Origin of the sequence: Streptomyces odontomachicola (assembly GCF_039605595.1) — a bacterium.
Classification (GTDB): domain Bacteria; phylum Actinomycetota; class Actinomycetes; order Streptomycetales; family Streptomycetaceae; genus Streptomyces.
On record NZ_JBCFOK010000015.1, the window covers coordinates 1 to 56965 of the forward strand.

The window sequence follows — 56965 nt, forward strand, 5'->3', positions numbered from 1 at the left end:
GGCCCGGTGCCGCCCCCGCGGGCCACCCCCCCCCGCCCCCCCCCCCGCCCGGGGGGGGGGGCCGGGGCGGGGCCCGGGGGCCCCCCCGGGCCCCGGCCGCTCCGCGGACACTTTCGGCCAGCCGCCACCCGCGCCGCGCGGAGTCTGTCGAAACGGTTGCGCAGCATGAGGCGGATCGACCACGATGCAGAGGACAAACCCCGTACCGGCCAACGCAGTTGAGGGTACGGGGCGGGCAACTGCCAATGGTCGAACCAATTCCCTGCGGCGCTACCCCCCGGCGCCGCACCTCAGCACGGGTGCTGCCCTGACGCCCGTGCTGACCGCCAAGGGCCCCGCGGCGCCGCCTCCCACCCGGCCGCGCCCGGGGCCCTTCGCCTTGCCCGCGGCAGCAGAACCGGACCGGCCCCTACCCGTAAGGGCAGGGGCCGGAGTGGATCTCGGGGACGGGAGCCCCTGAGAGGGCTCCCTTAGGGGCCCTGCCCCTAAGGGAGAACCCCTAGGACCAGGCCCCCTAAGGGATCAGACCTTCTTCGGCGGCACCTCCGGCACCGGCAGCAGGAGCTGACCGAAGGCGCCCTCGGGTACGGCGGGTTCGCGCGGCGGTACGGCGTCGATGCGCTCGTACGCGGCGCCCTGCTCGGGCCGCGGGTCGGCCTCCCCCTTGTTGGGCCACAGCGACATGGCGCGCTCGGCCTGTGCGGTGATCGTGAGGGAGGGGTTCACACCCAGGTTCGCGGAGACCGAGGAACCGTCCACCACGGAGATCCCCGGATACCCGTAGAGCCGGTGATAGGGGTCGATCACACCCTGTTCCGGACCGTCCCCGATGGGGCACCCGCCCAGGAAGTGCGCGGTGAGCGGCATCTTGAGCAGCTCGCCCACGTTGGTGCCGGCGAAGCCGTTGATCTCCGTGGCGAGCTTGCGCGCGGCGTCAGCGCCCTCGGGGATGTGCACCGGGTTCGGCGCGCCGTGGCCCTGCTTCGCCGTCAACAGGCCCTTGCCCAGGCCCTTTTCCTTGCGAAAGGTGGTCAGCGAGTTGTCGTGGGTCTGCATGACCAGACCAATGATGATGCGCTCCGACCACTTCCGCGCCGACAGTGACCTGGCGAAGGTCACCGGCTGGCTGAGACATGTCCCGATGTGTGCGAGCGGGCCTGGCAGCTTGGTGTTCTGTCGCACCGGGAGGGTGGTGAGCGCGCTCATCGCGTTGGAGCCCTTGCCGTAACGGACGGGCTCGATATGAGTGTTCTCGTTCGGATGCACCGAAGAAGTGATCGCCACGCCGCGCGAGAAGTCCGGTTTCTCGCCCCATTTCTTCTGGTACTTGCGGTCGATCGTCTGCGCGCCGACCAGTGCCTCGGAGTTGGTGCGGGTCAGCTCGCCCAGCTTCGCGGAGAGCCGGGGCAGCTTCCCCTCGTCCCGCATCCGGTGCAGCAGCGTCTGCGTGCCGTACGCCCCCGCCGCGATCACCACCTCGCGGCAGCGCAGCACCCGCGGCGGCGCCTTCCGTTTGTCGGTGCGTACGCAGGTCACGGCGTAACCGCCGCTTTCCGCACCGGAGTTGGACGACAGCTCTTCCACCGCACTGACGGTCGTCATGGGATGGATCACCGCCCCGGCCTTCTCCGCCAGGTAGAGGTAGTTCTCGTTCAGGGTGTTCTTGGCCCCGTGGCGGCAGCCGGTCATGCACTCGCCGCACTCGGTGCAGGCGCGCCGCGAGGGGCCCGCGCCACCGAAGTACGGGTCGGGGACCTCCTGCCCGGGGCGGGCCTCGCTCTTGCCCTCCGCGTCCTGCTTGTCCCCGAAGAAGACCCCTACGGGTGCCATGTGGAAGGTGTCCCCGACACCCATCTCCTCGGCCGCGGCCCGGAGATGGGTGTCCGAGGGGGTCATGGTGGGGTTCAGCCGTACGCCGAGCATGCGCTGCGCCTGGTCGTAGTACGGCTTCAGCTCCGCCTGCCAGTCGGTGATGTGGCCCCACTGGCGGTCCTGGAAGAACGCGGGCGGCGGTACGTACAGCGTGTTCGCGTAGTTCAGCGAACCCCCGCCCACCCCGGCACCCGCCAGGATCATGACATTGCTCATCACGTGGATCCGCTGGATGCCGTAGAGGCCGAGGGCGGGCGCCCACAGGTAGTTCTTGATGTCCCAGGAGTTCTTGGGCAGCGCTTCGCGGGTGAAGCGGCGGCCGGCCTCCAGGACACCGACCTTGTAACCCTTCTCCGTCAGCCGCAGCGCGGAGACGGCGCCGCCGAAGCCGGAGCCGACGACAAGAACGTCATAGTGGTACGAATCCCTCTGTTCAGGGACAGACTTCTCCTCCGGCACGGCGGACCTCCGAAAACAGTGCGGCTCTGAACTGCGTAGGGGGTGCGTACGGGGCGTACGCGGGGGTTGTGTGCTGCTCCGGCGGGGCCCCGTACTGGCGGCCCCTTAAGGGGCCCGGATCAGCGGAAGCGGAAGGCCTTGAGGGCCTTGAGCGACGCGCTCATGAAGGCCGCGTACTTCTCGTCGTCCATGCCCAGCGACGGCGCCATCGGCAGCACCCGCTGGTGCGCCACGGTCTGCACCTCGGTGTACTTGAGGATGCCTTCGGAACCGTGCCGCCGCCCGAGCCCCGAGTCGCCCATGCCGCCCATCGGGGCCTGCGCGCTGCCGTAAGCGGAGGCGTAGCCCTCGTTGATGTTGACGGTGCCGGTGCGCAGCCGGGCCGCGATGTCCCTGGCGCGGCGCCCGTTCTTGCTCCAGACGCTCGAGTTCAACCCGTAGGGGGTGGAGTTGGCGAGCGAGACGGCCTCCTCGACGTCCGAGTAGCGGTAGACGGCGACGACCGGGCCGAAGGTCTCCTCGCCGCACACCGCCATCGGCGACTCGACGCCCTCGAGGATGGTCGGCTCGTAGAACAGCGGGCCGATGTCGGGCCTGGCCCGGCCGCCCGCGAGCACCTTCGCGCCCTTGTCCACGGCCTCCTCGACGTGCCGGGTCACGGTGTCGAGCTGGCGCTGCCCGGCGAGCGAGCCCATCTCGGCGCCGTACGCGAGGGAGTTGCCGAGCCGCATCGCCTTCGTACGGGCGGCGAAGCGCTCCAGGAAGTCGTCGGCGACGGACTCGTGCACGTACAGCCGCTCGATCGAGATGCAGAGCTGGCCCGCCGAGGAGAAGGCGCCGCGCACCGCGCCGGCCGCGGCCTTGTCGAGGTCGGCGTCGTCCAGCACGATCATGGCGTTCTTGCCGCCCAGCTCCAGCGAGCAGCCCACCAGCCGGGCCGCCGCCTTCTGCGCCACCTCGCGCCCCGTACGGGTCGACCCTGTGAACGACACGTAGTCGCCGCGGTCCACCACCTCGGGGCCCACTACGGGTCCGTCCCCGAGAACGACCTGCCACAGGTCCGCGGGGAGCCCGGCCTCGATGAGCTGCTCGCGCGCCCACAGGGCGGTCAGCGCGGTCTCGGTGTCCGGCTTCATCACCACGCCGTTGCCGGCGGCGAAGGCCGGAAGGGCATCCCCTACGGAGAGTTCGAAGGGGTAGTTCCAGGGCGCTATCTGCCCCACCACACCTCGGGGGTGCCGGAGCTCGGTGACCTTGGTAAGGGTGGGGATGGCGCCGGTACGGCCGCGCGGACGCAGGTACGAGGGCGCCTTCCGCCCGTAGTGGCGAGCGGCGACGGCGACCGCCTGGACCTCCTCGTGCGCGTGCAGCCGGGCCTTCCCGGTCTCCAGCTGGATCAGGTCCAGCACCTCGGACTGCCGCTTGAGCACCAGGTCGTGGAAGCGCAGCAGCACGGCGGCGCGCTCCCTTACGGGGCGGGCCTCCCAGGCGCGCTGCGCGGCGCGGGCGCGGTCGAAGGCGGCGGCGACGTCCTCCGCCGTGGACTCGGGCAGCTCCGCGAGCCGCTCCCCGGTGAACGGGTTGTGGCTGTACGTGCTGCCGCTGCCGGCGACCCCGTGGGTGAGCCGTGCGACGAGGTCGGGCGTGACGACGTCGTCCGCGGTCCGGACCCCGGCGGGCGCGGGGGCCACCGGGTTGCCGTCGGTGACGCTGGCTGTGGCGTTCGAGTCCGTCATGGTGCCGAGACTAGGACGCTGAGTGTCCCGGCGTATACCCGGCGGTAATCACTTTTCACCGAATCCGCCAGTGTTCGCTGGCACAAACCGGCCCAGGGATGGCCTCCGGGACGTCGACCAGCACCGCTCCCCCTAGGTGATCACCAACTTCCGCTCCCTTAGGGGGCCTTGCCCCTCAGGGAGGTACCCCTACCCAACCCCGCCCCTAAGGGAGCGCTAGCGGGTGACGCGGTAGGTGTCGGCGACTGCCTCGAAGATCCGGTCGATCTCCTTCTTCTTGTCCTTGTCGCCCATCACCATCAGCACGTGGTACCGCCCGCCCAGCACGGTGGCGCGGTTCCGCGCGTACACCTGGCGTCCGCTGTCCTGCCAGCCGAACGTCCCCTCGGCCATGGACGTCTCGCCCACGTCGATGCGGCGGAGCCCTGAGGTGGTCGCCCAGTCCGAGGCCCGGTACGCGGCGAGCTCGGGCTCGCTGTCCGACTGGTAGGCGGTCGGGTCCTCGCCGTACTCGCGCGTGGTGTCCCGGCCCTTCACCACGACCATCTCCACCCGGCCGCCGTTGTAGCGCACCTGTCCGTCGCCCGGCGTGGAGCGCCGGTTCCACTCCTGCGGCACGGCGATCTGGAAGCCCGCGGGGTCCTTGCTCATCTTGAACCCCTTAGGGGCCTTCACCGCCGGCCCCGGGTTCTTCGGCCGGTCGGCGCCCTTGCCACTCCCCTTACCCCTGTCAGGGGTTCCGGGCTTCGTGGTCTTCTCAGGGTTCTTCCCTCCGGGGCCCGTTCCCCGGTCTCCCTCAGGGGAGGGGGCGGCGCTCGGTTCCTCGACCGAGCCACGTTGCGGGGCACCCTGATCGCCCTCGGCCCCTTGCTTGGGCATGAACCACGTCGCGTACAGCATCCCCGCCGTCAGCCCGAAGAGCACCAGCCCCACCACCCACCGGCCCAGACGGCGCGACGCACGCGAGGTACGCGGCGTATTCGGGTCGCGCGGCGGACGCGAACTCCGGGGCGCGCGCGGCTTCTTGAGCGGCTTCGGCGGTCGCGGCGCCTTGGGGGCCTTGGGAGGTTTCGGCGCGCGGCCGGGCTTCGGCGGCTTGGGGAGCGCGGCGGTCTCGGTGCCTAGGCCGGGGTCCGGTGACCACTCCGGCTGCCGAGCCATCGACACCGTGGGCTCCACGAGGGGGGCGTCCGCGCCGGGGTCCGGCTCCGGAGCTGAGGCCGGGGCAGGGCCCGGAATCGGGGTCGGGCCCTGAGCGGGTTTCCACTTCGACCCCTGTGGCCACTCCCGCTTCTGCTTCAGCGGCTGTTGCTTCTTTCGCTCCCGGCTCTCTTCCTGTTCCTGCTCACGCTCCTCGGCCGCGGCGGGGTACGCCGGCGCGGGGCTCCACCCCTCAGGCATCCCGGAAGGGGCCTCCTGGGGAGTCCCGTAGGGGTCGCCGATGGCGTGTGCGTCGCTCGGGCCCACTGCGCCGCCGTACGCCTCCTCGGCGCCGGGAAGCACCGTCTTCTCCGGGGGTCTGCCGTGGGTCCGCCCCCGCTTGTGGCGGCGCTTCTTTCCACGGCCGCGGCCACGACCCTGGCCCTTGCCCTGACCCTGACTCCGGCCCCCTAGGTGGCCGGACTCCGCGTGCGGGGCCTCCTGTTCGGCCGCGACGGTCCCGAGCGCCGGCACCGCCTCCGGCGCGGACCCCTTAGGGGGCTCCTTCGCCTGGCCCGCGCGCGTGGCGCCCACGCGTCCGCTCCACCACGGGAACCAGCCACGCCGCCTGCGTACGAGTTCGCCGCGGCGCCGCAGGATGGGCAGCCGCCTCGGGTCGGAGGGGCGGCCCCCTTCCAGCGAGGGCGGGGCGACCACCGTGCCGTGCCCCGCATCCGGCTCGGGCGCCGAGCGGACCAGCGAGCGCAGCCAGCCGCGCAGCTCCTCGAAGTCCGGGCGCTCGGTGGGGTCCTGGCGCATCAGGGATTCCACTACGGGGCGCAGCGGACCGCACTCCTCGGCGAAGGCGGGCGGCTCGGCGCACACCATCTGCACGAGTTCCGCGACGTTCTCCTCCGGGTACGCGGCGTGCCCCTGCACCGCTCGGAACAACAGCGCGCCCAGCGCCCAGAGATCGGCCGCGGGGCCGACGGGGGGCGCGAGCCGCCAGTTCTCGTGGACCGGTCCTGCCTGTTCAGGGGCCCAGCGCTCGGTGACGGCGCCGACCATCGTCATGCGCGCGTGCCGGGCCCGCTCCGCCGCGAGGGCCGTGGCGGGACCGCGGTACGCGTCGTCCTCCACCTCGCGGGGCGCGGCCCAAGCCCCGCTGCCGCCCCCGGCCTCATCCCCGTGCGCGGCGAACTCACCCGCGCCAAAGTCCTCTTCCCCCTGATCCACCTCAGGGGCGCGCTCGTCTTCCGACACTCCCCCGTCCGCGCCGTCGCCCCCAGGTGCAGTCTGCGCGGTCTGCCATGTCGTACGCACCGAGCGGCTGTTTCCCTTACGGGGGCCCGGCAGGGTCGTCGGGCTCACCACATCGCCGCTGGGCGGCAACCACCTGACGTCCTCGTCCGGCACGGCGGAGGCAGGGGCCTGCTCCACAGCCTCCCCGTACGGGTCCCCGTCAGGGGCGTCCGGGGCGCTCTCAGGGGCGCGGTCCGCACCGCTGTCTGACGCCCCCTCCCCCAACAGATCTGCGGGATCCGGCTGTTGAGACCACCACGCGATGGCTCCCGCGCTGAACCCCGCTTCGCCGCCGCGCCCCTCCGCGTCCCGCTCGGGGTCCGTTCCGCGGTCCTCGGCCTCGCGGTCGGCGGCCCGCATCTCGGCGGCGCGCCGCGCACCGGCCCGGTACGCCGCGATGGCGCCGCGCCGCGCGGCCCGCATCCGGGCGTCGGCCCCCACGTCGCCGTACGGCCCCTCGGTCTCGTAGCCCGGCCTCACCGGAGCGCTGCCGGGGGTGAACTCCCACCCCGCTGCGCCCCGTTCACCCGCGCCGTACCGCGCCCCTGCGCCGGAGCCCTCGTGGCCCTCGCCCTCGTGGTCCCGCGCTCCCCCGTGCCACTCCCCCGCGTCGCCCTGCCCTTGGGGGCTGCCCCAGCCTTGCCGGGTCCCCTCCCCGTAAGGGCCATGGCTCCCGTAGGGGTCGTCGCCGTCCCCGTAAGGGACATCACCGTCCCCGTAGGGGGCCTCGCGCGGGTCGGAGCCGTCGCGCCCGTACGGCGCCTCGGTCCCGTACGGGGCACCCTGCCCGTAGGGGTCATCAGGGCCGGAAGGGGCGCCGGCTCCGTACGGATCACCCGACCCGTACGGGCCACCTGCGCTATGCGGTCCGGCGCGCCCCGCCGTACCGCGCGCCGATCGGTCCCCCGCACCCAACGCCGAGCCGTCGAAGCCGAAGATGCCCTGGCCCCTGTGGTCCTCCCAGTGGCCGTCCAGGCGTTCGCTGCTGCCCTCCTTGGCGGCGGGGGCGTCCTCGGCCGACTCCTCGTGCCGTGCCGCGAAGCCCTCGGGGAGCGCGCTGCCGTTCCAGGTCTCCGGGAGGTGCCCGTACGGGGAAGGCGCCGGGGGCCGTGCCTCCGGGGGCTCCTGTTCGCCTGCCGCGCCGTCCTCCGCGCCCGGTATCAGCCCTCGCGGGGCCGGCGGCGTCCCCGGGTCGCTCTCCCCCTCCGGGGAACCCTGAGGTGCCCCGTCCCCTAGGGGAACTCCCTCAGAGGGTTCCTCCCTAGGGGGCCGGTCGCTCGTCCGACCCTGAGCGGGCCGGTCCTGAGCCGACCAGGCCCCGGACAACCGCTCCTGGGACATCCGGCCGGGAGCCGGCTGGGCGTGGCCGGGCCCCACCCCGTCCTCCCCCTCCGCCTCTCCCGCAACATCCGCCCCCGCGCCCTCCGTTGCCCCCTCGCCCCTCCGAGGCGGCAGCGGGTCGTAGCCGCACAGGGCCTCCTCGGCGGCGCCGGCCGCGAGGCCGCTCAGTACCGCCCGGCCGTCCTCGCAGATCAGCACCGTGCGGGCGGTGATGTTGCGGTGGGTCCAACCGTGGGCGTGCACGGCCCGCAGCGCCGCGAGCAGGTCGGCGGCGATCTCCGCGGCGCGGTGCGCCTCCAGCGGGCGGCGCTCCAGCAGCGTGGACAGCGGCCGCGAGGGCACCAATTCGCTGACCACCCACAGCCCTTCGCCCTCGACGAAGACGTCGTAGACCTGGTCGAGGCGCGGGTGATCGGGCAGCCGCGCCGCCTCCCAAGCGGCCTCCACCGCGCGCCGCACCGTGGGATCGGCGGGCCTGCGAGTGGCCCGGCCCGCCGCGCCCAGAACTCCGCGGCCACCGGGGCCGCCGTCTCCGCCGGCGCCCGGCGAACCGTCCGAAGGCGCACGGCCCGATCCCGTCACCGCCGGGTCGAGCACCTCCGCTTCCACCACCTCGGGCAGCGGGATGCGGCGTACCAGGACCTCCTGGTCGCTCGCGGTGTCGAAGGCGACGACCACGTCCGGGTCGGGGCGCTGTCCGGAATCGAAGGTTCCGGCGGGAGGGTGCGGCAGCCGGTAGCGATCGGCAAGCAATCGCCCCGCTACATCCGCGTACTCGCCGTACTCGTCCACGACGCCTCCCGAGAGCGCGCGAGACCGTCAAACCTCACTAATTCCCAGTCGCATCCGCTCTATTGCGGACGTTTACGGCCTGCGGGACCTCACGATACGTGCCCATGCGATCCTCCGCGCGAGTACCGGAGAGTCTGCAGGCCACCACGGTCGGTCCACGGTGGTAGTGCACCTGTTCGTGCGGTGCGTATCCCCCGGCGGGCCGCGCGGGAACCGTGTACGCCGGGGATTCGCGTACACCGGTGAACTCCGCGCACCCGTAAGGGGCGTGAGGGGAACGTGTGGAGCACCGCTCCCCTAGGGGGTCTGGGGCCCCTAGGGGAGCGCCCGCCTCAGCCCTTGGGCTTGAAGCTCTTGAACGCGGTCTCGCGCAGCTGCCGGCACTGCTTGCCGTCCCACTCGGAGGCCTTGCAGGTGATCATGATGGCGTAGCCGTTCGAGCCGTCCACCTTGAAGCCGCGGTTGAGTATCCGGACCTTCTGACCGTTCTCCTGCCGGGTGAACTTCCAGTCGGCGACGGACGGGTAGCCGCGCCAGCCGACCTTGTCGATGCCGATCAGGTGGTACCCGGGGCTGCTGCCGCGTACGGCGTTCTCCGCCTGGTGCCAGGCGCGCGCGGCGTCGGCCCCCGGCGAACTCGTGTGGTCCACCTGCACCTTGGGGAGGCTGCCGGACGAGGCGCCGTACTTGGCGCCGGAGTTCTGCCCGGCCACGCCGGTCTTCCGGAAGCCCTCCGGCATCCCCATGCTGAAGCCGAAGGCGCCGTCGTCGACCTTCTTGAAGCCCTTGGGCAGGCCGGAATCGCCGGGCTTCCCGCCGTCCTTGCCGCCCTTGTCGCCGTCCTTCGACGCGTCCTGGCCGGAGGAGGGGGACGCCTCGGGTGAGGGCGTGTTCTTCTCGCCACCCTGCTGGCCCTGCCCCTTGTCCTTGTCCTGGCCCTTGTCCGCCGACGTCTTCCCGCCCTGGTCGGATCCGGCCGCGCTGCCCGAGCCGCCCTTGGCTCCCTGGTCACCGCCACCGCCGCTCGCGACCGTGGCGACCACGGCGACGATCAGCACCACAGCGGCGATCACCGCGGCGGCGATCACGAGCGTGCGCCGCGAGAAGCGCTCGGTCAGCGTGGCGAGCGCGGCCTTGCCGCCGCCACCGCCCGCGCCCCGCACGGCGGTCCCGGAACCAGCCACACCGGAACCGGAGCCACCCCCGGCCCCCGCACCGGCGCCGCCGCCCGACCCGGACCCAGCCCCGGAGCCCTTCGCCAACGCTCCAGAACCGGAATCCGCGCCCGCACCGGCCGCACCAGCCGCGCCCGCGCCGGCCTCCTCGGGCAGCCGCCCCGCATCCCCCTTACGGGAGGAGCCCCGGGCGCCACTCTTACTGGAAGTCCCGGACGCCGCACCGCTCTTGGCGCCGCCCTTGGCACCGGCCTTCGCGCCGCCCCGCGCGGAACCGCCCTTGGCGCCACCCTTCGCGCCGGCTCCGCCCTTCGCGCCGCCGCCACTCTTCGTACCGGCGCCCGCAGCCCCCGCGGCCGCCCCTGAGAGCGCCCCCGAGGCCGACCCCGAGGACTTCCCGGAGCGGGAGTCGCCGGACTTTCCGGAGCGCGAGCCCCCCGAGCCCTTCTCAGGGGCGGGGGTCCCGGCGTCCTCCTCCGGCGGCGACGGCATGGCCACCGTCCGCGTGGCGTCGGGGACTTCGGGCGTCGCGGTGCCGGCGGCCACCGGCTCCAGCAGCGCACGCGCGCCGTCCACGTCGAGCCGCTTCTCCGGGTCCTTGACCAGCAGGCCGTAGATCGCCTCGGACAGCTCGCCGGCGTTCTCCGAGTGCGGGACGGGCTCCGTCATGACGGCGGTCAGGGTCGAGATCGCCGAGCCCTTGTCGTACGGCGGACGGCCCTCGACCGCCGCGTACAGCAGGCCGCCCAGCGACCACAGGTCGGCCGGGGTGCCCGGCGGCTTGCCGCGCGCACGCTCGGGCGAGATGTACGAGGGGGCGCCCACCAGCATGCCGGTCGAGGTCACCGACGGGTCGCCCTCGACCTTCGCGATGCCGAAGTCGGTGAGGACCACGCGGCCCGTGCCGTCCTCCAACAGGACGTTGGACGGCTTCACGTCGCGGTGCAGGATGCCCTCGCGGTGCGCGGCGCGCAGCACGTCGAGGACGGCGAGGCCGACCTGCGCGGCGCGCCTCGGGGTGAGCGGGCCGTCCTCCTTGATCCGGTCGGCCAGCGAACGGCCCTCGACCAGCTCCATCACGATCCACGGCCGGTCGTCCTCGTTGACCACGTCGAAGACGGTGATGGCGCTGCCGCTGCGGATCCGCGCGATGGCCTTGGCCTCGCGCAGCGTGCGGGTGATGAGGCGCTGCTTCTCCTCGTCGTCCACGCTGTTCGGGAAGCGCAGCTCCTTCACCGCGACCGTGCGGCTCAGGATCTCGTCCTCGCCGCGCCACACGGTTCCCATCCCGCCGCGCCCGAGGACGTCCCCGAGCCGATAGCGACCGCCTATCAGCCGGCCCGTGTCCTCGCTGCTCATGAAACCCCTTGTGTCCCCTCTGCGATGAGCCCACCCCCAGCGGAGACTTCATTGTGAACCATTGCTCCGACAAGGCGTGTACGGGGGCTGCACAGCGGCCTCACACACTTCTCACGAGTTCACTGCGCTCCCCAACACCCCCACGCGGAACGGCCGCAGGAGGTTGCGTCCCGCCGACAACGACATGATCACGATCAGCGGGCCGCCACGGTGACGGAGTCCATCACCGCGCGGCCCGCTTCGGCAACGCCTCGACGCGTCAACACCCCACTGCACCGGCGCAAACGGCGAACGCGCCCCCTAAGGGGCACGCCACGCCTCAGCGGCACGCCGCGCGTCAGGGACACGTCGCGCCTCAGGGAGACGCCACCCCTAGGGGCACCCTGCCCCTAGGGGTTCCTCACAGCGGCACGATGTCCGGCGCCCCCAACCGCGCCGCGTCCGCGGTCTGGTCGTCGGGCTGGAGCTGGGATTCGCGCTCCGCCTCCACGCGCTTCTCGTAGTGCGCGACCTCGCGTTCGACCTGGTCCATGTCCCAGCCCAGCACCGGCGCCATGAGCTCGGCGCACTCCCGCGCGCTCAGCGTGCCCCGGTCGAAGGTCTCGATGGAGATCCTGGTGCGCCGTGTCAGCACGTCGTCCAGGTGCCGCGCGCCCTCGTGGGTGCACGCGTACACGACCTCGGCCTTGAGGTAGTCGTCGGCAGCGGGCAGCGGCTCGCCCAACTTCGGGTCGGCGGCGATGAGGTCGAGCACCTCCTGCGCCAACGAGCCGTACCGGTTGAGCAGATGCTCCACCCGCACCTCGTGGATGCCGGTGCGCGCGGCGATCCTGGCCCGCGCGTTCCAGAGCGCGTGGTAGCCCTCGGCGCCCGCGAGCGGCACCTCCTCCGTGACGCACTCGGCGACCCGCAGGTCGAGGCCGTGCACCGCCTCGTCCACCGCGTCCTTCGCCATCACCCGGTACGTCGTGTACTTGCCGCCCGCGATCACCACGAGCCCCGGCACCGGGTGCGCCACCGTGTGCTCGCGCGACAGTTTGCTGGTCGCGTCGGACTCGCCGGCCAGCAGCGGCCGCAGCCCCGCGTACACGCCCTGCACGTCGTCCCGCGTCAAGGGCACGGACAGCACCGCGTTCACGTGTTCCAGCAGGTAGTCGATGTCCGCGCTGGACGCGGCGGGGTGCGCCTTGTCGAGGTCCCAGTCGGTGTCCGTCGTCCCGATGATCCAGTGCCGTCCCCAGGGGATGACGAACAGCACGCTCTTCTCGGTACGCAGGATGAGCCCGGTCGAGGAGTTGATCCGGTCCTTCGGGACCACTAGGTGGATCCCCTTGGAGGCCCGGACGTGGAACTGCCCGCGCTCCGCGATCAACCCCTGGGTGTCGTCGGTCCACACGCCGGTCGCGTTCACGACCTGCTTGGCCCTTACCTCGAATTCGCCGCCCTGCTCCAGGTCCTGGATCCGGGCGCCCACCACGCGCTCGCCCTCGCGCAGGAAGCCCACGACCCGCGCGCGGTTCGCCGCCAGCGCTCCGTACGCCGCCGCCGTCCGTACGAGCGTGGCCGTGTAGCGCGCGTCGTCCATCTGCGCGTCGTAATACTGCAGTGCTCCCACCAGCGCGTCCTTCTTCAGGGCCGGCGCGACGCGCAGCGCGTGGCGGCGCGAGAGGTGGCGGTGGGTGGGCAGCCCGCGCCCGTGCCCCGAGGACACCGACATCGCGTCGTACATCGCGACGCCCGTCCCCGCATAGAGCCGCTCCCAGCCCTTGTGCTGGAGCGGATAGAGAAAGGGCACCGGCTTGACCAGGTGCGGAGCGATCCGCTGGATCAGCAGTCCGCGCTCCTTGAGGGCCTCCCTCACGAGGGCGAAGTCGAGCATCTCCAGGTAGCGCAGCCCGCCGTGGATCAGCTTGCTGGAGCGGCTGGAGGTGCCGGAAGCCCAGTCCCTCGCCTCGACGATCCCGGTGGAGAGCCCGCGGGTCGCGGCGTCCAGCGCGGTGCCGGCGCCGACCACCCCGGCGCCGACGACCAGCACGTCGAGTTCCCGTTCGGCCATTGTCGCCAGCGCTTCGGCACGCTGTTCCGGTCCCAGTGTCGCTGTCCTCACCGCTGCCTCCCGTGACGGTCCTGCTGGCCGGTCTCTGACTGCGTCCCCCCGGGGCCTCCCCTCAGGCCGATGCTCCCCCATTTCTACGACTTTGACCTCACGCTGGCATGCCCGCGTCCGCAATCCCGGAGATCGGTCATATTGGCCCTTAACCTGACAATGCGCCCAGCACAACTCGGCGCCCAGCACAGCGCAGCGAGAGGAGGAGGTCCGCCGCCATGCCCGCAGATCTCGCAGTTCTGGGGCTCGGCCATTCCGGGCTCTCCGTGTGTCAGGCCGCCGTGGCGGCAGGCATCGGCACCATCGGCTACGACCCGGACGAGTCCACCGTCGCCGACCTCAACTCGGGCCGCCCGCCCGCGAACGGCTCGCTGTCGGCCGCCGCGATCCGCCGGATGCTCTCCGGCGGATTCCGCGCCACCAGCGACCCGGCCGTGCTCGGGCGGGTCCGTACGGCCGTGATCTGCGCCCCGACCCCGCTGGGCGAGGACAGGGCGCTGGATCTGACCGCGGTGCGGACCGCGGCGCAGACGCTCGCCGCCGAGCTGCGGCCGCGGGCGACCGTCATCCTCGAGTCGACCGTGTACCCGGGAAGCACCGAGGAAATCCTGCGGCCCCTGCTGGAGGAGGGCTCGGGGTTGCGTGCGGGGCGGGATTTCCACCTGGCCCATTCCCCCGCCCGGGTCGATCCCGGGAGCCGCGGATTCGGTTTCGCGAACATCCCGAAGGTCATCGGCGGCCTCACCCCCGCCTGCACGGAGGCCGCCGCCGCCTTCTACGGCCGCCTCACCGACAAGGTCGTACGCGCCCGCGGCCCGCGCGAGGCGGAGACGGTGAAGCTGCTGGAGACCAACTACCGGCAGGTGAACATCGCGTTGGTGAACGAGATGGCGGTCTTCTGCCACGACGTCGGCGTGGACCTGTGGGACGTGATCAGGTGCGCCGAGACCAAGCCGTTCGGGTACCAGTCCTTCCGCCCCGGACCCGGTGTAGGGGGCCACGGAACCCCCGTCGACCCCAACTACCTCTCGTACCGCAGCCGTTCGCTGGGCTATCCGCTCCGGATGATCGAGGTCGCGCAGGAGGCCAACTCGCGCATGCCCCGGTACGTGGCACAGCGCGCCGCCGCCCTGCTCAACGAGCACGGCAAGTCGGCGCGCGGCGCCCGCATCCTGCTGCTCGGCGTGACCTACAAGCCGGATCTCGCCGACCAGGAGGGTGCGCCCGCGCGGGAGGTGGGCACCCGGCTCAAGGACCTCGGGGCGCAGCTCAGCTACCACGACCCCTACGTGTTCCAGTGGCACGTCGCGGGCCGCCCCGTACCCCGCGCGGACTCCCTGTACGAGTCGGCCGCCGCGGCCGACCTGACGGTGCTCCTCCAGCACCACAGGACGTACGACCTCCAAGGCTTGGCCGCCAAGTCCCAGCTCCTTCTGGACACCCGGGGGGCGACCCCTACGGGTGCGGCACACCGGCTCTGAGCCCTTAGGGGCAGGGGCCGTAGGGGCAGAGCCCGTAGGGGGCAGGACCCGTACGGGTCCGCGGCGTCGGCACGCAAAAGGGCGGGTCCGGGAAAACCCTGACCCGCCCTCGCGGCGTCCACGGCCCCTAGGGGGCTGGAGCTCAGCGGCTGCGCGCCACCGTCACCTCGACCCGCTGGAACTCCTTCAGGTCGGAGTACCCGGTCGTGGCCATGGCACGGCGCAGCGCGCCGAAGATGTTCATCGAACCGTCCGGGGTGTGCGACGGGCCGAGCAGGACCTCCTCGGTCGTGCCGACCGCGCCGAGGTCCATCCGCTTCCCGCGCGGCACGTCCTCGTGGACGGCCTCCATGCCCCAGTGGTGCCCGCGGCCCGGCGCGTCCGTGGCGCGCGCCAGCGGCGAGCCCATCATCACGGCGTCCGCGCCGCACGCGATGGCCTTCGGCAGGTCGCCGGACCAGCCCACGCCGCCGTCGGCGATGACGTGCACGTACCGGCCGCCGCTCTCGTCCATGTAGTCCCGGCGGGCCGCGGCGACGTCCGCGACGGCGGTGGCCATCGGCACCTGGATGCCGAGCACGTTGCGCGTGGTGTGCGCGGCGCCGCCGCCGAAGCCGACCAGCACGCCGGCCGCGCCGGTGCGCATGAGGTGCAGCGCCGCGGTGTACGTGGCGCAGCCGCCGACGATGACCGGGACGTCGAGCTCGTAGATGAACTGCTTCAGGTTCAGCGGCTCGGCGGCGCTGGACACGTGCTCGGCGGAGACGGTCGTCCCGCGGATCACGAAGAGGTCCACGCCCGCGTCCACGACCGTCTTGGAGAACTCGGCGGTGCGCTGCGGGGAGAGCGCGGCGGCGGTCACGACGCCGGAGTCGCGCACCTCCTTGATCCGCTGGCCGATCAGCTCCTCCTTGATCGGCTCGGCGTAGATCTCCTGCATGCGCCGGTTCGCCGTCTCCTCGTCCAGCTCGGCGATCTCCGCGAGCAGCGGCTCCGGGTCCTCGTACCGGGTCCACAGGCCCTCGAGGTTGAGCACCCCGAGGCCGCCCAGCTCGCCGATCCGGATCGCGGTCTGCGGGGAGACGACCGAGTCCATCGGCGCCGCGAGGAACGGCAGCTCGAAGCGGTAGGCATCGATCTGCCAGGCGATCGAGACCTCCTTCGGATCACGCGTGCGCCGGCTCGGCACCACGGCGATGTCGTCGAATGCGTACGCCTGCCGACCGCGCTTTCCGCGTCCGATCTCGATCTCTGTCACGTCTCTAGCCCTTCAGCCTTCACTCTGCCGTGCCGTCCCAGTATCGCCGACAGGCCGGAGCCCGCGGCCAAGGAGGGCCGCGGGCTCCCGAATTCCCTTGTCACAGCGCCCCTGGGGGCGCCGCTCAGCACCGTACGGACATCGCCGACGGCGACCGCTCAGCGCCGCGAGTAGTTCGGCGCCTCCGTCGTCATCTGGATGTCGTGCGGGTGGCTCTCCTTGAGGCCGGCCGCGGTGATCCGTACGAAGCGGCCGTTCTCCTTCATCTCCGGGATCGTGCGCCCGCCGACGTAGAACATCGACTGCTTCAGACCGCCGACGAGCTGGTGCGTCACGGCGGAGAGCGGGCCGCGGTAGGGCACCTGGCCCTCGACGCCCTCGGGGACCAGCTTGTCGTCGCTGCTGACCTGCTCCTGGAAGTAGCGGTCCTTGGAGAAGGAGCGGTCGTCGCCGCGGGTCTGCATCGCGCCCAGCGAGCCCATGCCGCGGTACGACTTGAACTGCTTGCCGTTGATGAACAGCGTCTCGCCCGGCGACTCCTCACAGCCCGCGAGCAGGCTGCCCAGCATCACCGTGTCGGCGCCCGCGACGATCGCCTTGGCGATGTCGCCGCTGTACTGCAGGCCGCCGTCGCCGATCACCGGGACGCCCGCGCTCTTCGCGGCCTCTGCGGCCTCGTAGATCGCCGTGACCTGCGGAACGCCGATGCCGGCCACGACCCGCGTGGTGCAGATCGAACCGGGGCCCACGCCCACCTTGATGCCGTCGGCGCCGGAGTCCACCAGGGCCTTGGCGCCCTCGCGGGTGGCGATGTTGCCGCCCACGACGTCCACGGCGGAGTTCGACTTGATCTTGGCGACCATGTCGCCGACCAGCCGCGAGTGTCCGTGCGCGGTGTCCACGACGATGAAGTCGACGCCCGCCTCGATCAGGGCCTGGGCGCGCTCGTACGCGTCACCGGCGACGCCCACCGCGGCGCCGACGACCAGCCGGCCCTCGCTGTCCTTGGCGGCGTTCGGATACTGCTCGGCCTTCACGAAGTCCTTGACCGTGATCAGGCCCTTGAGCACGCCGCCCTCGTCCACCAGCGGCAGCTTCTCGATCTTGTGGCGGCGCAGCAGCTCCATGGCCTCCAGGCCGGAGATGCCGACCTTGCCGGTGACCAGCGGCATCGGCGTCATGACCTCGCGCACCTCGCGCGAGCGGTCCGACTCGAAGGCCATGTCCCGGTTGGTCACGATGCCGAGCAGCTTCCCGGCCGCGTCGGTCACCGGCACGCCGCTGATCCGGAAGCGGCCGCACAGCTCGTCGGCCTCCCGCAGCGTCGCGTCGGGGCGGATCGTGATCGGGTCGGTGACCATGCCGGACTCAGAGCGCTTGACCCGGTCGACCTGGTTGGCCTGCGCCTCGATGGAGAGGTTGCGGTGCAGCACGCCCACGCCGCCCTGACGGGCCATGGCGATGGCCATCCGCGCCTCGGTGACCTTGTCCATCGCGGCCGACAGCAGCGGGACGTTCACCCGCACGTTGCGCGAGATGTACGAGGCGGTGTCGATGTCCTGCGGCGCCATGTCCGACTCGCCCGGCAGCAGCAGAACGTCGTCGTATGTCAGCCCGAGCATGGCGAATTTGGCGGGGACTCCGTCGACGTTGTCTGTCATGACACCTTTCCAATGCTTGCCACGGCGGGAGGTCCATGCTAACGGTCCGCGGACACTGCCAGGACCCGGTCCGCCGCAGGGGCTCGCTGTACGGGGATGGGCGTACGGGGGCTGCGTCGGACCCCGTACGGGAAGAGGAGCGGCGCGCTACTGCTCGGCGAGTGCCCGCAGCCTGCTCAGCGCTCTGTGCTGGGCAACGCGCACGGCCCCGGGAGACATTCCGAGCATCTGCCCGGTCTCCTCGGCGGTCAGCCCGACGGCGACCCGCAGCAGCACCAGCTCCCGCTGGTGGTCCGGGAGGTTGTCCAGCAGCTTCTTCGCCCACTCGGCGTCGCTGCTGAGCACCGCGCGCTCCTCGGGCCCCAGCGAGTCGTCGGGCCGCTCCGGCATCTCGTCGGAGGGCACCGCCGTGCTGCCGGGCCCGCGCATCGCGGCGCGCTGCAGATCGGCGACCTTGTGCTGGGCGATGGCCACCACGAAGGCCTCGAAGGGCTTCCCGGTGTCGCGATACCGCGGCAGGGCGCAGAGCACCGCGATGCAGACCTCCTGGGCGAGGTCGTCCACGAAGTGCCGGGCGTCGCCGGGGAGTCGGGTGAGGCGCGTGCGGCAATAGCGCAGCGCCAGCGGGTGCACATGGGCGAGGAGATCGTGCGTCGCCTGCTCGTCCCCCTCGGCAGCGCGCTGCACGAGGGCGCTCACGACCGCCGTCTCGTCGTGCCCGTCATCGCGCATCGGTCCATGGTGCACCGGCGCCGTACGATCCGTGGCACCGCGCCCATAGTTGTGCACCGAAGCGTTATGAGCAGGCGCACTGGCCGCCATATCCCGCGCCCTCCCCTCACGCCTGACCGGCCGGTCCCCGAGGAACTCCATACTCCCAAGCATGCGGCACGCGCGAGATTACGTGCCGCCCAGCCGCCACGCCCCCTCCCCGGCGGCACCCCGCCAGGGCGGGAAATCCCCGGCCGGGACGGGCGGGCGGTCGGCGAACGTGAGTTACCGCATCCCCCGTGACCCGCGGCCCGAACGGCGCCGGAGAGCCTCTGCGGGCGTCTCCGGGACCCCGGCGCCGCGGGGGAAACAGCAGCGGCGGACGTGAGCTAACGCACGAGCCCCCAGCGGAAGCCGAGCGCCACCGCGTGCGCGCGGTCCGAGGCGCCGAGCTTCTTGAAGAGACGCCGGGCGTGGGTCTTCACGGTGTCCTCGGACAGGAAGAGCTCGCGCCCGATCTCGGCGTTGGAGCGGCCGTGGCTCATGCCCTCCAGCACCTGGATCTCGCGCGCCGTGAGCGTCGGCGCGGCGCCCATCTCGGCCGAGCGCAGACGCCGCGGCGCGAGCCGCCATGTCGGGTCGGCCAGTGCCTGGGTCACCGTGGCCCGCAGCTCGGCGCGGGATGCGTCCTTGTGGAGGTATCCACGGGCGCCGGCCGCCACCGCCAGGGCCACGCCGTCCAGATCCTCCGCCACGGTCAGCATGATGACCCTGGCGCCGGGGTCGGCCGAGAGCAGCCGCCGCACGGTCTCCACTCCGCCGAGCCCTGGCATCCGTACGTCCATCAGGATCAGGTCGGAGCGGTCGGCGCCCCAGCGGCGGAGGACTTCCTCGCCGTTGGCCGCCGTCGTCACGCGCTCGACGCCGGGCACGGTCGCGACCGCGCGGCGGAGCGCCTCTCGGGCAAGCGGGGAGTCGTCGCAGACGAGGACGGATGTCATGACCGCCCTCCGCAGCTGATGCGCGTCACCTTGAGCCTCCAGGCTGCTGTTGAATCGTCACCTGTGCGATCGACGGCCTCGGACGCTGAATGCCCGAGCCGGTCTTCCGCCAACCGCTTCCGCCTTCTCAACGACGGTCACCCAAAAGAGTTACGGCCTTCAGCGGTCACATTCGGCACTCTACGTGATTGCGCGCACACGGATCAGCTACATCGCGGGGTCGGGGCGCCATCGCCCGACTCATGTCCGTTTTTGCACTAGTTGATGCGCTTCCTTCCGTTTCGTGACTTCTATGACTAGATTCGCAATGAGTCATATTTACGCACGAGTGACTGGCGAGCCTCAGGGCGCCTTCGAGAGGACACGTGATGGCAGACTTCTCCCGCCTTCCGGGCCCGAACGCCGACCTGTGGGACTGGCAACTCCTCGCCGCCTGCCGCGGTGTCGACAGCTCCCTCTTCTTTCACCCCGAGGGTGAGCGCGGCGCGGCCCGCAGTGCGCGCGAGACATCCGCGAAGGAGGTGTGCATGCGCTGCCCGGTGCGCTCCGAGTGCGCGGCACACGCGCTGGCGGTGCGGGAACCGTACGGCGTCTGGGGCGGGCTCACCGAGGACGAGCGCGAGGAGCTGATGGGCCGCGCCCGCAGCAGGATGGCCACGGCACACGCGGGAACGGGACACGCCGGAACGGCGCACGCCGGACACGCACACACGGGTCAGGCCGCGCCCAGCAGGGCGGCAAGCTGAGCAGAAACGTTCAGGCAGGAGCAGGCAAGAGCAGGCAGGAGGGCGCCCAGGGCGCCCGCACGGTTCAGCAACCCCACGTACGCCCCCACGTGCGCCTCAGCGCGCTGCCGCGGACTCCAGGCGGTCCAGCATCCCCGCGATCGCGGGGACGCGGTCCAGGTCGGGCAGGGTGAGGGCGACGACCTCGCGGCGTACGGCCGGGGCGATGCGGACCGTGCGGGCGCCCTTGGGCTGCACGGACTCGACCGCGAGCTCGGGCAGCACCGCCACGCCGAGGCCCGCGCCGACCAGGCCGACGACGGCCGGGTAGTCGTCGGTCGCGAAGTCGATGCGCGGGGTGAAGCCCGCCGCCTCGCAGACCTCGACGAGGTGGCGGCGGCAGCGCGGGCAGCCGGCGATCCACGGCTCCTCGGCGAGCGTGCCGATCTCCACCTCCTCCTCGGTCAGCGCGAAGGGGTGGTCCCGCGGTACGAGGCCGACGAGCCGGTCGGTCAGGAGCGGACGCACCGTCAGGTCGTCCCACTCCGGCGAGGATTCATAGCGGAAGGCCAGGGCGATGTCGCACTCGCCGGCCCGCAGCATGTCCACCGAACGGGGCGGCTCGGCCTCCACCAGGGACACGCGGGTGCCCGGGTGGTCGGCGCGCAGCGCGGCGACGGCGGTGGGGACCAGCGAGGAGCTGCCGCTCGGGAACGAGGCCAGCCGCACCCGCCCGGCGCGCAGCCCCGCGATCGCGGCGACCTCCTCCTCGGCGGCGGTGAGCCCGGCGAGGATGCCCGCGGCGTGCTTGACCAGCGCCTCGCCCGCCTCCGTGAGCCGGGTCTCGCGCCCCGTACGGACCAGCAGGGGTGTGCCCGCCGACTGCTCCAGCGCGCGCATCTGCTGGCTCACGGCGGGCTGGGTGCAGCCCAGCTCGCGCGCGGCGGCGGAGAAGGAACCGGCGTGTGCGACCGCGCGCAGGACGCGGAGATGACGTGCCTCGATCACGTCTTCGAGCATAAGGCGGGCTTGGGCGTATCCGGAAAATTCCGGTGGCGGCTTTGAGGGCGGTCCCTTCAGGAACGCCCGGCGTCGCGGCGGAGTTCCTGCGGAGTTCCGGATGCGGACCTGAGGCGGTCCAGGGCCCGCGCGCCAAGGCGTACGAGACGGCGCTGAGGCACGTACGGGAGGCGCGCAGGGCCCAACCGGCGTACGGGGCGCGGCGGTTCGGGGCCGCGGGGGCGGGAGGGGCGTGGGCTGCGCGGCAGTCGATAGCGTTCCTCCATGACGACAGCGTTGATTACGGGAGCGACGGCGGGGATCGGTGCCGCGTTCGCGCGGCGGCTGGCCCGCGACGGACACGATGTGGTGCTGGTGGCGCGCGATGCCGAGCGGCTGCGCACCCAGGCGGCCGAGCTGCACGACAGGCACGGGGTCGAGGTCTCGGTGCTCTCGGCCGACCTGGCCACGGAGGAGGGCATCAGCACGGTCGAGGAGCGGCTGCGGGACACGGCGAACCCGGTCGACCTGCTGGTCAACAACGCGGGGTTCGGCAACAAGGGCCAGTACATGCAGGTCCCCATGGCCGACGAGCTGACCATGCTCAAGGTGCACTGCGAGGCGGTGCTGCGGCTCACCACGGCCGCGGCGGAGAGCATGCGCGAGCGGCGCAGGGGCGGTGTCGTGAACGTGGCCTCGGTGGCCGCCTTCGTGCCGCGCGGCACCTACGGGGCGAGCAAGGCGTGGGTCGTGCAGTTCACCCAGGGCGCGGCGAAGGACCTGGCCGGGTCCGGGGTGCGGCTGATGGCGCTGTGCCCGGGTTTCGTGCGGACCGAGTTCCACGAGCGCGCGGGCATGGACACCGGCAACATCCCCGGCTGGATGTGGCTGGACGCGGACAAGCTGGTGGACGCGGCGATGAAGGACCTCGCGCGCGGCAAGTCGCTGTCCATCCCTGACCCGCGCTACAAGGTGCTGACCGGCGCCACCAAGCTGCTGCCCCGCGCGGTGATCTCCCGCGCGTCCTCGACGACGGGGCGCAAGTACGGGCCGCAGTAAGGGATTTCCGCGCGCCGGCCTCGTACGACCGCGCACAAGGGCCGCGTACGAGAGCCGCACGCACAAGAGCCGCACGCACGAGGGCCGGTGCTCCCGCGACGGGAGTACCGGCCCTCGGCGGCTGAGCCTCGGCTATCGGCTCATCCGCGCGTCAGCGCGCTCGCTCAGTGGGCGTGGCCGTGGCCGTGGCCGCCCGCGGCCTCTTCCTCCTCGGCCGGCTTCTCGACGACCAGGGTCTCGGTCGTGAGCAGCAGGGAGGCGATGGAGGCGGCGTTCTCCAGGGCGGAGCGGGTGACCTTGACCGGGTCGATGACGCCCTCCTTGATGAGGTCGCCGTAGACGCCGGTGGCGGCGTTGAAGCCCTGGCCCTTCTCCAGCTCGCTCACCTTGGAGGTGATGACGTAGCCCTCGTGGCCGGCGTTCTCCGCGATCCAGCGCAGCGGCTCGACCACGGCGCGGCGGACGGCCGCGACACCGGTGGCCACGTCGCCCTCCTTGCCGAGGGAGTCCTCCAGCACCTTGGCGGCGTGCACCAGCGCGGTGCCGCCACCGGAGACGATGCCCTCCTCGACCGCGGCGCGGGTCGCGGAGATGGCGTCCTCCAGGCGGTGCTTCTTCTCCTTGAGCTCGACCTCGGTGGCCGCGCCGACGCGGATGACGCAGACGCCGCCGGCCAGCTTGGCCAGGCGCTCCTGGAGCTTCTCGCGGTCCCAGTCCGAGTCGGTGTTCTCGATCTCGGCCTTGATCTGGGCGACACGGGCCTGCACGTCCTCGGCGTTGCCGCCGCCGTCGACGATGGTGGTGTCGTCCTTGGTGATGGTCACGCGGCGCGCGGTGCCCAGCACGTCCAGACCGGCCTGGTCGAGCTTGAGGCCGACCTCCTCGGCGATCACGGTGGCGCCGGTGAGGGTGGCCATGTCCTGCAGCATCGCCTTGCGGCGGTCGCCGAAGCCGGGGGCCTTCACGGCGGTGGCGTTGAAGGTGCCGCGGATCTTGTTCACCACGAGGGTGGAGAGGGCCTCGCCCTCGACGTCCTCGGCGATGATCAGCAGCGGCTTGGAGCCGCCGGACTGCATGATCTTCTCGAGCAGCGGCAGCAGGTCCTGGATGGAACCGATCTTGCCCTGGTGGATCAGGATGTACGGGTCGTCGAGGACGGCCTCCATACGCTCCTGGTCGGTCACCATGTAGGGCGACAGATAGCCCTTGTCGAAGGCCATGCCCTCGGTGAAGTCCAGCTCCAGGCCGAAGGTCTGGGACTCCTCGACGGTGATGACGCCGTCCTTGCCGACCTTGTCCATCGCCTCGGCGATCAGCTCGCCGACCTGCTTGTCCTGCGCGGACAGGGCGGCGACGGAGGCGATGTCCTCCTTGGAGTCGATCGGGCGCGCGGTGGCCAGCAGGTCGTCGGATACGGCCTTGACCGCGGCGTCGATGCCCTGCTTGAGGGCGGCCGGGGAGGCGCCGGCCGCGACGTTGCGCAGGCCCTCGCGGACCAGCGCCTGCGCCAGCACGGTGGCGGTGGTGGTGCCGTCACCAGCGATGTCGTTGGTCTTGGTCGCCACCTCCTTCACGAGCTGGGCGCCGAGGTTCTCGTACGGGTCCTCGACCTCTACCTCGCGGGCGATGGTGACGCCGTCGTTGGTGATGGTCGGGGCGCCGAACTTCTTGTCGATGACGACGTTCCGGCCCTTGGGGCCGATGGTCACCTTGACGGTGTCGGCGAGGCTGTTGACACCGCGCTCGAGGGCGCGACGGGCGTCCTCGTCGAACTTCAGGATCTTCGCCATGGGAGTTCTTGGTCCTCTCGTTGCGATGCTGGGCCGCTGCTCGCCGCGGCCGCCGTCGCGGAAACGAACCGCGCCCCGGCCCCGGCCATCCCTTGTCGGATGCCAGAAACCAGGGCGCGGATCAGAAGCTGTCTTCCGGCTTCGGTGAGCTGAGCTCGGTGCTTACTTCTCGACGACGGCGAGAACGTCGCGCGCCGAGAGGACGAGGTACTCCTCGCCGCTGTACTTCACCTCGGTGCCGCCGTACTTGCTGTACAGCACGATGTCGCCGACCTTCACGTCGAGCGGCAGGCGGTCGCCGTTCTCGAAGCGGCCCGGGCCGACGGCGAGGACGGTGCCCTCCTGGGGCTTCTCCTTCGCGGTGTCCGGGATGACCAGGCCGGAGGCCGTGGTCTCTTCGGCATCGAGCGGCTGGACCACGATCCGGTCCTCGAGCGGCTTGATGGCAACCTTGGAGCTGGCGGTCGTCACGATCCGACCTCCCCCTTCAGAGATCTCATCACTGGGGTCTTATGTCTGGGGTGGCGACCCGGTAGATCCGTCGTCGCGGGTGCCGGATCTTCCTGTCGCGAATATCTGGCACTCCCCAGTGGAGAGTGCCAGGGTTGAGATTATGCCGCGGTTAGCACTCAGTCAACCAGAGTGCCAGCGGCCTTCACCGGAGCGCGTCACTGCCGCGTACGCCCCCTCCCACCGGCCCCGACGCGTCCTCGCGGCTTCTCCGGGTCCTCCCCCCTACGGGGCCCGCTCCGCGCGCGCCCTTACGGGGAGAATGAGCACGTGGATCTCGATGCTTTCTCCGCGCTGCTGGAACCCGAGGGGCAGCGGCTGCTCGACGGCCTGCGCGGCTACGACCCGGCCGACGAACTCGCCGTCGCCACCAGGCTGCGCCGCGAGCACCCCGCGGAACTGGTCTCGGCCGCCCTCGCCCAGGCGCGGCTGCGGCAGCGCGCCGCGGCCAAGTTCGGCGCCGCTGACGCGGAGCGCATGTACTTCACGCCCGACGGGGTGGAGCAGTCGACCCGGGCGGTGGTGGCCGCGCACCGCGCGCGCAGGTTCGCCAAGGAGTACGGGGTGAGGGCGGTCGCCGATCTGTGCTGCGGCATCGGCGGCGACGCGATCGCGCTGGCCCGCGCGGGCGTACGGGTGCTCGCGGTGGACCGTTCCCCGCTGACCTGCGCGGTGGCCCGCGCGAACGCGGAGGCCCTGGGCCTCGACGGTCTCATCGAGGTGCGCTGCGAGGACGTGACGGAGGTACCGGGGGAAGAACTCGCCGGGTACGACGCGGTGTTCGTGGACCCTGCCCGTAGGGGTTCACCCGGAGGGGGGCGCGGGAAGAGCGGCAGGATCTTCGACCCCGAGGCCTATTCGCCGCCCCTGAGCTGGGCCGTGGAGACCGCCCGGCACTTCCCCTACGGGGCGCTGAAGGTGGCCCCGGGGATCCCGCACGAGGCGCTGCCCGAGGACGCCGAGGCGGAATGGATCTCCGACGGCGGGGATGTGAAGGAGGCCGTGCTGTGGTTCGGCGCGGGGGTGCGCGGGGGCGGCGTACGGGCGACCCTGCTTCCCGGCGGTGACGCGCTGGAGGGCAGCGGGCTCCCGGACCCCGACCCCGGCCCCGTCGGGCGCTATCTGTACGAGCCCGACGGGGCGGTGATCAGGGCGCACCTGGTCAGCGAGGTGGCCCAGCGGGTGGACGGCCGGCTGATCGACCCGACCATCGCGTACGTGACCGCCGACGCGCTGCACCCGACCCCGTACGCGAGCGCGTACGAGATCACGGATCAACTGCCCTTCAACGTAAAGAAGTTGAAGGCGCTGCTGCGGGAGCGCGGGGTCGGCGTCGTCACCGTCAAGAAGCGCGGCTCACCCGTCGAGCCCGAGGAACTGCGCAGGAAGCTCAAGCTCCAGGGGCAGGGCCCGCACGCGTGCACGGTGTTCCTCACCCGCGTCGACGGGGCGCCGACCATGCTGCTGGGGCACCCGGCGGGCGGGAGTCAGCAGTAGATGTAGCCGGGCCCGCGGCTCGACCAGGAACAAGAGTCCTTCCATGCGCCGGAGGCAGAGCGGAGGGTGGCCTTGTCGCCCGTGTTGTTCCACACGTACCAACTGCGCCACCAGTAGCGGTCGGTGCTGGTGTTGGAGCCCTTGCCGGTGTGCACGCGCACGCTCTTGCCGGGCTTGAGGGTGTAGGACGAGGTGAAGGTGTACGTGTAACCGGTGTTGTCCCGGACCGTCCACCCCTTGAGGTTCACGCCGTAGCCGGTGACGTTCTTCAGCGTGAAGTACTCCTTGTTGATCTGGGAGTTGGAGTGGGTGTCACTACCCGGCGCGTCGTACTGGAAGTAGCGGAACTTCACCGGATAGGTGGCCGCCTGCGCGGGCGCGGCGACCGTGACGCCAAGGACGACGGCTCCCGCTGCCGCCCCGCATATGAGGGCATGACGGATCTTCACTTGTGCCTCCGGGAGAGCACGCCCGGCGCTCTCACCGGGCAGATACCTACACCGTAGACCCGCGCACACCCCAAAGGAACAGGTTTCCGAAAAAACGGACACCGGTGCTGACTTCAGGTGTACAGATTCTTCCTGCTGAGCTCGTGCACGTGGTCATGGCCGTGGCCGTGGCCATGCCCGTTACCGTGGCCGTGCTCGTGGGCGCCGTCCGGGCCCGGGACGTGCGGCTCGGTCACCGGGAGCGAGGAGTCGGCCGGCAGGTCCCAGCCGGAGGCCGCGCGGTTGCGGGCGACCATCTCGGCGCCGAGTGCCGCGACCATGGCCCCGTTGTCGGTGCACAGCTTGGGCCGGGGCACCCGGAGGGTGATGCCGGCCTCGGCGCAGCGCTCCTGGGCCATCGCGCGCAGCCGGGAGTTGGCCGCGACGCCGCCGCCGATCATGAGGTGGTCGACGCCCTCGTCCTTGCAGGCCCTGATGGCCTTACGGGTCAGCACATCGGTGACCGCCTCCTGGAAGGAGGCCGAGACGTCCCTTACGGGTACGTCCTCGCCCGCGTTCCGCTTGGCCTCGATCCAGCGCGCCACGGAGGTCTTCAACCCCGAGAAGGAGAAGTCGTAGGGGGCGTCCCGGGGTCCGGTCAGCCCGCGCGGGAAGGCGATCGCGGCGGGGTCGCCCTCGCGCGCGTACTTGTCGATCACCGGGCCGCCCGGGAAGCCGAGGTTGAGGATCCGGGCCACCTTGTCGAAGGCCTCGCCCGCCGCGTCGTCGATGGTCGAGCCCAGCGGGCGCACGTCGGAGGTGATGTCCGGCGCGAGGAGCAGCGAGGAGTGCCCGCCGGACACCAGCAGCGCCATGGTCGGCTCGGGCAGCGCGCCGTGTTCGAGCTGGTCGACGCAGATGTGCGAGGCCAGGTGGTTGACCCCGTACACCGGCTTGCCGAGTGCGTACGCGTACGCCTTGGCCGCCGCCACGCCGACCAGCAGCGCGCCCGCCAGGCCAGGCCCCGCGGTCACGGCGATGCCGTCCAGGTCGGAGGCGGCGATCCCGGCCTCGCGCAGCGCGCGCTCGATGGTGGGGACCATGGCCTCCAGGTGCGCGCGGCTCGCGACCTCGGGCACCACGCCGCCGAACCTGGCGTGCTCGTCGACGCTGGAGGCGACCGCGTCGGCGAGCAGGGTGTGCCCGCGGACGATGCCGACACCGGTCTCGTCGCAGGAGGTCTCGATGCCGAGGACGAGGGGTTCGTCAGCCATGGCTCTGGGTTCCTTGGTTCGGGTCGTTCGGTTTGAGGGGTGTGGCGCCCGCCTCGCGGCGCATGACCAGCGCGTCCACGTTGCCCGGCTGGTAGTAGCCGCGGCGGATGCCGATGCGGGTGAACCCGAAGCGCTCGTACAGCCGTTGGGCCCTGAGGTTGTCCACCCGGACCTCCAGCAGCACCTCGCGGCAGCCGAGCTCCTCGGCGGCGGCGAGCAGGGTGGCCAGCAGGGTGCGGGCGAGCCCGGTGCCGCGGTGCTCGGGCAGCACGCCGATGGTGGTGATGTCGCCGGTGCCGTCGACCGCGGCGACGCCGCCGTGGCCCACGAGCGTGCCGTCCTCCGCGGCGGCGACGAGGTAGCGGCGGGAGGGGTGCGGGCCGCGCGCGTGCGCCAGCTCGGACCAGAACATGCCCGCGGTCCAGGCGTCCTCGGGAAACAGCGCGGCCTCCAGGCCGAGCACGGCGTCGATGTCCCACCAGCGCATCTCGCGCAGGGCGGCACCGGTGCCGTGGGCCTCGCCGCCGGTGGCAGCTGAGGTCACTTCGGGGTGACCACCTTGTAGTTGGCGGGGACCTTGGCGTCCGGGCGGCGCAGATAGAGGGGGCGCGGCGGCAGGAGCTCCTCGCCCCTGGCCAGCTTCTCCGCTGCCAACGATGCCAGGGCAGCGGCCGACTGGTCGGCGGGGAGGTCACGCCGTGCCCCGTCGAAGACCTCCTCGTACAGCAGCGCGCCGGCGCCGACGGCGGAGAGCCCGGCGACCTGCTCGGCGATCTCCGCGGGGCGGTCGACGGCGGGCTCGCCGGTGCGGGTGCGGGAGTCCGCGTACCGCGCCCAGTAGACCTCCTTGCGGCGCGCGTCGGTCGCGACGACGAAGGGGGTGTCCAGGCCGGAGGCGTACGCGATGCCGTCCAGGGTGCACAGTCCGTGCACCGGGATGCCCAGCGCGGCGGCGAAGGAATCGGCGGTGGCGAGCCCGACCCTGAGGCCGGTGTAGGGGCCGGGGCCGACCCCGACCACGATCGCGTCCACCTCGCGCAGCCCGCGCCCGGCCTCCCGCAGCACCCGGTCGACGGCGGGCAGGAGCAGCTCGCCGTGGTGCCGGGCGTCGTTCTGGTCGGATGTGGCGAGGGTCCCGCCGCCGTCGGTGTCGTGCAGGGCGACGGTGATGGCGGGGGTAGCGGTGTCAAGAGCGAGCAGCAGCACACAGCCAGAGTACGGCGGCGCGCGCGGCGCCCGTGCCGGGGTCCCACCCGTAGGGGACGTTCCCGTACGGGCCGGACCCGTACGGGTGGGGTCCCTAGGGGTCAGGGCCCGTACGGGTGGGCCCCTGGGTGCCGGGTCCCGTACGGGTGGAGCCCCTAGGTGCCGGGTCCCGTACGGGTCGGACCCGTACGGGAACCCCCGAGCCGCTCAGTCGCCGCTCAGCCGCTCACTTGCCGCCGACCTTGAGGCCCGAGCCGGTCAGCTTCGCGTGGATGCCGTCCTTCTCGACCGAGATCCCGCGCAGCTTCACGTGGCCCGGCATCTCGGGCAGCCGGGTGTTGAGGGACAGCTTGTCCTGGAGCTTCGGCACCTTGAGCTGCCGCACGCTGTCGACCAGGCCCGGGTCGATGCCGACCTTCTTCAGCAGCCACGGGCGCTTGAGCACCTCGTCCAGCATGTTGACCTTCATCAGCCGGTCGACGAACTTCGGCGAGCCCGTGACCTCGTGCAGCTTCTCCTCGCTCTGCCGCACCTGCTGCGCGCGCTCGTCGTTCAGCCCGAAGCGCTTGGCGATCGAGCGGACGCCGAACAGCGCCTTGGCCTGCGACGCGTCCTTCTGCACCCGCTGGGCCAGCGGCTTCGCGAGCCGCAGGCCGCCCTCCTTGCCCGGCGTGTAGGAGAACAGGCCCGGCACGTCGAGGCGCATGGAGTCCACCGTGGTGCCGACCGCCTGGTCGCCGGTGCGCTGCAGGTGGGCGCGGGCGCGCGCCTTGACCTTCTTGCCCGCGATCGGGAGCTCGCCGTCCGCCAGCACCGTGTTGGGGCCGCCGCCCGCGCGGAACTTGACCTGCGACGTTCCCAGTTCGCGGTCCAGGTCGTCGAAGTCGAGCAGCACGTCGCCGTGCATCTTGCCGAGGACGGCGCCCTTGATCGAGGTGGGGGTGTCGTCGCCGACGATCCGCACGTCCTTGATCGAGCCCTTCACCTGCGCGACCGAGACCCGGCCCGCGGGCATGTCCGGTATCGCGACGTCGACCTGGTCGAGGCGGTCGGTGGCGAACTGGCTGAGGAAGGGGAAGCCCCTGATGTGCACCTCGGGTTCGGCGTGCAGCTTCAGCGACTGCTGCACCTTCTCCGCCGCCTTGTTCTCCGCGTACAGGCCCGCCCAGCGGTCGCCTACGACGAGGAAGGCGAGCAGCGTGCACAGGGCGATCACGACCTTCAGGGTTCTGCGCACCCGGGACTTGCGCCGCCGTCGGACCGCCCTGATGTACGGCATCCGGTCCTCGTACCCGAAGTCGAAGTCCGGCTCGCCGCGGCCGTACTCGCCGCCCGCGCCCGGCCGCTCGTCCCCGCCCTCCAGATCCTCTGGGCGGAAGGTGAAGCCGAGTGTCTCGCCCGTGACGCCCTGACCGCCGCCGTCTCCGGGGGCACGCGTCCCGCCGCGTGCCCCGTACGGGTCATAGGGGTTCTCGTACGTTCCCTCGTACGGCTTCTCGTGGGGGTCGGGGTCGGCCGCGAGCGCCTCGTACGGGTTGGGCCGGGCCTCCCCCGTGGGGGCGGGGGCGTCGTCCGAGGCCAACTCTTCGTAAGGATTCCGTGCCGCTGGTATGCGGCCTGTGGAGTCTGTCGATGAACCGTGGGGGGCCATCGCCTTATGCGACCACAGGGGACACCGTTACTCCAAGTCCCACCTTTCGCCATGGCCTGACCTGGGCATGGTCTGACCGGATACGCCGCGCCGCCCTGCTACCGTCAACGCGGAACGGGCAGTTAGCACGAAAGTGCGGACGCAACACTGCGGACGGAAGACGGCAGCGGAAGCGAGAGGTGGCGGCGCACGGTGGCACGCAGCGGCAGCAGCCCGGGGGTGTTCGTCGCGGGTCTGACGGCGTTGGCCCTGGCCGTCATCGGCTTCTTCGCGTACCAGGCGAGCGCCGCACAGGAGCGCACCGGGGCGCACAAGCCCTCCCCGGGCGCCAGCGCATCCCCCTCGCCCGGCGGCAAGGGCAAGGACTCCGGCGGGAAGTCCGACAGCAAGGAGATCCCCGCCGCATCCGGCTCGGGCCAGCGCGTGGTCTACGCGCTGGACAGCGAGCGCGTCTGGCTGGTGAACGGGCAGGGCAAGGCCACCCGCACCTTCCGTGTGAAGCCGAGCACGGTGGACCCGCGGCCCGGCACCTACCAGGTGGGCAGCCGCTCCGGGCAGATCACGGGCTCCGACGGCATCCCGGTCGAGCACGTGGTGCGGTTCGCGAATGAGGGCGACATCACCATCGGCTTCAGCGCCGCGGTGAACGGCTCGACGGCGCCGCCCGCGCCCGGCAGGAAGACCGGCGGCATCCGCGAGAGCCGGGAGGACGGCGACGCGATGTGGAGGTTCGCGACGATCGGCACCAAGGTCGTGGTGGTCCCCTAGGGGGCACGCAGGGGCCACGCCCTTACGGGACCGGCCCCTTACGGGCTCCCCCTTAAGCCCTGAAGAGAGCGCCGCCGCGGGAGAACTCCCGGGCGGCGCTTGTGTTTTCCCGCCGTGCTGTCCGCTTCCCCGTCCCGCTCTCCCCGCTCGCCCCGGCGCTCTCAGGCCGCGTCGCGGCCCGGGCGCTGCTCGGGAACGGCGAGGATCGCGGCGGCCGAGGCGTCCGCGGTGTAGGGAACGCCGGACGCGCGGGGCGTCTCCGCGTCCTGTGCGGCCTCGGCGCCGGACTCCGGCGGAGTCGACACCGCGTCCGCGGCCGCACAGGAGGCCAGCAGCTGGTGCATCGACGGCGTCTCCTGCCTGGGCTCGCGTTCCTGGGCCGTCATGGGGTCCCTCCGGGGCTCCTGGGGCGGGCGTGGTTAGGCAGACCTAACCCAGCTCTGGGCTCCATAGGACCATGCCGCCCACCACCTGTGCAACATCTTCCCGACACCCTGTCGGAACGAGCTCCGGGAACGGGAAGTTCCCGGTGGGGCCGCCGCGGCGCCGGGGCCGCACACACATCGGGTCCCGTACGGGCCCCAGAAGGGGACCCCTGACGGGACCCGGAGAGCGCGGCCGCCCCGACGGCCGCGCGGATCAGGCGACGGTGAGCGGCGAGAGGTCGGCGTCCGCCCAGCGCGCGCCGACGCCGGTCACCGTGACAGCCCGTACGTCCTCGGCACCCTCCCCATAGGGGTCGCCCTCCCCGTAGGGGGCCTCGGGCGCGGGGGACGCGCCGCCGGTGGAGCGCTCGATCACCACGTGCAGCCGGTCCTCGGACAGCTCCTCGACCCTGCCCTCGCCCCACTCGACGGCGATCACCGAGTCCGGCAGGGAGACGTCGAGGTCCAGGTCCTCCATCTCGTCGAGGCCGCCGCCCAGCCGGTACGCGTCGACGTGCACCAGCGGCGGGCCGTCCCCGAGCGCGGGGTGCACCCGGGCGATCACGAAGGTCGGCGAGGTCACGTCGCCGCGCACGCCCAGGCCCTCGCCCAGGCCGCGGGTCAACGTGGTCTTGCCCGCGCCGAGTTCGCCGGTGAGCAGCACCAGGTCGCCGGGGCGCAGCAGCGCGGCGAGCCGGCGCCCGAGCTCGCGCATCCGCTCGGGGGTGCGCGCGACGAGGCTCGCGGTCGCCGCGGGAGCGGCCGTGCCGGGAGCGGTGTTCGCGGCAGCGACCGTCGCGGGGGCGGGGCCGCTCGCGGCGTCAGCCGTGTCCTTCGCCGGTCCGCCGGCCGTCGTCGCCGCCGCTTCCGCCGTTCCGGCGGCCGCGGCGCGTGCGTGCGGGGTTTCCTGGGTGTGCTGCGGTGCTTCCTTGCCCATGGGTCCGGATGGTACGCGTCAGCAATTCCGCGATGCGCTCGTTGACGGCCTCGGGGCGCTCCAGCATGGCCAGGTGCCCGGTGCGCTCCAGCACCTCGAGGCGGGCGGCGGGCAGCGCGGAGGCGATCGCCTCGCTGTGCGCGTGCGGGGTGAGCAGGTCGCGGTCGCCGATCAGCACCAGCGCGGGGCGGCCGTCGAAGGCGGCGAGCGCCTCGGTCTTCTCGTGCGCCTCGAACGCGGGGTAGAACTCCGCGACCACGTCGATCGGCACCGACTCGATCAGCCGCTCGGCGAACCTGGCCACCCCGGCGTCGACCTCCCGCACGGCGCCGAAGGAGTACCGCTTGACCAGCCCGGCGAGCAGGTCGGCCGCGGCCCGGCGGCCCCGCTCCACCAGCTCGGCCTGGGCCACCAGCGCCTTCAGGACCCCGGGCACCACGCGCCGCAGCACCTTCACCCCCGAGGGCGGCAGGGGCAACCCGTAGGTGAGGTCCCCCAGTCCGCCCGCACTGGTGCCGAGGAAGGCCGCGCCCACCACGCGCTCGGCGACGAACCCGGGGTACTGCGCGGCGAGCGCCATCATCGTCATGCCGCCCATGGAGTGCCCGATCAGCACGATGGGCCCCTCCGGGACCGCCGCGTCCAGCACCGCCTTCAGGTCGCGGCCGAGCAGGTCGATGCTCACCGGCTCGCCGACCGGGGCGCGGGCCGAACGCCCGTGGCTGCGCTGGTCCCAGTAGACCGCGCGCAGCGCACCGCGCAGGGCCGCGCGCTGGAAGTGCCAGACGTCCTGGCCGAGGCAGTAGCCGTGGCAGAAGACCACGGTCGGGAGCGCGCCGTCCGACCCCGCCTCGGCGCCGCCCGTACGGTCGCCGTGCCGGCCTCGGCGCCCGCGCAGCAGCCGCAGCAGCCTGCCGCGCTGCGAGGCCTCGGGGGTCTCCTCCCCCAGGGGCGGAGACGGCTGGGCGCCCGGCGGACCGAGCCGGATCGGGGCGACGCTGGGGCCGCCGGTCCCGTCGTGGGCCGCAGCGGCGGCGGCCTCCCTCGTACGGGGTCCGGGTCCGGCTCCGGGTGTCCCCCGGCTTCCCTCAGGGGCGGCTCCCGGGGGCGCGGGCTCTCCCTCGCCGGCGCCCCTGACCTCGCCCCCGGAGTCGGTCTCGGGGAACTCGTCGACCGCGTCCCCGAGTTCGTCGACCTCGTAGTACAGCTCCGTGCCGTCCTCGGCGACGGCCGTTCCCGGGGTGCCGCGCAGCGACCCGTAGGGGCCCGCGGCGTCCAGCGCCATCCGCGCCTTCTCCCGCACTCCGCGGTGCACGGTCAGGCGCTCGGCCGCGACGCCCGCCGCGACCAGTCCTATCGCCGCACCGGCCACCCCGGCCCTGCGCCACCTGCCGCCGGCTCCACTGGCGCTCGCGCCGGAACCGGCGGCCGCTCTGGCCGCCCCGGCCGCGCCGCCCACCGTGCTCTCCCCCTGGGTCATCGGTCAGCCCCCCGTGCGCACCCCGGTGGCACCGGCCGTCCCGTAAGGGGCGCCCGGGCTCGCCTGGTCCGCCTGCTCGTCGTGCGCCGTGTGCGCTCCGTGCGTGTTTCGCGGTCCGTGCGTTGCGTGTGCCGTGTGCTCTGCGTACGTCCCGTGCCCGCCGGTCCCGCGGGGCACATCGCGTACATCCTGCTCGCCTTGCCCGTCGTGCGCACCGTTCTCCGGCGACTCGTGCCTTTCGTTCACATGGATGCGCGGTACCCGCCCGCTGATCCGCGTAACGATCTCGTACGAGATGGTGCCGGCGGCGCGCGCCCAGTCCTCGGCGGTCGGCTCGCCGCGGTCGCCGGGCCCGAACAGCACGGCGCGGTCGCCCGCTTCGGCCACGTCCCCTCCGAGGTCCACCACGAACTGGTCCATCGCGACCCGTCCCGCGACCGTCCGCCACTTGCCTGCGGCCAGCACGGGCCCCGCGCCCGAGGCGTGCCGCGGGATGCCGTCGGCGTAGCCGAGGGGTACGAGGCCGAGGGTGGTGGTGCCAGAGGTGCGGTAGTGGTGCCCGTACGAGACGCCGTGGCCGCCCGGCACCTCCTTGCACAGCGCGAGCGAGGCGCTCAGGGTCATCACGGGGCGCAGCCCCAGATCGGCGGCGACCCCGACCTCGGGTGAGGGGGAGAGGCCGTACACCGAGACCCCGGGGCGCACCAGGTCGAAGTGCGACTCGGGGAGGGTCAGGGTGGCCGGCGAATTGGCGTGGTGGCGCACCTCGGGGTCGAGCCCCGCGCGCTCGGCCGAGGCCAAAGCGGCGCGGAAGGCGTCGAGTTGGGCGGCGTTGGCGGGGTTGCCCGGCTCGTCGGCGCGGGCGAAGTGCGACCAGACGCCGGTGACCTTGATCGCTTCCTCGGCCTCGGCGGCGCGCGCCGCGGCGACCAGCGCGTCCCAGTCGGCCGGCTGGCAGCCGTTCCTGCCGAGGCCGGTGTCGGCCTTGAGCTGCACCCGCGCGGTGCGGCCGCAGGAACGGGCGGCGGCGACGACCTCGTCCAGCGCCCACTGTCCGCTCACCGACACGTCGATGTCGGCCTCGACGGCCTCGCGCCAGGGCCCGCCCGGGGTCCACAGCCAGCACATCAGGCGCCCGGTGTCGCCGGCGGCGCGCAGCGCGAGCGCCTCCTCCGGGGTGGCGGTGCCCAGCCAGGAGGCCCCGGCCTGCCGTGCGGCGCGGGCGCACGGCACGGCGCCGTGCCCGTAGGCGTCGGCCTTGACCACGGCCATCAGCTCGGCGCGCGCGGCGCGGGCGCGCAGCGAACGGACGTTGTCGCGTACCGCCCCGAGATCGATCTCGGCGTACGCACGGTGCGGAAGCTGGTCGTTCACGTGGCCAGTGTCCCAGGTCGCCCCCGCACACGGGGCGGCATGGCGGCGTGGGACGTACGTCACGCGGGCCGCACGAGCGGCTCGGGGGCAGGTCAGGGCGCGACTCGGGGACGGGTCAGGGGCGCGTCGGAAGGCCCTAAGGGGCGCCCCTCCCCTGAGGGCCTCAGTCCCTCATGACCTCGTCCCACGCCTCCGTGAGCGCCGAGGCCACCTCCGTGGCGCCCGCGGGGCGCTCGGCGAAGCGGCCCGCGAGGCCGTGCAGATAGGCGCCGGCCGAGGCGGCGTCCAGGGTGCCGAGCCCCGTGGCGAGCAGCGCGCCCACCAGCCCGGACAGCACATCGCCGCTGCCCGCCGTGGCGAGCCAGCCCGTCCCTGTGGGGTTGACCCGTACGGGTCCAGAGGGCTCCGCCATGACCGTCGTCGACCCCTTCAACAGCACGGTGGCGCCCGTACGGTGGGCCAGTTCGCGTGCCGCGGCGAGGCGGCCCGCCTCGACCTCCGTACGCTCCCGGCCGAGCAGCGCGGCCGCCTCCCCCGCGTGCGGGGTGAGCAGCGTGGAAAGACCGCGTGCCGCGCGCTCGCGCAGCGCGTCCTCGTCCGCCAGCCGCAGCCCGTCGGCGTCGATCAGCACCGGCACCTCGGCGGCCAGCACGTCCGCGACCGCCTCGGCGGCCTCCCGGTCGTCGCCCAGCCCGGGGCCGACCACCCAGGACTGCACCCGCCCGGCCTTGGAGGGCGGCCCCGGCGAGACCAGCGTCTCCGGGAAGCGCGCGATCACGGCGTCCGCGCCGGGCCCGGCGTACCGCACCGCGCCCGCTCCCCCGCGCAGCGCCCCCGAGACGGCGAGCACCGCCGCACCCGGATAGCGCGCCGAACCGGCGGCGACGCCCACGACGCCGCGCCGGTACTTGTCGCTCTCCGCCGAGGGCAGCGGCAGCAACTCCCGTACGTCGGCGTGCTGGAGGGCCTCGGCTTCGGGAACCCCGCCGGACTCCTCAGGGGCTCCCCCGGCGTCCTCCCCCAGCGCGAGGCCGATGTCCACGAGCCGCAGCGCGCCCGCGTGCTCGCGCGCCGGGTCGATGAGCAGGCCCGGCTTGTAGGCGCCGAAGGTCACGGTGGCGTCGGCGCGTACGGCCTCGCCGCGCACCTCGCCGGTGTCCGCGTCCACGCCGCTGGGCAGGTCGACGGCGAGCACCGGGGCGCCGGCCGCGTACACCAGGTCCATCAACTCCACGGCCACCGGCCGCAGTCCGCCCTTGCCGCCGATCCCGACGATGCCGTCCAGGACCAGGTCGGCCCGCTCCAGCAGCGGCGCGACCGGCACGACGGCACCCTCGACCACGGCGCCGGGGGCCGTCACCGCGCGCCCTCCCGCGGCGCGCAGCGCGGCGAGCCCGCCCCCGTGCGCACGCTCAGGGGAGAGCAGTACCGCCGTCACCCCGGCGCCCCGGCGGGCGAGGCGGGCGCCGGCGTACAGGGCGTCGCCCCCGTTGTCGCCGCTGCCCGCCAGCACCACCACCCGCGAGCCGTAGACCCGGTCGAGCATTCCGGCGCAGGCGGCGGCCAGTCCCGCCGCGGCCCGCTGCATCAGGGCGCCCTCGGGGAGCCGCGCCATCAGCTCCCGCTCGGCCGCCCGTACGGTCTCCACGCTGTACGCAGTCCTCATGCGCCCAGTCTGGCCGACGGACGGAAGGGAGGCAGGAGGGCGGGAGGGGCACGTCCCGTAGGGGAACCCGACCCGTACGGGATCACGGCCCGTACGGGATCACGGCCCCCGGCGCACGAACCCCACACCGCGCGGCCCCCGGGCTGCGCCTCAGCTCTCCGCGATGACGACCGCCGACGCGACACCCGCGTCGTGCGAGAGGGAGACGTGCCAGCCGCGTACGCCGAGTTCCTGGGCGCGCGCGGCGACCGTGCCGCGCACGAACAGCGAGGGCCGGCCGTCCTCGCCCGTCACCACCTCGGCGTCCGTCCAGCGCAGGCCCTTGGGCGCGCCCAGCGACTTGGCCAGCGCCTCCTTCGCGGCGAACCGCGCGGCCAGCGAGGCGACGCCCCGCTTCTCGCCGCTCGGCAGCCACAACTCGCCCTCGACGAAGAGCCGTTCGGCCATCGTCGGAGTGCGCTCCAGCGCGGCGCCGAAGCGCTCGATCTCGGCGACGTCGATGCCGACACCGATGATGCTCATACGCACCCCACAGCGTTCGGCGACGACACAGCGAGCCGCGACCACACAGAGATCGACGACCCCGCAGCGTCCGGCGACCCCACAACGAGCCGCGACCACACGCCGCCAATGCCCGGCGAAGCCACCGCGCTCACTCCACCGTCACCGACTTCGCCAGATTGCGCGGCTGGTCCACCTCGTTGCCCCGGGCGGTCGCCAGCTCGCACGCGAACACCTGGAGCGGGACGGTCGCGACCAGCGGCTGGAGCAGCGTCGGCGTCGCGGGGATCTCGATCAGGTGGTCCGCGTACGGCCGCACCGTCTCGTCGCCCTGCTCGGCGATCACGATGGTGCGGGCTCCGCGCGCCCTGATCTCCTGGATGTTGGAGACGATCTTGTCGTGCAGCACCGAGCGCCCGCGCGGCGAGGGCACCACGACCACCACCGGCACGTCCTCCTCGATCAGCGCGATCGGCCCGTGCTTGAGCTCGCCGGCCGCGAAGCCCTCGGCGTGCATGTACGCCAGCTCCTTGAGCTTGAGCGCGCCCTCCAGCGCGACCGGGTAGCCCACGTGCCGCCCCAGGAACAGCACCGTCTTCTTGTCCGCGAGGCCGCGCGCCAGCTCCCGCACCGGCTCCATGGTCTCCAGCACCTCTTCGACCTGCGTGGAGATCGCCGACAGCTCGCGGATGACCCCGAGCACCTCGTCGCCCCACTTGGAGCCGCGCACCTGGCCCAGGTACAGCGCGACCAGATAGCAGGCCACGAGCTGGGTCAGGAACGCCTTGGTGGAGGCCACGGCGACCTCGGGCCCGGCGTGCGTGTAGAGCACCGCGTCCGATTCGCGCGGGATGGTCGAGCCGTTGGTGTTGCAGATGGCGAGCACCTTGGCGCCCTGCTCGCGCGCGTGCCGGAGCGCCATGAGGGTGTCCATGGTCTCGCCGGACTGGCTGACCGCGATGACCAGGGTGCGCTGGTCCAGGATCGGGTCGCGGTAGCGGAACTCGCTGGCCAGCTCCGTCTCGCAGGGGATGCGCGTCCAGTGCTCGATCGCGTACTTGGCGATCATCCCCGCGTGGTACGCCGTACCGCAGGCCACGATCACGACCTTGTCGATCTCGCGCAGCACCGAGTGCGGGATGCGCACCTCGTCCAGGGTGAGCTCGCCGACCGCGTCGATGCGCCCGAGCAGGGTGTCGGCGACCGCGCGCGGCTGCTCGGCGATCTCCTTGAGCATGAAGTAGTCGTAGCCGCCCTTCTCGGCGGCCGAGGCGTCCCAGTCGATGTGGAACGGGCGTACGTCGGCGGGGGCGCCCTCGAAGTCGGTGACCGTCACGGCGTCCCTGCGCACCTCGACGACCTGGTCCTGGCCGAGCTCGACGGCCTCCCTGGTGAACTCGATGAACGCCGAGACGTCCGAGGCGAGGAAGTTCTCGCCGTCGCCGACGCCCACCACCAGCGGGGAGTTGCGGCGCGCTCCGACCACCGTGTCCGGCTCGTCCGCGCAGGCCGCGACCAGCGTGAACGCGCCCTCCAGCTGCCGGCACACCTGCCGCATGGACTCCGCGAGGTCGCCGGTCGCGGAGAAGGACTCGGCGAGCAGGTGCGCGACCACCTCGGTGTCGGTCTCGGAGGTCAGCGCGTGCCCGCGCTCGGTGAGCTCGGCGCGCAGCGCGGCGAAGTTCTCGATGATGCCGTTGTGGACGACCGCGACGCGGCCCGAGTTGTCCAGGTGCGGGTGGGCGTTCACGTCGTTCGGCGCGCCGTGCGTGGCCCAGCGCGTGTGGCCGATGCCGGAACCGCCGGTGGGCAGCGGATGTTCGGCCAGTTCCTTGTGCAGATTGGCGAGTTTTCCCGCCTTCTTCGCGACCGCGAGACCCCCGTCGGCGGGGACGGCCACACCCGCCGAGTCATAGCCCCGGTACTCCAGCCGCTGCAATCCGGCGATGACGACATCGAGGGCCGCGCGCCCTCCCACGTAACCGACGATTCCGCACATGCGCGCAGCCTAGCCCGCGCCCCACCCCTCGGCGATCACCCGCCCGGCCCGCCCGGGCCGCCTTACGGGAGGCTCAGCGCTCGTCGGCGTCGCCGCGCGCGATGCGGTCGACGGCGTCCTCCACCAGCTCCAGGTACTCCGCCTCCTCGCAGCGCGGCTTGCTGCCGGGGACGTACAGCTCCAGCGCCTCGGCCGGGTCCTCGGTCAGGTCCTCGTCGGGCAGCGCGTCACTGAGGTCCGAGCAGACCCGCGCCGCGTGCGCGTCGTAGGAGTCGTACGAGCCCGTACGCGGCGAAGGAACCGTGGAACGGCCTTTCCTCAGGCGGAAGTTGAGCCATGAACGACTCGCGATGGCAGACATGCCGGAAACGTAACGGACTCCGTCGCTCCGGGCACATCTCCCCGGCACATTTCCGTCACGTGCGCCTTGCCCCGCCTCCTCCGGCACCGCTCCCGCGCCCCCTGCGCGTACCGCCGGTACCCCGCCCCCGGAAGAGATCGCCGCAGGCCGGGGCGGAGAATGGGGCCGTGTCAACGAAGCCCTACGTGGATCTCTCGCGCGCGGAGTGGAGCGCACTGCGCGAGCGCACGCCGCTCCCGCTCACCGCGGACGAGGTCGAGCGGCTGCGCGGACTCGGCGACGTGATCGACCTGGACGAGGTCCGGGACATCTACCTGCCGCTCTCCCGGCTGCTCAATCTGTACGTCGGCGCCACGCACCATCTGCGGCAGGCGCTCAACACGTTCCTCGGCGACGCGGGCCGCAACGGCAGCGGCGCGCAGCGCGGCACCCCGTTCGTGATCGGCGTCGCGGGCAGCGTGGCGGTCGGCAAGTCCACGGTGGCCCGCCTGCTCCAGGCCCTGCTGGCCCGCTGGCCCGAGCACCCCCGCGTGGAACTGGTCACCACGGACGGCTTCCTGCTCCCCAAGGCGGAGCTGGAGCAGCGCGGCCTGATGTCCAGGAAGGGCTTCCCCGAGTCCTACGACCGGCGCGCGCTGACCCGCTTCGTGGCCGATGTGAAGGCCGGAAAACCCGAGGTCACGGCCCCGGTCTACTCCCACCTGATCTACGACATCGTGCCCGGCGAGCGGCTCACCGTGCACAGCCCCGACATCCTGATCGTCGAGGGCCTGAACGTGCTGCAGCCCGCCATGCCGGGCAAGGACGGCCGCACCCGGGTCGCGGTCGCCGACTACTTCGACTTCTCGGTGTACGTGGACGCGCGTACCGACGACATCGAGCGGTGGTACCTCAGCCGCTTCAGGAAGCTGCGCGAGTCCGCCTTCCAGGACCCGCGCTCCTACTTCCACAAGTACGCGGAGGTCTCCGAGGAAGAGGCCCTGGACTACGCCCGCAACACCTGGCGCACGATCAACCGCGCCAACCTGGAGCAGAACATCGCCCCCACGAGAGGGCGGGCGACGCTACAACTGCACAAGGGCCCGGACCACGCCGTACAGCGCTTGTCCCTGCGCAAGCTCTAGCCCCCGCTACTAGGTGTGGGCGCCCGTTCCGCGGGGCGGAACGGGCGGGCACACCGGAACGCGAACCCGCCCACCCAACGCCCCCACGCACCCGCGAACGCGCATCAAGCCGATGCGCGCAGCGCGAGGCAAAACACACGGCGCAAGGCGTCAGCCAAGCGCACTCTTCACGACATCGGCCAACCGCTCCGCGGCCCCCCGAGCCTGCTCCTCATCAGCCGCCTCGACCATGACCCGCACCAGCGGCTCAGTCCCCGAGGACCGCAGCAGCACACGCCCCGTCTCCCCCAGCTCCGCCTCGACGGCCGCGACCGCCTCGGTCACCTCGGGCGAGGAAGAGACCCGCGACTTGTCCACGTCCCGCACATTGACCAGGACCTGCGGCAGCCGCTCCATCACGGTGACCAGCTCGGCCAGCGGCTTGCCCGTCGCGGCGACCCGCGCGGCCAGCATCAGCCCGGTCAGCGTGCCGTCGCCGGTCGTGGCGTGGTCCAGCACGATCACGTGCCCGGACTGCTCGCCGCCCAGCGAGAAGCCCCCGCTCTTGAGCTCCTCCAGCACATAGCGGTCGCCCACCGCGGTCTGCCGCACCTCGATGCCCTCGCGCTCCATGGCCAGCTTGAAGCCGAGGTTGGACATCACCGTGGCGACCACGGCGCTCTTGCGCAGGGAGCCGGCGTCCCGCATCGCGACGCCGAGCACCGCGAGGATCTGGTCGCCGTCGATCTCCCTGCCCTGCGCGTCGACCGCGAGGCAGCGGTCCGCGTCGCCGTCGTGCGCGACGCCGAGGTCGGCCCCGTGCTCCACCACCGCTGCCTGGAGCCCGGCCAGGTGGGTCGAGCCGCAGTCCTCGTTGATGTTGAGCCCGTCGGGGTCGGTGGCGATGGTGACGACGTCGGCGCCGGCGCGCGCGAAGGCCTCGGGCGAGACCCGCGCCGCCGCGCCGTTCGCGCCGTCGATGACGATCTTCAGGCCGTCCAGGCGGTTCGGCAGGACGCCGACCAGGTGCGCCACGTAGTTGTCGAAGCCCTCGACATACTCCCGCACGCGGCCCACGCCCGCGCCGGTCGGGCGGTCCCAGGGCTGGCCCGCCTCGTGCGCGCGATACAGCGTCTCGATGCGGTCCTCCTGCGCGTCGGGCAGCTTGTGCCCGCCGCGCGCGAAGAACTTGATGCCGTTGTCCGGCATGGCGTTGTGGCTCGCGGACAGCACCACGCCCAGGTCGGCGCCGAGCGCACCGGTGAGATACGCGACGGCCGGGGTCGGCAGCACGCCCACCCGCAGCACGTCGACGCCGGCGCTCGCCAGCCCCGCCACCACGGCGGCCTCCAGGAACTCGCCCGAAGCGCGCGGGTCCCGGCCCACCACGGCGACCGGCCTGTGGTCCTCGAAGGAGCCCACCTCGGCCAGCACATCGGCCGCCGCGACCGACAGGCCGAGCGCCATCTCCGCCGTCAGCCCCTCATTGGCGACACCGCGTACGCCGTCGGTACCGAAGAGTCGTCCCACCGTGCTTCCTCCGCGAATTCGAGACCGGCCGGGCGGCACACCCACCGCCACGGCCCTTCCATCCTGGTATACGCCGCCGCACGCGCGAATCCGCCTCGGCGATCCCCCAGATATCCCCCGTATCCCCCTGAGGTCCCCCCTGACGTCTCCCCTGAGAGCGCCCCGGGGTAAGACAACGCCCCGGCGGCACGATCCCGTGCCGCCGGGGCGTTGTCGATGCTGCGGGTACGGGCGTGACCACGGACCCCAGAGGGATCCGGGCCCGCCCGTACGGCCGGAGCAGCAGCGCAGCGTGCGCCGGGCGTCAGCGCTTGCTGTACTGCGTGCCCTTGCGGGCCTTCTTGAGACCGGCCTTCTTCCGCTCCACGGCGCGCGCGTCGCGGGTCAGGAAGCCGGCCTTCTTCAGCGGGCCGCGGTTGTTGTCCACGTCCGCCTCGTTCAGCGCACGGGCCACGCCCAGGCGCAGCGCGCCGGCCTGGCCCGAGATGCCGCCGCCGGAGATGCGGGCGACCACGTCGTAGCGGTCGTCCAGCTCGAGCACCTTGAAGGGCTCGTTGACCTCCTGCTGGTGCACCTTGTTCGGGAAGTAGCCGTCCAGGGTGCGCCCGTTGACCTTCCACTGGCCGGAGCCGGGAACGATGCGGACACGCGCGACGGCGTTCTTCCTGCGGCCCACGCCGGCGGCCGGCTGCGGCTCGCCGAAGCGGGACGCGAGCGACTCGGAGGTGAACTCCTCCAGGGCGCCCTCGGGGGTCTCGGTGGTGTACTCCTCGACGCCCTCGACGGGGGTCTCAGGGGTGGTCTCGGCCACGATTCTCCTCAGCTTCTTTTCGTCTTAGGTGGTGTGGCCGGACTTACTGCGCGACCTGGCTGATCTCGAACGGCACCGGCTGCTGGGCGCCGTGCGGGTGCTCGGAACCCGCGTACACCTTCAGCTTGGAGAGCATCTGGCGGCCCAGGGTGTTCTTGGGCAGCATGCCCTTGATCGCCTTCTGGACGGCCTTCTCCGGGTTCTTCTCCAGCAGCTCGTCGTAGCGGACGGAGCGCAGGCCGCCCGGGAAGCCGGAGTGCCGGTAGGCCATCTTCTGGGTCCGCTTGTTGCCGGACAGGTGCACCTTGTCGGCGTTGATGATGACGACGAAGTCGCCGGTGTCAACGTGAGGGGCGTACACGGGCTTGTGCTTGCCCCGCAGGAGCGTGGCGGCCTGGGAGGCCAGACGGCCCAGGACGACATCCTGCGCGTCGATGATGTGCCACTGGCGCTGGACGTCGCCGGGCTTGGGGCTGTACGTACGCACGGTCGTAGCCTTCGCTTCTCAGTGAATGGGTCTCCCCGGACCCCAAGGGATCCTTGGGGAGGGTCCTGACAAGGCCACCTGGCAGATCACAACAGCCAAGACCGCACCACGGTGACGCGGGCCGCTCGTGCTGGTCGCTGCTCATCGGCCGGTTGGCCGGTGCAAGGCCCCCCACGTGAGAATGAGCAAGCCAATACACAACGACCTCGCAGAGTACCGGGCCCCACCCATCCGGGTCAAAATGCGACCGCCGCGTTCACCGCGGCCGCTCACCTCGAACGCTCCACCCGGCCCTCGTCCCACACCGGCTCCGGGGTCTCGCGCACCCGCCCGTCGGCGCCGAAGACCAGGAAGCGGTCGAAGGAGCGCGCGAACCAGCGGTCGTGCGTGACCGCCAGCACCGTCCCCTCGTACGCCTCCAGGCCCTCCTGGAGCGCCTCGGCCGACTCCAGGTCGAGGTTGTCCGTGGGCTCGTCGAGGAGCAGCGCGGTGGCGCCCTCCAGCTCCAGGCGCAGGATCTGGAAGCGCGCCTGCTGGCCGCCCGAGAGCCGCTCGAAGCGCTGCTCGGCCTGCCCGGTCAGCTCGTACCTGCGCAGCGCCGACATCGCCGGGCCCGTGCCCTTCGCGTGCTCCTTCCACAGGATGTCCAGGAGGCTGCGGCCCTCCAGCTCGGGGTGTGCGTGGGTCTGCGCGAAGTGCCCCGGCACGACGCGGGCGCCCAGCTTCCACTCGCCGGTGTGCGGCACCTCGCCGCCCGCGAGGAGCCGCAGGAAGTGGGACTTCCCCGAGCCGTTGGAGCCGAGCACCGCGACCCGCTCCCCGTAGAAGACCTCCAGGCCGAACGGCTTCATCAGGCCGGTCAGCTCCAGGTCCTTGCAGGTCACGGCCCGTACGCCGGTACGTCCGCCGCGCAGCCGCATCGTCACCTGCTGCTTGCGCGGCGGCTCAGGCGGCGGCCCGGCCTCCTCGAACTTGCGCAGCCTCGTCTTCGCCGCCTGATAGCGGGAGGCCATCTCGTCGCTGCGGGACGCGTACTGCTGCATGTCCAGCACCAGTTTCTTGAGCTGCGCCCGCTTCTCGTCCCAGCGCCTGCGCAGCTCCTCGAAGCGCTCGAAGCGCTCCTCGCGCGCCTCGTGGTACGTCGCGAAGCCGCCGCCGTGCACCCACACGTCGCCGCCCGCCGGGCTCGGCTCCACGCTCACGATCCGGTCGGCCGCGCGGGCCAGCAGCTCGCGGTCGTGCGAGATGAACAGCACGGTCTTGCGGGTCTCCCGCAGCCGCTCCTCCAGCCAGCGCTTGCCGGGCACGTCCAGGTAGTTGTCCGGCTCGTCGAGGAGCAGCACCTCCTCGTCGCCGCGCAGCAGGGCCTCCAGGACCAGCCGCTTCTGCTCGCCGCCGGACAGCGTGCGCACCTGCCGCCACTGCGCCTTCTCGTACGGCACGCCGAGCGCGGCCACGGTGCACATGTCCCACAGGGTCTCGGCCTCGTACCCCTGCACCTCGGCCCAGTCGGCGAGCGCCTGCGCGTACTGCATCTGCGCGCGTTCGTCGTCGCGCTCCATCACCGCGAGCTCGGCCGCATCCACCGCCGCTGCCGCGGTCCTGATCTGCGGTGGAGCCACCGACACCAGGAGGTCCCGCACCGTGCTCTCATCCCGTACGGAGCCGATGAACTGGGACATCACGCCGGTGCCCCCGCTGGTCGTCACCGAGCCGGCGTCCGGGGTGAGCTGACCGGAGATCAGGCGCATCAGGGTCGTCTTGCCCGCGCCGTTCGGACCGACCAGCGCCGCGCGCGTCCCCTCCCCCACCCGGAACGAGGCGTCGGCGAGCAGCGCCCGCCCGTCCGGCAGGAACCAGTCCAGATGCGCTACCTCCACATGCCCCATGGCACTGATTCTCTCCGCCTCTTCCGGCCCGCCCAACTCAATTAAGGCCACCGCATAAGATGCGCCCCATGAGCTTTGGGCAGGGGGGACCCCAGTGGGGTCCCGGCGGTTCATCCACCCCGGACTGGGAAGCACTCGCCGAGCGGACGGAGTCGCGCACCAGGCGCAGGCGCTGGCTGCTGATCGGCGGCGGCGCCGTGGCCACCGCGCTGGTCGCGGGCATCGTGGCGTTCGCGGTGGTCAGCGAGGGAGGAGGCACGCCCTCCGACAAGCCGTCCGAAGCGCTGCCCTCCCCCAAGGACATCCCCAGCGGGCCCGACCAGCCGGAGCCGACCTTCAAGGACGACGCCCCGCCACCGCCGCCGCCCGAGGACTTCATCAAGGACGCGGCGCACGACAAGGCGCCGCTCAGCGCCCGCTCCCTGTTCCCCGACTCCAAGGTCACGGTCAACGGGAACGAGTACACCCGCCGCGCCGTCGACACGAGCAAGGGCTGCAAGGACGCCGCGCACGCCAAGCTCGGCCCCGTACTCGCCAAGCACGGCTGCGACAAGGTCTTCCGCACCACCCTGACCCGCGGCAGCTCGGCGGTGACCGTCGGCGTCGCGGTGTTCGAGGACACCGGGAAGGCCACGGCCGCGAAGAAGGGCTATCAGCCCAACCTCGTCGCGCTCCCCGGCAAGGGCGTCTCCGACTTCTGCCGGACCGTCACCTGCCGCACCACGGCCGACTCGCTGGGCCGCTATGCGATCTTCACGATCTCCGGGCACTCGAACGGCAAGGAGGCGGGCCCGAAGGACGAGGCCGCGATCCGCGCCGCCTACGACGCCAACAAGTACGCCTACGACCGCGTGCTCCAGCGCGGCAAGGACCAGGCGGGCCACGCGGCCACGGCATCCCCCGCGCCGTAACGGGACCTCGTAACAGGCTCCCGTACGGGCCTTCAGCAGCAGCCCGCGCCGGCGCTCCCCGGCAGCGAACGCTTGTTGCGGGAGGCGAGGTTGCGGGCCTCCAGGTCCTCGTCGGCCGGGTAGCCGACCTCCTCCAGGGTCAGCCCGTGCGGCCGCACGACGTGCACCGCCGAGTCCCGCACACCGGCCGCCAGCACCTTGCCGGGCCACTCCGGCGGCCTGTGCCCGTCGCCCACGAAGAGCAGGGCGCCGACGAGCGAGCGCACCATGTTGTGGCAGAAGGCGTCGGCGAGGACGGTCGCCTCCAACACACCGTCGGCGCCCCGCTCCCACTTCAGCTCGCGCAGCGTACGGACGGTGGTCGCGCCCTCGCGCTTCTTGCAGTACGCCGCGAAGTCGTGCTCCCCGACGAGCTGCCGGGCCGCCTCGTTCATGGCGTCCATGTCGAGCGGCCAGTTGTGCCACAGCACGAAGCCGCGGCGCAGCGGGTCCACGCCGCCGGGGTGATCGCTGACCCGGTACGCGTACCGCCGCCAGATCGCCGAGAAGCGCGCGTTGAAGTGCGGCGGCGCCTCGCTCACCCCGAAGACCCGCACGTCCATGGGCAGCCGCCCGGCGAGACGGCGCCGGAGCTGCTCGCCGTGCTCGGCCCACACGTCCTCGGGCAGGTCGAAGTGCGCGACCTGCCCGCGCGCGTGCACGCCCGAGTCGGTGCGCCCCGCGACGGTCAGCTCGACGGGGTCGGGCAGGCGCATGACGACGCGCAGGGCGTCCTCCAGCTCGGCCTGTACGGTCCGCTGCCCGCCCTTCTGCTTCGCCCAGCCGGAGAACTCCCGGCCGTCGTAGGCCAGATCAAGCCGCACCCGTACGAAGCCGGGCTCCACCGCGTCGCTCACACCGCTCACTCCGTGATCCTCTCACCGCACGCCAGCGGGCCCGCCCCCGGAGGGAACGGGCCCGCTGCCAGCCTGGTCAGGCGAACTTCAGACGCTTCAGGCGTCCTGGTTCTCGCCCTCGCCGCCCTCGGCCTTGGCCTCCTCGGCGTCCTTCGCGACGCGCTTGGTGGCGGCCTCGGCCTCGCCGACGGCCTCCTGCTGCACGGTCAGGGCCTCCACCAGCTCGATGACCGCCATCGGGGCGTTGTCGCCGCGACGGTTACCGATCTTGGTGATGCGGGTGTAGCCACCCGGGCGGTTCTCGTACCGCGGAGCGATCTCGGTGAAGAGGGTGTGCACGACGCCCTTGTCCAGGACGGTGCGCATGACCTGGCGACGGTTGTGCAGGTCGCCCTTCTTCGCCTTGGTGATCAGGCGCTCGGCCACCGGGCGCAGGCGGCGGGCCTTCGCCTCGGTGGTGGTGATGCGGCCGTGCTCGAAAAGGTCCGTGGCGAGGTTCGCCAGCATGGCCTTCTGGTGCGCGGCGCTGCCGCCCAGACGGGCACCCTTGGTGGGCTTCGGCATGGTGCTTCTCCTTCGTTGTCCCTGCACCGGCCGTATCAGGCACCGGTGGCAGTCCCGGCCGTATCAGGTACCGGGGGTTCCTATTAGGGGCGCGGGGAACTGCGCACACCACAGCGGGTCCGCAGCTCCCCGTCGTCACACGGCGTCGAGACTCAGTACTGCTCGGTCTCGACGAACCCCGCGTCCGCGTCGTCCTCGGCGCCGAAGGCGTCCGCGGCCGCGGTCGGGTCGAATCCGGGCGGGCTGTCCTTGAGGGCCAGGCCCATGCCGGCCAGCTTCGCCTTGACCTCGTCGATCGACTTCGCACCGAAGTTGCGGATGTCGAGCAGGTCGGCCTCGGAGCGCGCCACGAGCTCACCCACGGAGTGGATGCCCTCGCGCTTGAGGCAGTTGTAGGAGCGGACCGTGAGCTCCAGCTCCTCGATCGGCAGCGCCAGGTCCGCGGCCAGCGCCGCGTCCGTCGGCGACGGGCCCATGTCGATGCCCTCGGCGTCGACGTTGAGCTCGCGCGCCAGACCGAACAGCTCGACCAGGGTCTTGCCGGCCGACGCCATGGCGTCACGGGGACGCATGGCCTGCTTGGTCTCGACGTCGACGATCAGCTTGTCGAAGTCGGTGCGCTGCTCGACACGGGTCGCCTCGACCTTGTACGTGACCTTGAGCACCGGGGAGTAGATGGAGTCGACCGGGATGCGGCCGATCTCCTGGCCCACCTGCTTGTTCTGGACGGCGGAGACGTAGCCGCGACCGCGCTCGACGGTCAGCTCCATCTCCAGCTTGCCCTTGCCGTTCAGCGTGGCGAGGACGAGGTCCGGGTTGTGCACCTCGACACCGGCCGGCGGCGCGATGTCCGCGGCGGTGACCAGGCCGGGGCCCTGCTTGCGCAGGTACATCACGACCGGCTCGTCGTGCTCCGAGGAGACGACGAGGGACTTGATGTTGAGGATCAGGTCGGTGACGTCCTCCTTGACGCCCGGCACGGTGGAGAACTCGTGCAGGACACCGTCGATCCGGATGCTGGTCACGGCAGCACCGGGGATCGAGGAGAGGAGCGTGCGACGCAGGGAGTTGCCGAGGGTGTAGCCGAAGCCCGGCTCCAGCGGCTCGATGACGAACCGGGAACGGAACTCGTCCACGACCTCTTCGGTCAGAGAGGGACGCTGAGCGATCAGCATGGGATGTACTCCAGTCTTCGGCACCCGCTATTTGATGCCAAGCCAGACAACGGTGCTTCAAGGGTACGGGCGGAACCCCACTTTCCGTGCGGCTCCGCCCGTATCCAGGTGTGAGCCCTGCTCGCGGCAGAACCCGACGATCTACGGAGCGACCCGAACTACTTCGAGTACAGCTCGACGATCAGCTGCTCCTGCACCTGGGTGTCGATCACCTGGCGCTCGGGCAGCGAGTGGACGAGGATCCGCAGCTTCGACGGGACGACCTCCAGCCATGCCGGAGTGGTCTTCTCTCCCGCCTCGGCCTGCGCCACCTGGAACGGCGTCATGTTCCTGGAGGCTTCGCGGACCTCGACGATGTCGTTCACGGACACCCGCGCCGACGGAATGTCGGTCTTGCGGCCGTTGAGGGTGATGTGCCCGTGGCGGACCAGCTGACGGGCGTGGTCCCGGGACTTGGCGAAGCCGGCCCGGTAGACCACGTTGTCCAGACGGGTTTCGAGGATCCGGAGCAGGTTCTCGCCAGTCTTGCCCTGCCCGCGGTTGGCCTCGTTGAAATACCCGCGGAACTGCTTCTCAAGAACTCCGTAGATACGCGCAGCCTTCTGCTTCTCCCGCTTCTGCAGGAGGTACTCGGAGTCCTTGGTGCGCCCGCGCCCGTGCTCACCCGGGGGGTAAGGACGGATCTCGATCGGGCACTTCGCGCTCTCGCACTTGCTCCCCTTGAGGAAGAGCTTCTGCTTTTCCCGACGGCAACGCTTGCAGTCGGCCCCGGTGTAACGCGCCATTTTCTAGTTGTCTCCTATGTCAGCTGGTCGTCAGACCCGACGACGCTTCGGCGGACGGCAGCCGTTGTGCGGAGTCGGCGTGACGTCCTGGATCGAGCCGACCTCGAGGCCGGTGGCCTGGAGGGAGCGGATCGCGGTCTCACGGCCGGAGCCGGGACCCTTGACGAACACGTCGACCTTCCGCATGCCGTGCTCCTGCGCCCGACGCGCGGCGTTCTCGGCCGCCATCTGCGCAGCGAACGGCGTCGACTTGCGCGAGCCCTTGAAGCCGACGTGGCCGGCGGAGGCCCAGGAGATCACGTTCCCGGTCGGGTCCGTGATCGAGACGATGGTGTTGTTGAACGTGCTCTTGATGTGAGCGTGCCCGGCGGGGACGTTCTTCTTGTCCTTGCGGCGCACCTTCTTGGCGCCGGCCGTACGGCCCTTCGGAGGCATTCAATATCTCCCGTGGAGGTGGTCGGTCCTACAACGCGGACCGCGGAAACGCGTCCGGTGCGGACTACTTCTTGCCCGGCTTCTTCTTGCCGGCGATCGCGCGACGCGGGCCCTTGCGGGTGCGGGCGTTGGTCTTGGTGCGCTGGCCGTGAACCGGGAGACCACGGCGGTGCCGCAGACCCTCGTAGCAGCCGATCTCGACCTTGCGGCGGATGTCGGCCTGGATCTCGCGGCGGAGGTCACCCTCCACCTGGAGGTTCGCGTCCACGTACTTGTTGATCTTGACCAGGTCCTCTTCGGCCAGGTCGCGGACCCGCGTGTCCGGGTTGACGCCGGTCTCGCTCAGGGTCTGCTGGGCAAGGGTGCGCCCGATGCCGAAGACGTAGGTGAGGGCAACCTCGATGCGCTTCTCGCGCGGGAGGTCGACGCCTGAGAGGCGTGCCATGGGTGTGGCTCCTGATTGCTATTCGGAGGTCTGCCGCAGCGCCGTCCCCGTTCGCCTGGAACGGGTCTCCGGCCTCCGACCGGAGGTGTCGTCCCCACCGACATGAACGAACTCGAGCACGGCGGGGGGTCGGGCGTCTGCGTATCTACTTGTCGCTTGCGTCGCGCGAAGAAATGCGAGAGGCGAAGGTTGGCCCGGCCGCAGAGCGGCCGGCATGCGTCAGCCCTGGCGCTGCTTGTGGCGCAGGTTGTCGCAGATGACCATGACCCGGCCGTGACGGCGGATCACCTTGCACTTGTCGCAGATCTTCTTGACGCTCGGCTTGACCTTCATGGGATGTGAGGTTCTCCGGGTCAGGCCACGGCACTCACGGGAGGCGAGGTCCGCGGCTCGATCTGTCGATCTACTTGTAGCGGTAGACGATCCGCCCGCGGGTGAGGTCGTAGGGAGACAGCTCCACCACGACCCGGTCGTCGGGAAGGATACGGATGTAGTGCATCCGCATCTTGCCGCTGATGTGCGCGAGAACCTGGTGCCCGTTCTGGAGCTCAACCTTGAACATCGCGTTCGGCAGAGACTCGACGACCGTGCCCTCGATCTCGATGGCCCCTTGTTTTTTGGCCATGCTCTAGCGCTTCACCTTCCGGGATCGGCTACCTGGGGTGGTCCAGGCATACGGAGACACCGGGACCGACTGGCCATCCTACGGCACCGGCCCCCGGAAAGACGAATCCGGGGATTCTCCCCGGGGGCCAAGATCATTAACCGTGGGGCACTGCGCCGTACGAGGGGCTTCCGGTGGTGAACCGGCGCTCAGCCCAGCGGGTCGGGGGCGGTCGTCACGCCCAGCTCGGCCAGCTTCGCCTTGCCGCCGTCGGGGGCCGTCAGCACGAGCGGGCCCTCCTCGGTCAGCGCGACCGAGTGCTCCCAGTGGCTCGACCAGGTGCCGTCGTTCGTCTTCACGGTCCAGTCGTCGGAGAGCGTGTGGGTCTTCGCGGTGCCCAGGCTCACCATCGGCTCGATCGCCAGGCACATGCCGGGCACCAGCTTGGGGCCGCGGCCGCGCTTGCGGTCCACGTAGTTCAGCAGGTGCGGGTCCATGTGCATCTGGGAGCCGATGCCGTGGCCGCCGTAGTCCTCGATGATCCCGTAGCGCCCGGAGGACGGGCGGGGCTGGCGCTTGATGTAGCCCTCGATCGCCTTGGAGACGTCCACCAGGCGGTTGCCCTTGCGCATCGCGGCCAGGCCGCGCCACATGGACTCCTCGGTCACCCGGCTCAGCTCCAGCAGCTCGGCGGAGTGGCCCTCGCCGACGAACACGGTCAGCGCCGCGTCGCCGTGCCAGCCGTCGATGATCGCGCCGGCGTCGATGGAGATGATGTCGCCGGCCTTCAGCACCACGTCCTTGGACGGGATGCCGTGCACCACGACCTCGTTGACCGAGGTGCAGATGTTGCCGGGGAAGCCGCCGTACCCGAGGAAGTTGGGCTTGGCGCCGTGGTCGGCCAGCACCTTGGCCGCGACCTCGTCCAGGTCCTTCGTCGTCGCGCCCGGCACGGCCGCTTCCCTGCACGCCTGGTGCATCGCGGCGACGACCAGCCCCGCCTGGCGCATCTTCGCGATCTGCTCCGGGGTCTTGATCTCCACCATGCGGCTGACGCCTTCCCTGCCCGACTTCGTAAGACTGCTCACTCTGCAACGCATCCCTGCGACGTGGCGCGCGCTGTCCGCCGCACGCGGCGCGGGATGCCGGACCCGGCGGTCCGATCGGTCCGTTTCACACGGTCCCGTACTACACAATACGGCCGCGGCGCTCACCCGAGCACCGCGGCCGCAAGGCGATCAGTGGGGCTCAGTCGCGGCCCAGCGCGTGCATCGCGCGCTCGGTGACATCGCTGACCTTGCCCAGCGCGGAGATGGTCGTCACCAGGTCCTGCGCCTTGTAGTGGTCGATGATCGGCTCGGTCTCGCTGTGGTAGACCGCGAGCCGCTTGCGGACGGTCTCCTCGCGGTCGTCGTCCCGCTGGTACAGCTCGCCGCCGCAGTGGTCGCAGACGCCGTCCTCCTTGGGAGGGCTGTACTCGACGTGGAAGACGTGGCTGCTGTCGCTGCGGCAGATCCGCCGGCCCGCGATGCGCTTCACGACCTCGTCCTCGGGGACCTCCAGGTCGAGGACCGCGTCCAGCTTCTGGCCGTCCTGCTTCAGGAGCTTGTCGAGGGCCTCGGCCTGCTCGATGTTCCGCGGGAAGCCGTCGAGCAGAAAGCCGTTCGCGGCGTCCCCTTCGGCCATCCTGTCGCGCGCCATGCCGATGGTGACCTCGTCAGGCACCAACTGGCCCGCCCGCATGTACTCCTGGGCCTTCTGCCCGAGCTCCGTGCCCTGGCTGATGTTGGCCCGGAACAGGTCTCCGGTGGAGATGTGCGGGATCGACAGATTCTTGGCGAGGTACGCGGCCTGCGTGCCCTTACCCGCGCCAGGAGGTCCGACGAGGACGATACGCATCAGCGGAGGAACCCTTCGTAATGGCGCTGCTGAAGCTGGCTCTCGATCTGCTTCACGGTCTCAAGCCCGACACCCACGATGATCAGGATGCTCGTCCCGCCGAACGGGAAGTTCTGCTGAGCCCCGAACATGATCAGCGCGACGGTAGGCACCAGAGCGATCAGACCCAGGTAGAGCGACCCCGGCCAGGTGATGCGGTTCAGCACGTAGCTCAGGTACTCAGCCGTGGGACGGCCCGCCCGGATACCCGGGATGAAGCCACCATACTTCTTCATGTTGTCGGCAACTTCCTCGGGGTTGAAGGAGATGGCGACGTAGAAGAAGGCGAAAAAGACAATCAGCAGGAAGTACGTGGCGATGTAGATGGGGTGATCGCCCTTGACGAAGTTGTCCCGGATCCACTGGGCCCATCCCGCCTGGGATCCGCTGAACTGAACGACCAGCGACGGGATGTAGAGCAGCGAGGACGAGAAGATGACGGGAATCACACCGGCCTGATTGACCTTCAGCGGAATGTACGTGGACGTACCGCCGTAGGAACGGCGCCCGATCATGCGCTTCGCGTACTGCACGGGAATCCGCCGCTGCGCCTGCTCGACGAAGACCACGAGCGCGACCATCGCGAGGCCGCAGACGATGACCGCGCCGAACTCGATCCAGCCGTCGGCCAGCTTGCCCTGCTTCTTGATGGCCCACAGCGCGCCGGGGAAACCGGCCGCGATGGAGGTGAACATCAGGATGGACATGCCGTTGCCGATGCCCCGGTCGGTGATCAGCTCGCCGAGCCACATGATCAGCGCGGTGCCGGCGGTCATCGTGATCACCATCGTGATGGTGGTGAAGATGCCCTGGTCCGGGATGATCTGCTGGGCGACGGGGCAGCTCGGGAAGAGCGAGCCGCTGCGCGCGGTGGCCACCAGGCCCGTGGCCTGGAGGATCGCGAGCGCCATCGTCAGATAACGGGTGTACTGCGTGATCTTCGCCTGGCCGGCCTGGCCCTCCTTCTTCAGGGCCTCGAGCCGCGGGATCACGACCACGAGCAGCTGCAGGATGATGCTCGCCGTGATGTACGGCATGATCCCGAGGGCGAAGATGGTCAACTGCAGCAGTGCGCCGCCGCTGAACATGTTGACCAGGCCGAAGAGCCCCTGGCTACCCTGGGCCTGCTGCATGCACATGTTGACCTTCTCGAAGCTCACGCCCGGTACCGGGACGTGCGCGCCGAGACGGAAGAGCACCATGATGCCCAACGTGAAAAGCAGCTTCTTGCGCAGGTCGGGCGTCTTGAACGCCCGGGCGAACGCGGTGAGCACGGTGCCTCCTGCGCCCCCCGCGGTCGCTACGCGAGAGGTCTACGGTCTTCGTATTGATACGGGATCTTGCTACGGCTCTTGGTGCGGGACCGCTGCGGTACTGCCCCCGGGCGCCCCCGTGGACGGTCCGCGAACTGCCCCGTAGCTGCTGCAACGTACCGGCGTCCCGCAACGTGCCGACGGCGACCCGGCGGGACGCGACGTCGTACGCGCTACAGCGCCTGAGTCAGGGCACAGTGCCCGGCAGCGTAGCAGCGCAGGCCACCTTACCGGCCGATGCAACCTCAGGCGAACATTCCGGGCTCGCCGGGGCCGCGGATCTCCCGCGGAGCACAACGACCCCTCAACTGTAGGGCGGAGCGGGCGCCCCATCGGGCCCCACAACCCCTCGCACGAGTGACAGAACCCGCCCCGAAGCGCCGAACGGCCCCGCGGAACAAGGCCGTTGGTCCCGTACGGGTACGCGCCCGGCAAACGCGGCGTCAAGTCCTCGGAAATTTCCACCAGTTGATCCGGCTCGCCGCCGGAGAGCCGCGGGGAAAACGGCGAAGGCCGGACCCCCGAGGGGATCCGGCCTTCTCAAAGCCGTCGTGCGAGACGCCGTGTCACTCGGCGGTCTCGGTGACGCTGCCGCCGGCGGCGGTGATCTTCTCCTTCGCGGAGCCGGAGACCTTGTCCACGGTCACCGTCAGCGCGACGGAGATGTCGCCGGCACCCAGCACCTTGACGAGCTGGTTCTTGCGCACCGCGCCCTTGGCCACCAGGTCGGCCTTGGTGACCTCGCCGCCCTCGGGGTAGAGGTCGGCCAGCTTCTCCAGGTTCACCACCTGGAACTGCTTGTGGGCGGGGTTCTTGAAGCCACGGAGCTTGGGCAGCCGCATCTGCAGCGGCATCTGCCCACCCTCGAAGCCGGCAGGAACCTGGTACCGGGCCTTCGTGCCCTTGGTGCCACGACCCGCGGTCTTGCCCTTCGACGCCTCACCGCGACCCACACGGGTCTTGGAGGTCTTGGCGCCCGGAGCAGGACGGAGGTTGTGGACCTTCAGCGGGTTGCTCTCCGCCATCTCAGTCGACCTCCTCAACCGTGACGAGGTGCCGCACGGTGTGCAGCTGACCAACGACCACGGCGTTGGCCTCGCGCACGGACACGTCGTTGACGCGCTTGAGACCGAGGGTCCGCAGCGTGTCACGGTGGTTCTGCTTGGTCCCGATAACGGAACGGGTCTGCGTGATCTTGAGGTTCGCCATTACGCGTTCACCCCAGCACGCGCCCGCAGCAGAGCGGCGGGTGCCACGTCCTCGAGCGGCAGACCACGGCGGGCGGCGATCTCCTCGGGGCGCTGAAGGCCCTGCAGAGCCGCACGCGTGGCGTGCACGATGTTGATCGGGTTCGCCGAGCCGAGCGACTTGCTCAGCACGTCGTGAATGCCCGCGCACTCCAGCACGGCACGCACCGGGCCACCGGCGATAACACCGGTACCGGGCGAAGCCGGCTTGAGCAGCACGACACCCGCGGCCTCCTCACCCTGGATCGGGTGCGGAATGGTGCCCTGGATGCGGGGGACCTTGAAGAAGTGCTTCTTGGCCTCCTCAACGCCCTTGGCGATGGCGGCCGGCACCTCCTTGGCCTTGCCGTATCCGACACCCACGGTGCCGTCACCGTCGCCCACCACGACCAGCGCGGTGAAGCTGAAGCGACGACCACCCTTCACAACCTTGGCGACGCGGTTGATCGCGACGACGCGCTCAACGTACGCGGTCTTCTCGGCGGCAGCGCCGCCGTCCCGGCCCTTCCGGTCCCGCCGCTCGCCGCCGCCGGCGCCGCCACCGCGGCGCTGGGGTCCAGCCATTGGAATTACCTCTCTCGTTTACGTCCGCTAGCTCGGAACAGGCTCAGAACTTGAGCCCGGCCTCGCGGGCGGCGTCAGCCAGAGCGGCAATCCGCCCTGCGTACTTGTTGCCACCGCGGTCGAACACGACGGCCTCGATGCCTGCGGCCTTGGCGCGCTCGGCGACCAGGGAGCCGACCTGCTGGGCCTGCTCACCCTTGCCGCCTTCGCCGCCCCGGATGGA

The 56965-nt window shown here is 71.6% G+C and carries 51 protein-coding genes (1 of these 51 cut by a window edge); 7 read left to right on the plus strand and 44 right to left on the minus strand.

The features are described 5' to 3' along the window. Positions 1–522: 522 nt before the first annotated feature. The 5 genes from ABEE00_RS25310 to ABEE00_RS25330 all read right to left on the minus strand — a co-directional run bounded on the left by ABEE00_RS25310 (position 523) and on the right by ABEE00_RS25330 (position 13283). Positions 523–2331, minus strand: coding sequence for a GMC family oxidoreductase (locus ABEE00_RS25310; RefSeq protein ID WP_345747969.1), 1809 nt, complete (start codon positions 2329–2331; stop codon positions 523–525). 119 nt (positions 2332–2450) lie between these two features. Further along, a complete protein-coding gene (locus ABEE00_RS25315) occupies positions 2451–4067 on the minus strand; it encodes a succinic semialdehyde dehydrogenase (protein WP_345747970.1) in 1617 nt (538 codons plus the stop codon). Between the two features lie 216 nt (positions 4068–4283). Continuing rightward, entirely contained in the window at positions 4284–8642 is a 4359-nt protein-coding gene (locus ABEE00_RS25320) for a protein kinase (protein ID WP_345747971.1), read from the minus strand. A 332-nt stretch (positions 8643–8974) separates the two neighbouring features. After that, on the minus strand, positions 8975–11176 hold the full coding sequence (locus ABEE00_RS25325; RefSeq protein ID WP_345747972.1) for a serine/threonine-protein kinase: 2202 nt from the start codon (positions 11174–11176) through the stop codon (positions 8975–8977). A 400-nt stretch (positions 11177–11576) separates the two neighbouring features. Continuing rightward, the gene (locus tag ABEE00_RS25330) at positions 11577–13283 is read right to left on the minus strand and encodes a glycerol-3-phosphate dehydrogenase/oxidase (protein WP_345747973.1); all 1707 of its coding nucleotides are present in this window, start codon (positions 13281–13283) and stop codon (positions 11577–11579) included. A gap of 218 nt (positions 13284–13501) precedes the next feature. On the opposite strand from ABEE00_RS25330, the gene ABEE00_RS25335 reads away from it, so the two are divergent. Continuing rightward, a complete protein-coding gene (locus ABEE00_RS25335) occupies positions 13502–14764 on the plus strand; it encodes a nucleotide sugar dehydrogenase (protein WP_345747974.1) in 1263 nt (420 codons plus the stop codon). Between the two features lie 142 nt (positions 14765–14906). Here ABEE00_RS25335 and ABEE00_RS25340 read toward each other — a convergent pair whose 3' ends face one another. The 4 genes from ABEE00_RS25340 to ABEE00_RS25355 all read right to left on the minus strand — a co-directional run bounded on the left by ABEE00_RS25340 (position 14907) and on the right by ABEE00_RS25355 (position 19395). Then, complete coding sequence (locus ABEE00_RS25340) at positions 14907–16022, minus strand: GuaB3 family IMP dehydrogenase-related protein (RefSeq protein ID WP_345747975.1); 1116 nt, start codon at positions 16020–16022, stop codon at positions 14907–14909. A 158-nt stretch (positions 16023–16180) separates the two neighbouring features. Then, the gene (gene guaB, locus ABEE00_RS25345) at positions 16181–17683 is read right to left on the minus strand and encodes an IMP dehydrogenase (RefSeq protein ID WP_345747976.1); all 1503 of its coding nucleotides are present in this window, start codon (positions 17681–17683) and stop codon (positions 16181–16183) included. Positions 17684–17830: 147 nt separating this feature from the next. Next, a complete protein-coding gene (locus tag ABEE00_RS25350) occupies positions 17831–18415 on the minus strand; it encodes a sigma-70 family RNA polymerase sigma factor (RefSeq protein WP_345747977.1) in 585 nt (194 codons plus the stop codon). Positions 18416–18783: 368 nt separating this feature from the next. Further along, a complete protein-coding gene (locus ABEE00_RS25355) occupies positions 18784–19395 on the minus strand; it encodes a response regulator transcription factor (RefSeq protein WP_345747978.1) in 612 nt (203 codons plus the stop codon). Positions 19396–19763: 368 nt separating this feature from the next. Between ABEE00_RS25355 and ABEE00_RS25360 the strand changes: the two genes are divergently transcribed. Then, entirely contained in the window at positions 19764–20141 is a 378-nt protein-coding gene (locus tag ABEE00_RS25360) for a WhiB family transcriptional regulator (protein WP_345747979.1), read from the plus strand. Positions 20142–20237: 96 nt separating this feature from the next. On the opposite strand, the gene ABEE00_RS25365 is transcribed toward ABEE00_RS25360, so the two are convergent. Beyond that, positions 20238–21128 carry a LysR family transcriptional regulator gene (locus tag ABEE00_RS25365; RefSeq protein ID WP_345747980.1) on the minus strand — a complete coding sequence of 297 codons (891 nt, stop codon included), beginning with the start codon at positions 21126–21128 and terminating at the stop codon, positions 20238–20240. A gap of 276 nt (positions 21129–21404) precedes the next feature. Between ABEE00_RS25365 and ABEE00_RS25370 the strand changes: the two genes are divergently transcribed. Then, positions 21405–22178, plus strand: coding sequence for an SDR family NAD(P)-dependent oxidoreductase (locus ABEE00_RS25370; protein ID WP_345747981.1), 774 nt, complete (start codon positions 21405–21407; stop codon positions 22176–22178). 164 nt (positions 22179–22342) lie between these two features. On the opposite strand, the gene groL is transcribed toward ABEE00_RS25370, so the two are convergent. Both groL and groES read right to left on the minus strand, forming a co-directional pair. Further along, positions 22343–23968, minus strand: coding sequence for a chaperonin GroEL (gene groL, locus ABEE00_RS25375; protein ID WP_345747982.1), 1626 nt, complete (start codon positions 23966–23968; stop codon positions 22343–22345). A gap of 162 nt (positions 23969–24130) precedes the next feature. Then, a complete protein-coding gene (gene groES / locus ABEE00_RS25380; RefSeq protein ID WP_345747983.1) occupies positions 24131–24439 on the minus strand; it encodes a co-chaperone GroES in 309 nt (102 codons plus the stop codon). Between the two features lie 309 nt (positions 24440–24748). On the opposite strand from groES, the gene ABEE00_RS25385 reads away from it, so the two are divergent. After that, complete coding sequence (locus ABEE00_RS25385) at positions 24749–25975, plus strand: class I SAM-dependent methyltransferase (protein ID WP_345747984.1); 1227 nt, start codon at positions 24749–24751, stop codon at positions 25973–25975. On the opposite strand, the gene ABEE00_RS25390 is transcribed toward ABEE00_RS25385, so the two are convergent. The 5 genes from ABEE00_RS25390 to ABEE00_RS25410 all read right to left on the minus strand — a co-directional run bounded on the left by ABEE00_RS25390 (position 25966) and on the right by ABEE00_RS25410 (position 30465). Continuing rightward, positions 25966–26424, minus strand: a complete 459-nt coding sequence (locus tag ABEE00_RS25390) for a lamin tail domain-containing protein (protein WP_345747985.1) — start codon at positions 26422–26424, stop codon at positions 25966–25968. The two genes, ABEE00_RS25385 and ABEE00_RS25390, sit on opposite strands and share 10 nt — an antisense overlap. A gap of 113 nt (positions 26425–26537) precedes the next feature. Beyond that, on the minus strand, positions 26538–27677 hold the full coding sequence (gene tsaD / locus ABEE00_RS25395; protein WP_345747986.1) for a tRNA (adenosine(37)-N6)-threonylcarbamoyltransferase complex transferase subunit TsaD: 1140 nt from the start codon (positions 27675–27677) through the stop codon (positions 26538–26540). After that, positions 27670–28164: a ribosomal protein S18-alanine N-acetyltransferase gene (gene rimI / locus ABEE00_RS25400; protein ID WP_345748172.1), complete on the minus strand. Its 495-nt coding sequence runs from the start codon at positions 28162–28164 to the stop codon at positions 27670–27672. Before rimI ends, tsaD begins: the two co-directional genes overlap by 8 nt. A gap of 53 nt (positions 28165–28217) precedes the next feature. Continuing rightward, a complete protein-coding gene (tsaB, locus tag ABEE00_RS25405) occupies positions 28218–28883 on the minus strand; it encodes a tRNA (adenosine(37)-N6)-threonylcarbamoyltransferase complex dimerization subunit type 1 TsaB (protein ID WP_345747987.1) in 666 nt (221 codons plus the stop codon). 226 nt (positions 28884–29109) lie between these two features. Next, positions 29110–30465, minus strand: coding sequence for an LmeA family phospholipid-binding protein (locus ABEE00_RS25410; RefSeq protein WP_345747988.1), 1356 nt, complete (start codon positions 30463–30465; stop codon positions 29110–29112). 261 nt (positions 30466–30726) lie between these two features. Between ABEE00_RS25410 and ABEE00_RS25415 the strand changes: the two genes are divergently transcribed. Further along, complete coding sequence (locus ABEE00_RS25415) at positions 30727–31302, plus strand: hypothetical protein (RefSeq protein ID WP_345747989.1); 576 nt, start codon at positions 30727–30729, stop codon at positions 31300–31302. A gap of 161 nt (positions 31303–31463) precedes the next feature. Here ABEE00_RS25415 and ABEE00_RS25420 read toward each other — a convergent pair whose 3' ends face one another. The 8 genes from ABEE00_RS25420 to ABEE00_RS25455 all read right to left on the minus strand — a co-directional run bounded on the left by ABEE00_RS25420 (position 31464) and on the right by ABEE00_RS25455 (position 40045). After that, positions 31464–31688, minus strand: a complete 225-nt coding sequence (locus ABEE00_RS25420; protein ID WP_345747990.1) for a hypothetical protein — start codon at positions 31686–31688, stop codon at positions 31464–31466. 253 nt (positions 31689–31941) lie between these two features. Then, complete coding sequence (tsaE, locus tag ABEE00_RS25425; RefSeq protein WP_345748173.1) at positions 31942–32442, minus strand: tRNA (adenosine(37)-N6)-threonylcarbamoyltransferase complex ATPase subunit type 1 TsaE; 501 nt, start codon at positions 32440–32442, stop codon at positions 31942–31944. Positions 32443–32548: 106 nt separating this feature from the next. Next, positions 32549–34144 (minus strand): alpha/beta fold hydrolase, encoded by a 1596-nt coding sequence (locus ABEE00_RS25430; protein ID WP_345747991.1) that lies wholly within the window; start codon positions 34142–34144, stop codon positions 32549–32551. Positions 34145–34147: 3 nt separating this feature from the next. After that, a complete protein-coding gene (gene alr, locus ABEE00_RS25435) occupies positions 34148–35518 on the minus strand; it encodes an alanine racemase (RefSeq protein ID WP_345747992.1) in 1371 nt (456 codons plus the stop codon). Positions 35519–35681: 163 nt separating this feature from the next. Next, positions 35682–37184 (minus strand): NAD(P)H-hydrate dehydratase, encoded by a 1503-nt coding sequence (locus ABEE00_RS25440; protein ID WP_345747993.1) that lies wholly within the window; start codon positions 37182–37184, stop codon positions 35682–35684. Between the two features lie 150 nt (positions 37185–37334). Further along, positions 37335–37706 (minus strand): holo-ACP synthase, encoded by a 372-nt coding sequence (locus tag ABEE00_RS25445; protein WP_345747994.1) that lies wholly within the window; start codon positions 37704–37706, stop codon positions 37335–37337. 130 nt (positions 37707–37836) lie between these two features. After that, entirely contained in the window at positions 37837–39684 is a 1848-nt protein-coding gene (gene glmS, locus ABEE00_RS25450; RefSeq protein ID WP_345747995.1) for a glutamine--fructose-6-phosphate transaminase (isomerizing), read from the minus strand. Positions 39685–39757: 73 nt separating this feature from the next. Next, complete coding sequence (locus ABEE00_RS25455) at positions 39758–40045, minus strand: hypothetical protein (RefSeq protein WP_345747996.1); 288 nt, start codon at positions 40043–40045, stop codon at positions 39758–39760. 167 nt (positions 40046–40212) lie between these two features. Here ABEE00_RS25455 and coaA point away from each other — a divergent pair, with 167 nt between their 5' ends. Beyond that, entirely contained in the window at positions 40213–41169 is a 957-nt protein-coding gene (coaA, locus tag ABEE00_RS25460) for a type I pantothenate kinase (RefSeq protein ID WP_345747997.1), read from the plus strand. A gap of 150 nt (positions 41170–41319) precedes the next feature. Here coaA and glmM read toward each other — a convergent pair whose 3' ends face one another. The 4 genes from glmM to ABEE00_RS25480 form a co-directional block, all read right to left on the minus strand. After that, positions 41320–42678 (minus strand): phosphoglucosamine mutase, encoded by a 1359-nt coding sequence (glmM, locus tag ABEE00_RS25465; RefSeq protein ID WP_345747998.1) that lies wholly within the window; start codon positions 42676–42678, stop codon positions 41320–41322. Between the two features lie 304 nt (positions 42679–42982). Then, positions 42983–43489 carry a 30S ribosomal protein S9 gene (rpsI, locus tag ABEE00_RS25470; protein ID WP_345747999.1) on the minus strand — a complete coding sequence of 169 codons (507 nt, stop codon included), beginning with the start codon at positions 43487–43489 and terminating at the stop codon, positions 42983–42985. Between the two features lie 43 nt (positions 43490–43532). Then, the gene (rplM, locus tag ABEE00_RS25475) at positions 43533–43976 is read right to left on the minus strand and encodes a 50S ribosomal protein L13 (protein ID WP_345748000.1); all 444 of its coding nucleotides are present in this window, start codon (positions 43974–43976) and stop codon (positions 43533–43535) included. A 269-nt stretch (positions 43977–44245) separates the two neighbouring features. After that, positions 44246–45865, minus strand: coding sequence for an ABC-F family ATP-binding cassette domain-containing protein (locus ABEE00_RS25480; protein ID WP_345748001.1), 1620 nt, complete (start codon positions 45863–45865; stop codon positions 44246–44248). Between the two features lie 68 nt (positions 45866–45933). Between ABEE00_RS25480 and ABEE00_RS25485 the strand changes: the two genes are divergently transcribed. Further along, on the plus strand, positions 45934–46776 hold the full coding sequence (locus ABEE00_RS25485; protein ID WP_345748002.1) for a hypothetical protein: 843 nt from the start codon (positions 45934–45936) through the stop codon (positions 46774–46776). Between the two features lie 32 nt (positions 46777–46808). Here the strand turns inward: ABEE00_RS25485 and truA are convergent, their stop codons facing one another. The 15 genes from truA to rplR form a co-directional block, all read right to left on the minus strand. Beyond that, complete coding sequence (gene truA, locus ABEE00_RS25490) at positions 46809–47672, minus strand: tRNA pseudouridine(38-40) synthase TruA (RefSeq protein WP_345748174.1); 864 nt, start codon at positions 47670–47672, stop codon at positions 46809–46811. 96 nt (positions 47673–47768) lie between these two features. Next, the gene (gene rplQ / locus ABEE00_RS25495) at positions 47769–48236 is read right to left on the minus strand and encodes a 50S ribosomal protein L17 (RefSeq protein WP_345748003.1); all 468 of its coding nucleotides are present in this window, start codon (positions 48234–48236) and stop codon (positions 47769–47771) included. A gap of 152 nt (positions 48237–48388) precedes the next feature. Continuing rightward, on the minus strand, positions 48389–49411 hold the full coding sequence (locus ABEE00_RS25500; protein WP_030883950.1) for a DNA-directed RNA polymerase subunit alpha: 1023 nt from the start codon (positions 49409–49411) through the stop codon (positions 48389–48391). Positions 49412–49569: 158 nt separating this feature from the next. Then, the gene (gene rpsD, locus ABEE00_RS25505; RefSeq protein ID WP_345748004.1) at positions 49570–50196 is read right to left on the minus strand and encodes a 30S ribosomal protein S4; all 627 of its coding nucleotides are present in this window, start codon (positions 50194–50196) and stop codon (positions 49570–49572) included. A gap of 30 nt (positions 50197–50226) precedes the next feature. Then, positions 50227–50631, minus strand: coding sequence for a 30S ribosomal protein S11 (rpsK, locus tag ABEE00_RS25510; RefSeq protein WP_028433270.1), 405 nt, complete (start codon positions 50629–50631; stop codon positions 50227–50229). A gap of 64 nt (positions 50632–50695) precedes the next feature. After that, on the minus strand, positions 50696–51076 hold the full coding sequence (gene rpsM / locus ABEE00_RS25515) for a 30S ribosomal protein S13 (protein WP_345748005.1): 381 nt from the start codon (positions 51074–51076) through the stop codon (positions 50696–50698). 219 nt (positions 51077–51295) lie between these two features. Then, positions 51296–51409 carry a 50S ribosomal protein L36 gene (gene rpmJ / locus ABEE00_RS25520; RefSeq protein WP_003956441.1) on the minus strand — a complete coding sequence of 38 codons (114 nt, stop codon included), beginning with the start codon at positions 51407–51409 and terminating at the stop codon, positions 51296–51298. A gap of 70 nt (positions 51410–51479) precedes the next feature. After that, positions 51480–51701: a translation initiation factor IF-1 gene (gene infA, locus ABEE00_RS25525; RefSeq protein WP_003948620.1), complete on the minus strand. Its 222-nt coding sequence runs from the start codon at positions 51699–51701 to the stop codon at positions 51480–51482. Positions 51702–51889: 188 nt separating this feature from the next. Further along, on the minus strand, positions 51890–52726 hold the full coding sequence (gene map / locus ABEE00_RS25530) for a type I methionyl aminopeptidase (RefSeq protein WP_345748175.1): 837 nt from the start codon (positions 52724–52726) through the stop codon (positions 51890–51892). Positions 52727–52928: 202 nt separating this feature from the next. Further along, a complete protein-coding gene (locus tag ABEE00_RS25535) occupies positions 52929–53579 on the minus strand; it encodes an adenylate kinase (protein ID WP_345748006.1) in 651 nt (216 codons plus the stop codon). After that, the gene (secY, locus tag ABEE00_RS25540) at positions 53579–54892 is read right to left on the minus strand and encodes a preprotein translocase subunit SecY (protein ID WP_345748007.1); all 1314 of its coding nucleotides are present in this window, start codon (positions 54890–54892) and stop codon (positions 53579–53581) included. Before secY ends, ABEE00_RS25535 begins: the two co-directional genes overlap by 1 nt. A 605-nt stretch (positions 54893–55497) precedes the next feature. Beyond that, positions 55498–55956, minus strand: a complete 459-nt coding sequence (gene rplO / locus ABEE00_RS25545; protein WP_345748008.1) for a 50S ribosomal protein L15 — start codon at positions 55954–55956, stop codon at positions 55498–55500. 1 nt (position 55957) lies between these two features. Beyond that, the gene (gene rpmD / locus ABEE00_RS25550; protein WP_345748009.1) at positions 55958–56140 is read right to left on the minus strand and encodes a 50S ribosomal protein L30; all 183 of its coding nucleotides are present in this window, start codon (positions 56138–56140) and stop codon (positions 55958–55960) included. Beyond that, entirely contained in the window at positions 56140–56742 is a 603-nt protein-coding gene (gene rpsE, locus ABEE00_RS25555; protein ID WP_345748010.1) for a 30S ribosomal protein S5, read from the minus strand. Before rpsE ends, rpmD begins: the two co-directional genes overlap by 1 nt. 43 nt (positions 56743–56785) lie before the next feature. Continuing rightward, on the minus strand, positions 56786–56965 hold the final stretch of the coding sequence (gene rplR, locus ABEE00_RS25560) for a 50S ribosomal protein L18 (RefSeq protein ID WP_345748011.1). The gene runs 204 nt beyond the window's last position; the window shows 180 of its 384 coding nt (coding positions 205–384); the start codon falls outside the window, past its right edge; its stop codon occupies positions 56786–56788.

Excerpts from the sequence above, each read along its gene's own strand:
- ABEE00_RS25335 (WP_345747974.1), top strand. The coding sequence starts at position 13,502 with ATGCCCGCAGATCTCGCAGTTCTGGGGCTCGGCCATTCCGGGCTCTCC.
- rpmD (WP_345748009.1), bottom strand. The coding sequence starts at position 56,140 with ATGGCGAACCTCAAGATCACGCAGACCCGTTCCGTTATCGGGACCAAG.
- ABEE00_RS25440 (WP_345747993.1), bottom strand. The coding sequence starts at position 37,184 with ATGAGGACTGCGTACAGCGTGGAGACCGTACGGGCGGCCGAGCGGGAG.
- ABEE00_RS25350 (WP_345747977.1), bottom strand. The coding sequence starts at position 18,415 with ATGCGCGATGACGGGCACGACGAGACGGCGGTCGTGAGCGCCCTCGTG.
- ABEE00_RS25485 (WP_345748002.1), top strand. The coding sequence starts at position 45,934 with ATGAGCTTTGGGCAGGGGGGACCCCAGTGGGGTCCCGGCGGTTCATCC.
- rplO (WP_345748008.1), bottom strand. The coding sequence starts at position 55,956 with ATGGCGGAGAGCAACCCGCTGAAGGTCCACAACCTCCGTCCTGCTCCG.
- ABEE00_RS25420 (WP_345747990.1), bottom strand. The coding sequence starts at position 31,688 with ATGACGGCCCAGGAACGCGAGCCCAGGCAGGAGACGCCGTCGATGCAC.
- ABEE00_RS25325 (WP_345747972.1), bottom strand. The coding sequence starts at position 11,176 with ATGAGCAGCGAGGACACGGGCCGGCTGATAGGCGGTCGCTATCGGCTC.
- rimI (WP_345748172.1), bottom strand. The coding sequence starts at position 28,164 with ATGCGCTGGTGGGACATCGACGCCGTGCTCGGCCTGGAGGCCGCGCTG.
- guaB (WP_345747976.1), bottom strand. The coding sequence starts at position 17,683 with ATGACAGACAACGTCGACGGAGTCCCCGCCAAATTCGCCATGCTCGGG.
- ABEE00_RS25370 (WP_345747981.1), top strand. The coding sequence starts at position 21,405 with ATGACGACAGCGTTGATTACGGGAGCGACGGCGGGGATCGGTGCCGCG.
- ABEE00_RS25500 (WP_030883950.1), bottom strand. The coding sequence starts at position 49,411 with ATGCTGATCGCTCAGCGTCCCTCTCTGACCGAAGAGGTCGTGGACGAG.
- ABEE00_RS25315 (WP_345747970.1), bottom strand. The coding sequence starts at position 4,067 with ATGACGGACTCGAACGCCACAGCCAGCGTCACCGACGGCAACCCGGTG.
- ABEE00_RS25355 (WP_345747978.1), bottom strand. The coding sequence starts at position 19,395 with ATGACATCCGTCCTCGTCTGCGACGACTCCCCGCTTGCCCGAGAGGCG.
- ABEE00_RS25360 (WP_345747979.1), top strand. The coding sequence starts at position 19,764 with ATGGCAGACTTCTCCCGCCTTCCGGGCCCGAACGCCGACCTGTGGGAC.
- tsaD (WP_345747986.1), bottom strand. The coding sequence starts at position 27,677 with ATGGCTGACGAACCCCTCGTCCTCGGCATCGAGACCTCCTGCGACGAG.
- tsaE (WP_345748173.1), bottom strand. The coding sequence starts at position 32,442 with ATGCGCGAGCTCGGGCGCCGGCTCGCCGCGCTGCTGCGCCCCGGCGAC.
- rpsM (WP_345748005.1), bottom strand. The coding sequence starts at position 51,076 with ATGGCACGCCTCTCAGGCGTCGACCTCCCGCGCGAGAAGCGCATCGAG.
- rpmJ (WP_003956441.1), bottom strand. The coding sequence starts at position 51,409 with ATGAAGGTCAAGCCGAGCGTCAAGAAGATCTGCGACAAGTGCAAGGTG.
- ABEE00_RS25480 (WP_345748001.1), bottom strand. The coding sequence starts at position 45,865 with ATGGGGCATGTGGAGGTAGCGCATCTGGACTGGTTCCTGCCGGACGGG.
- ABEE00_RS25430 (WP_345747991.1), bottom strand. The coding sequence starts at position 34,144 with ATGACCCAGGGGGAGAGCACGGTGGGCGGCGCGGCCGGGGCGGCCAGA.
- groL (WP_345747982.1), bottom strand. The coding sequence starts at position 23,968 with ATGGCGAAGATCCTGAAGTTCGACGAGGACGCCCGTCGCGCCCTCGAG.
- infA (WP_003948620.1), bottom strand. The coding sequence starts at position 51,701 with ATGGCCAAAAAACAAGGGGCCATCGAGATCGAGGGCACGGTCGTCGAG.
- ABEE00_RS25535 (WP_345748006.1), bottom strand. The coding sequence starts at position 53,579 with ATGCGTATCGTCCTCGTCGGACCTCCTGGCGCGGGTAAGGGCACGCAG.
- rpsD (WP_345748004.1), bottom strand. The coding sequence starts at position 50,196 with ATGGCGCGTTACACCGGGGCCGACTGCAAGCGTTGCCGTCGGGAAAAG.
- ABEE00_RS25445 (WP_345747994.1), bottom strand. The coding sequence starts at position 37,706 with ATGAGCATCATCGGTGTCGGCATCGACGTCGCCGAGATCGAGCGCTTC.
- ABEE00_RS25455 (WP_345747996.1), bottom strand. The coding sequence starts at position 40,045 with ATGTCTGCCATCGCGAGTCGTTCATGGCTCAACTTCCGCCTGAGGAAA.
- map (WP_345748175.1), bottom strand. The coding sequence starts at position 52,726 with ATGGTGGAGATCAAGACCCCGGAGCAGATCGCGAAGATGCGCCAGGCG.
- rpsE (WP_345748010.1), bottom strand. The coding sequence starts at position 56,742 with ATGGCTGGACCCCAGCGCCGCGGTGGCGGCGCCGGCGGCGGCGAGCGG.
- glmS (WP_345747995.1), bottom strand. The coding sequence starts at position 39,684 with ATGTGCGGAATCGTCGGTTACGTGGGAGGGCGCGCGGCCCTCGATGTC.
- rplQ (WP_345748003.1), bottom strand. The coding sequence starts at position 48,236 with ATGCCGAAGCCCACCAAGGGTGCCCGTCTGGGCGGCAGCGCCGCGCAC.
- rpsK (WP_028433270.1), bottom strand. The coding sequence starts at position 50,631 with ATGCCTCCGAAGGGCCGTACGGCCGGCGCCAAGAAGGTGCGCCGCAAG.